This is a genomic window from Aerococcaceae bacterium DSM 111021, from assembly GCA_020112395.1.
Classification (GTDB): domain Bacteria; phylum Bacillota; class Bacilli; order Lactobacillales; family Aerococcaceae; genus Ruoffia.
Genome location: JACCEK010000002.1, coordinates 1 through 57,671, shown reverse-complemented (window position 1 = coordinate 57,671; position 57,671 = coordinate 1). Strand labels below are relative to the sequence as shown.

Genomic DNA, 57,671 nt, shown 5'->3' with positions numbered 1-57,671 from the left:
TTAATGAGTTATGCATTTTAGCTAATGAAGAATTTAACATTAATGGACGCTCATTTTCTTGTAATTCAGCTAAACGAACAGAGTAAGCTAAGTTAGCGACAACGTTAGCTTGCATACGAGAAAGTTTCTCTTGAACTAATTGGAATCCACCTAATTTTCTTCCGAATTGGTCACGTTCTTTAACGTAGTTTAATGCTGAGATAAATGCACCAGCAGTTACACCCATAGCGATATGAGAAACATCTGCACGAGTGAATATTAAAATCTTAGCAATGTCACCAAAACCATTAATGTTAGCTAAGCGGTCTTCTTCAGGGACAACAACATCATTTAATGTAATGTGTCCGTTACGAATGGCACGTAGAGAACCTTTGTGAGGAATTGGATCAGCATTGTACCCTTCAGCACCTTTGCGAACGATGAAACATTTGATGCGATTGTCTTCAATATCACGAGCAAAGATTGGAATAACGTCAGCAGTATCTGCACCACCGATCCAACGTTTTTCTCCGTTGAGAATCCATTTATCACCTTCGCGACGAGCAGTTGTAGCTAATCCACCAGCGATATCTGATCCGTGATCTGGTTCAGTTAAACCGAAACAACCTTGCCATTCGAATGAAGCTAATTTAGGTGCGAATTCTTCAATTTGACGTTCGTCTCCACCTAAAAGAATAGTATTGTAACATAAACCACCGTGAACCGTGTAGAAAGTAGCGATAGATGCATCGAAACGTGCTAACTCTAAATATAAGAAGGCAGTATATAATTCGCTAGGTTTACGTTTACCTTCACGACCAACATATAATTTAGGGCTATTCATCATACCGACGTCACTTACTTTTTTGAATTCAGCAAATGGGAAATCAGCTTTTTCCCAGTATTCATTGATAACAGGGCGAATGTGAGTTTCTAAAGCTTCACGTACGGCTTGTAATACTTCCACTTCTCCATCCGTTAATTGCTCTGCATAACCGAATAAGTCTTCTGGATATAATTCTTTAACAATTTCTGCTTTTGTAGTCATTGATAGTGCTCCTTTAAAATTAAAATATTTGTTTGTATAAACGCTTACAAGTAAATAATATAACCATTTGATTTGAATTACTAATTACTAATAATTAAACATACTATTAGCTGAGCTTATGAATTATAACCGAATAAGCGTTTACAATTGATGGTAAAAGATGTAAGCTATACGGCATAAGGAATAAAGGAGATAAAAACCAGTTATGAGAATGGATATAAATCAAATGAATTATTTCATCAATATTGTCGAATGTGGTTGCAATTTATCATTAGCAGCAAAAAAAATACATATTAGCCAATCGGCATTGAGCCAATTCATTAGCAATTTTGAAAAAGAAGAAGAAGTAGAATTATTTAAAAGAAAGAATGGACGTTTAGACGGTCTAACAGATAGTGGTTTGAAAATTTATCGTTACGCAGAAGAAATTACACAAAAGAGTGCAGAAATGGAAGAAGTTGTTCGAAGAGAAGCATCTAAACAAAAAGGTACTATCCGTTTAGGAGTTCCTTCATTAATATTACGTGTTTATTTAGCCTCTTATTTACCGAAGTTTACATTAGAACATCCAGATATTCGTATTGAAGTCACAGAAGGTGGCTGCAATGATCTAAGACATATGCTAATTAATAATGATTTAGATTATGCTTTTTTAATTGAACCAACTAACTTAGATTTAAAAGGCTTCGAACAACATGTTATTGATATAAATGAAATGACAGCGTTTATGGATGCAAAACATGAACTAGCTCAAGAAGATATGTTAGAGTGGTCTCAAATTCAACCCTACACTTTAGCGACATTTAATGAAACATTTACGACGCATTTTCTAATTAAGAACAAATTAAAAGAAACAAACTTAATAAATGAAATTATCTTTTCGTCTGCCTCATGGGATTATCTAATTGAAGCGACGCGCGATAATGATATTGTAACAATCCTTCCAAAACCAGTAGATCGCTTTTTGAATACAGCTGATTTTGCTATAAAGCATTTTCGTGAATTTGTTCCGTTCAATATATTATTGTGTCGTCCAATGAAAAAAACTTACAGTGACGTCGAAGATATCTTATTAGAAAATATTCTTGACTTCTTTTATCAGCCTATTGCTAATTAAAGAAGCTTCTTAACAAACAGGTTTAAATGGTTGTGCAAACGAAAATGATCGTCGTTGGATAATCAAGACAGAGATTACAACTCTAATCTCAATATTATAAATAATTTATGAAAGCACCTGAAAATTTCAGGTGTTTTTTTGTTATATATTTATTTTATATATAAGCAAAATAGTGAAAGTGTGATAAAAAATGTCGTCCAAAACATTGATTCGTTTGAGTATAAGTTCAGCTTATAGGAACGTTAATTTTAGTGTGTTAGATATTTGAGCGGTTGAGTAATAGAATAATTTTTGTAAACGCTTAAAAAAATTGACGAAGACACACATAAATGGAGGAAGTAAATTGACAGAAGTAGTAATTGTATCAGCACGTAGATCACCCATCGGAAGTTTTGGTGGCGTATTCAAGAATGTGACTGCCGTTGACTTAGCAACAGCTGTTGTAAAAGAAAGTATCGAATCAATCAATTTAGACCCTAAAGAAATTAACGAAGTCATCTTAGGGAACGTATTAAGTGCGGGGCTTGGGCAAAACGTTGCGAGACAAGTTGCAATTAAATCAGGTATTCCCAAAGAAGTACCGGCATTCACAGTGAATAAAGTATGTGGATCTGGACTTAAAACAGTGGCTTTAGCAGCGCAATCCATTATCGCTGGAGACAATGAAGTTGTTATTGCTGGTGGAACTGAAAGTATGAGCCAAGCTCCATATGTACTAAACGACCAACGTTGGGGTAAACGTATGGGCGACGGACAAATCGTTGATACTGTCCTAAAAGACGGTTTAGTTGATGCTTTTGACGATATTCATATGGGAGTAACAGCAGAAAATGTTGCTGACAAATATGAATTAACACGTGAGATGGAAGACGAATTAGCTTTAGCGAGCCAAAATCGTGCTGAAGATGCGATTAAAGCCGGACGTTTCGTAGACGAAATCGTTCCAATTGCTGTACCTCAACGAAGAGGTGAGCCAGTTATCGTGGATACAGATGAATTCCCACGTTTCGGTTCAACAATGGATTCATTAGGTAAACTACGTCCAGCTTTCGCGAAGGATGGAACTGTCACAGCAGGTAATTCATCAGGTATTAATGATGGCGCTGCTATTCTTATCTTAATGTCTAAGGAAAAAGCAGAACAACTTGGCTTAACACCTTTAGCAACAATCGTTGCACATGCAAGTGGTGGGGTTGATCCTAAAATCATGGGAACTGGACCCATTCCAGCAACACGCCGTGTATTAGCTAAAGCAAACATGAACTTAGATGAGATTGAATTAATTGAAGCGAATGAGGCCTTTGCAGCACAGGCTTTAAGCGTGATTAAAGAATTAGAACTAGATACAGATATCGTCAATGTTAACGGTGGGTCAATTGCTTTAGGACATCCAATTGGAGCAAGTGGCGCACGTATCACAGTCACATTACTGCACGAAATGGTTAAACGCGATTCTAAAACAGGTCTAGCTACATTATGTATTGGTGGCGGACAAGGTATTGCACTAATCGTTAAACGTCCATAAAAAAAGGAGATTGTATTATGTCGGAAATGACTCACAATTTATTAGAAAAAATAACACATTACACTAACAAAGAGTTAGCTCAAGTCAGTAAACATTATGATGCAACAGAAGAATTTCCAACTGAGTATGTGGAATCTTTCTTTAAAGATGATATTTTTCGACTCTTACTTTCTGAAGATTCAGAGACAAAAGACTTTTACACCTTTCTTAAAATAATTCAAATTGTATCAAAACAGTTCGCAGCACTAGGAAGCATTCTACTGACACAAGGTGCATATGGAGTTTGGCCATTATACCGTTTTGGCACACTGGCTCAAAAAGAGCACTATCTTGAAGATATGTTAACTGGCAAGATTCTTGTTGGTTATGCATATTCTGAACTAGATGGTTGTGGGAATCCGGATCTAATGATGACGGAAGCAATTGAGACTGAAAACGGATGGACAATTAATGGAACAAAAGCCAATGTATCTAATGCGAGCGTTGCTTCATTACTCATCGTCGCAGCTAAAGCTGTCAAGATGAGCGGAGAAGTATGCCACGGTTTATTTCTTGTAGACATCAACACACCAGGTGTTGATGTTGATAAACCGATGGAAAAAATGGGCATGAAAGCTTTACCAGTATCAAGTGTGACATTGAACGACGTTCATGTTGCAAAAGATAGTGTGCTTGGCGGCATTTTAGCCGGTAGTGAACAGAATGAAAATCTGATGAACAAAATGAAACTCGCGGTTTCAGCCCAAGCACTTGGTATTGCTCAAGGATCAATGGAGAAAGGCTTAGTTTTCACTGGTTTTGAACGTCAATTTGGTAAACGATTGATTGATCTTGAAATGACTCAATTGCGTTTAGCTGAGTTAGAAACATTAATCCAAGCAACAGAAGCGTTCATTAAACAAGTGGTTGAAACTGCCTCAGATAATACTAGAAAAGTAGCAATGGCTAAACTAATGGCGTCAAATGTTGCGATAGAGACAACAGATGCCGTTATACAAGTTACAGGTGGCTACGGGTATATGAGAAATAATGATATAGAACGATATGTAAGGGATGCGAAGATAACTGCAATTTATGGTGGCTCATCCGATTCACAAAAGAAAATAATCGCCCAACCATGGTTATCGAAATAAATATAGGAGAGTGACATGATGAATATTAAACAAGTTATGGTAATTGGATCCGGCCAAATGGGTAGCGGAATCGCTCAAGTATTAGCTCAAGCTGGCTATAAAGTATTCCTAAACGATATCAAAGAAGAATTTGTTAATCGTGGAATCGAAAAAATTCAAAAACAATTACAACGCCAAGTTGATAAAGGACGTTTAACCCAAGAAAAAGTAGACGAGGCAATGGCAAATATTATACCATCTACTGATTACGGACATGCTAAACAAGTTGAATTAGTGGTTGAAGCAGCAACTGAACGTCGTGATTTAAAATTAGATATCTTCAGACAGTTAGATGAAATTTCACCAGAAGAGACTATCTTAGCGACAAATACGTCATCATTATCAATTACTGAGATTGCAGCAGTAACGAAGCGTCCAAACAAAGTCGTTGGAATGCACTTCTTTAATCCAGTACCAGTAATGAAATTATTAGAAATTAACATTGGTTTAACGACTGATAATGACACAGTTGAAGCAATTAGAACGGTTGGAGAAACATTAAACAAAACAATTGTGGAAGTGAAAGATTCACCAGGATTTGTGGTTAACCGCATCTTAATCCCAATGATTAACGAAGCAATCTTTGTTTTAAGTGAAGGTATCTCATCTGCTGATGAGATTGACGAAGCGATGAAAGCTGGAGCAAATCATCCAATCGGTCCATTAGCATTAGCGGATCTAATTGGTTTAGACGTTACCTTATCAATCATGGAAGTGCTATACGAAGGCTTTAAAGATTCGAAATATCGCCCAGCACCTCTATTAGTTAAACATGTTGAAGCGGGATTATTAGGCCGTAAAACAGGTAAAGGATTCTTCGACTATTCTAAATAATCCCCCGGGATTATTTAGTCTTTATATAAAAGGAGCAAAAAAATGAAAACGTATAACAAATTGATTATTGAAGTAAAAGAAAAAATTGGTTACTTAACAATCAACCAACCAAAGGCCTTAAATGCTTTAGATAGTGAAGTATTACAAGAATTGAATGAAGCATTAACAGAAATTCAAAACAACGCTGACATACAAGTTGTAATTGTTACTGGAGCTGGAGAGAAAGCCTTTGTAGCCGGTGCAAATATTAAAGAGATGAGCCAAAAAACACCTATCGAAGGTATGACATTCTCAGAGCTAGGTAATCATGTATTCTCAAAATTAAGCAAATTAAAACAACCAACTATTGCAGCTGTTAATGGCTTTGCATTAGGTGGTGGAAGTGAACTTGCGCTAGCGTGTGATATCCGTATTGCTTCAGAAACTATGAAGATTGGTCAACCAGAAGTTTCTTTAGGAATTATACCTGGCTTTGGTGGAACACAACGTTTGAGCCGATTAGTTGGTGTCGCAAAAGCAAAAGAATTAATCTTCACTGGAAAAAATATTAAGGCAGACGAAGCAGAAAAAATTGGTTTAGTAAACAAAGTAGTTACACCTGAAGAATTAATGGCAGAGGCAGAAACATTAGCGAACCAAATTCTTAAAAATGCACCATTTGCTGTACAACAATCGAAAGTAGTTATCGATAAAGGATTAGAATTGCCATTAGATCATGCTTTAACGCTAGAAGCTGACACATTCGGCTTATGCTTTGCAACGGAAGACCAAACTGAAGGAATGACTGCTTTTATTGAGAAACGCCCAAGTAACTTTACTGGAAAATAATCTATTATAACAAGAGGAGCCAAATTAAATGACTGAGAAAATGACAGCGCTATATAAAGAAAAACTTACAACTGCCCTTGAAGCAGTAAAATTAATTGAAGCCAATGATTCGATTGTATATCCAATCACACCGGGTGAACCGGCTGCTTTGCATAACGCAATTAGCCAATTAACGACATTAAACAACAATACGATGTACCGTATGTTACCAAGTACACCGACTTTAGACTTTCCACAAGAACAATTGAAACAAGTTTCAATCTTCTTATCCGGTGCAGACCGTAGAGATTTTAATTCACATAAAGTGGATTTATTACCAAATCATTTCTCGGATATTCCATCATTGTTATTACAACGTGATGATGCGCCAGTTATTATGGCAACAGTGTCGCCGATGGATGAGAACGGATATTTCTCATTAGGAACAAGTGTATCTTACGTAGGACCATTATTAAAACAAGCCAAGAAAATAATCTTAGAAGTGAATGAAAACATGCCTTATACGTTTGGTGATTTAAACCATATTCACATTAGTGACGTGGATGCATTAATCGAGAATAACGTTGAACTAACAACGTTACCTGAGCCAACTTTAAGTGATAAAGACTTAGCAATTGGACAAATTATTGCAGATATGGTGGATGATACAGCAACACTTCAAATTGGTTTCGGATCAATGCCAAACGCTGTTATGAAATTCTTAATGGAGAAAAAAGATTTAGGCTTACATACTGAGATGCTTCCTGATAAAGCTGTAGAATTGTACGAAAATAATATCATCAGCAATCAATACAAACCAAGTCTAAAAGGGAAGACTGTCTCAACCTTTGCGATTGGTTCGAAAAGGTTGTATGAATTCATGGACCACAATCCAGATATCTACATGCAACCATGTGATGTCACGAATAGTTTCAAATCAATTAGTGAGATTGATAACTTAGTTGCAATCAATTCTACAGTACAAGTAGATTTCTTAGGCCAATGTAACTCTGAACGTGTACAAGATACTTACTATTCTTCAACGGGTGGGCAATCTGACTTCACGAAAGGCGTTCGCTTAACAAGTGCTGGTAAAGGAATTATTTGCCTTTACTCAACTGCGAAGAAAGATACAATCTCAACAATCGTGCCATTCTTACACCCAGGCGCACCTGTAACAACATCTAAAAATGATATTGATACAGTGGTAACTGAATACGGAGCAGCGCAATTAAAAGGTAAAACAGTCTTTGAACGTGCTGAAGCATTAATTAATATTGCTCATCCTAAATTTAGAGATGAATTACGTGAGCAAGCCGTTGCTATGGGGTATATCGTTTTAGACAAAGTTGCTGTTGGAAGCATTTAATCAATCATAATCTAGACTAACTTAGGCCGTGATGACGATTCGTATCATGTATGTATATATATGACTGAGTTGTAGCACGGCTTTAAGTGTGTCTACTATTAATGTAACTAAATTTAAAAATCAATTAAATAGACATAAGAGGTGGAAAGATGGCATTATTAGGTTCAATAGGTGTATTACTTGGTGTGTTTCTAATTATTTATTTATCAGTTAAAGAATTAAATATCATTATCGCAGCACCATTAGCAACATTGGTTATCTTAGTTTTCAATCAAATGGATATTATCCCTATGTTATTAGGAGATAGTCCTCAACAATATATGGGTGCATTAGCAAGCTATATATTAAATTATTTTGCAGTATTTTTACTCGGTTCAATCCTTGCTAAACTGATGGAAGCAAGTGGCGCGACGGTATCGATAGCTGATTTTATCTTAAATAAAATTGGATACGATAATCCATTTCGTGTTCTGGTTGCCATCTTTCTTATAAGTGTCATCTTAACTTACGGTGGTATTAGCTTGTTCGTTGTTATGTTTGCTGTATTACCTCTAGCTAAGTCATTATTTAAGAAACTGGATATTTCATGGCACTTAATTCAAGTTCCGCTTTGGTTGGGGATTGCTACGATTACGATGACAATGTTACCAGGAACGCCAGCTATTCAGAATGTCATTCCCATTCAATATCTAGGAACGTCATTAACGGCTGCCCCGATACCAAGTATTCTAGGAAGTATTGGTTGTGTTATCTTTGGTTTAACTTATATGCGCCATACGCTGAACAAGAGTTTAGCTAAAGGCGAAACGTATGCGACGTATGTTAAAGATACAGAAGTTGCCGTTGAATTAGGTGAGATGCCTTCATTTATCAATAGTATTCTTCCTTTACTTGTGTTGATTACTATTGCTCTTGCCGGAAGTATATTCGGTAATGAGTTCTGGAAGACGAATGTCATTTACTTTGCTTTATTAGTGGGTATTCTTCTTGCTTTATTCTTATTCAAATCGTACTTACCAAACAAAATGCAAGTCTTGAGTGTCGGAGCAAGTAGTTCAATTGGACCTATTTTTACAACTGCATCAGCAGTCGCGTTTGGTGCTGTAGTTATGGCAGCACCAGGATTCTCAGTGTTTGCAGAAATCATGTTGAATATTCCAGGAGGACCCTTGGTTTCTCTAACTGTTCTTACAGCGGTCATGTCAGGAATTACTGGATCAACTTCCGGAGCCCTTGGTATCGTGATGCCAGCATATGCTCAATATTATCTAGATGCAGGTGTTCATCCTGAAATGATTCACCGAGTCGCTGCTGTAGCGGCTAACTTCTTAACATTAGTTCCACATGGTGGTGCGATGTTAACATTCTTAGCAATCAGTGGATTAACACACAAGACAGGCTTCAAGCAAGCTTTCATTGTAGCAATTGGTGGTTCATTCGTTGCTCAAGTAATTATTATTCTAGTCGGATCATTTATATATTAATGGGTTGTTAAGTGTCGAGTTAAACATTCGGCACTTTTTTTATGCCATGAAACATTCATGAATATTCATAAAAAACATTTATGGAATTGCTTACACTTGTGAAGAAGTGTGCTATAGTAATAGTGTTAAAATTATGAAGGAGACGGGATACCGATGAATAATTATATTGATGACGTTGCTAAGAAGAAGGAGGCGCTGTTTCGCACAGAGTTTATCCGATATGGCGTGAGGTCTATATTTGCAGGTATGTACCTAACATTAGGCTCAGCTGTAGCGTTTATCGCTGCCGACCATTTTAGTGTCATTAACCCAGTTTTGGGACGGACACTTTTCGCATTGCTTTTTCCTTGGGGCTTAGTAACGATTATAATGCTTAATGGTGAGCTTGCCACATCAAATATGATGTTTTTAACGAATGCTGCCTACCGAAAGACAATTCCAGTGAGATCGGCGATTGGCATACTATTAATGTGTACCTTGTTCAACTTGATAGGGAGTATGGTTACAGCTTTTATGTTGAGTCAGACGACGCTATTTAGTAACTTGGAAGCATCGCATTACTTATATACAGCCGTTGAAACAAAGCTAGCTAAGCCTTATGGCTCAATGCTTTTTGATGGGATGCTTGCAAACATTTTAGTAAATATTGCCATTATTGGAAGTGTTCGAATGAAGGAAAATAGTGCAAAAATAATGTTTGTTGTGGCTATTATATTTATTTTTTGTTATTTTGGTTTCGAACACGTTATCGCAAACTTTGGTTCGTTCTCATTAGTGCTATTTACGAACCCAGGTGCGATTGGAAGTTTTACTTTCGGTAATGTTATATCGCATTGGTTGTTGGTTTTTATGGCTAACTATATTGGTGGAGGCCTGATTATGGGCTTAGGTTATTCATGGTTAGACACAACAAAAACCACCTACTTAGATTAAATATATTGAATAGATCCTCGTATTTATGCGACGATCTATTTTTTTGTATAGGAATAGGTTATAAACTCAAGCTTGTTTCAGTATAATGGATGGAATAACACATTATGTTAAAAAGAGGAGATTATATATGTCGAGAATTTATCGTAAGTTGGTTCTTGGGCTGTTATTCATAAGCGCCTATCCATCCACAACTTATGCACAAACTGAATCTGAGTTCGATATATTAATCAATCAAGCTGTACAAGCAACGGATGATGCGCTGATTACAGTTGGTTATATTGAGAACGGGGAATCCGATTACGCCGTGTATACAAACAAAGGGATCAGTGTATCAAATACACTGCATGACTATGAAGTAGGGTCGATTACAAAGACGTTTACCGGCGCCTTGATTGCTCAGGCTGCAGAGGAAGAGAAACTTGATATTGATGATTCTATCCAGGATTATTTGGATTTACCCAAGGACAGAGAATACCCTACAATCCGACAATTGTTAACCCATACGTCAGGTTATCCAACTTTTTTTGAAAATGATATACTTATTGGTAATTTAACTCAAGGAATAAATCCTTATCATGGTATAACGCGCGAGATGATGGTAGAAGAAGTGATTGCCAACCCAACCACATCAGGGGAGCAGGCCTTTCAATATTCAAATTTTAATGCAGGGTTATTAGGACTTGTCTTAGAAAGTGTCTACGGTAGTACTTATAGTGAACTAGTTTATGCATACGCCAGTGAAGATTTAGACTTATCTGATACTTATCTCTTTGAGGAAGAAACTCAACTAGGTAATAATTGGATATGGTCAGAGCAAGATGCCTATGCACCTGCAGGGGCAATGATATCAAACATTGAAGATATGTTGCTTTATTCAGAGTTACAGCTTGATGGTCAAGTTGCTCACGAATCACTTGCCCAGGTTAATGCAACAACGGGTGATAACGGTCAAGTAGGTATTCGAATTGACGATGTGGGCTATCAATGGATGATTAATCAAGAACACAATATTATTTGGCACGACGGAGGAACTGGAGGTTACACATCTTACATCGGTTTTAATAAAGAAGAACAAGTTGCAGTGATTGTCCTATCAAATGTTCCGATGGATCAAGGAATTCCATCAAACCTAATTGGAAGCGTCTTGTTGATGGAAATGTTAGGAGAAATATAAAACGACTCGAGGTGATATGCCACTTCGAGTCGTTTTTATTCAGAGATAATTGAGTAGATACCATCTTCAACAAGGATTACTTTTGCCTTGTAAAGGTTGATCGACACTTAGGAAGTTATTGAGCGATTTTCTGAAAGAATGAAGCGACAAATAAATTATTTAGAAGGTCTCCGTTCTGCTTTATTTATTATCATAAGACTCAAACTTATGCAAGTGCAATTAATAGGAATTGATACCTTTGGATTGTATAATACAACTATCAACAAAGGAGTGATGAATATGCCATGGAATATGCAGGACTATCCGGATTCTTTGAAAAATTTTGACCCTTTACTACGTAAGAAAATCATCGATATCGCGAATGCCCTTGAAGATAGTGGCTATGAAGATGACCGCGCCATTCCTATCGCTATAAATGAAGGAAAAGAATGGTATAAAAATGCAAGTCAGAGTGAATTGGATGAGTTTGATCAAGAATCCAACCCATCAAAAACGGATGAACATGATACGAGTAGTGCGAATCCGGAGTTGCTAGATAATGACGTTGAAGTCTATTATGAAGACGATCAATGGAAAGTCAAGACAGTAGACGCTAAACGCGCTAGCGAGACTTTTGATAAAAAGGCTGATGCTTTAGACCGAGCTAAAGAAATTATTGACAACCGTGACGCAGAAGTAATTAGCTATACTAAAGACGGTAAGAAACAAGATTAACAGCAAAAATAGACCTCCAGACAGTGTGATCTGGAGGTCTATTTTTTTGAATTATTTACTGTCGCTAAAAGTGAACCAACGTTTAGCAGTACCAACACTTGCTTTACGCGCAGCGTTTCCAACTGTTTTTACGATTACTTTACTATTATCTTTGATAATAGAACCCATAAATTTCATAGACTGCAGTGATGCAGATCGACGGACACTTTGCTTATTTACCGGACGAATATGACCTAGGAAATCTTGGGTAATAATCCCAACACGCATGGTTAGAAATGAATTTACAGCACCTTCCATTAATGAGCTGACAACTAGATTAGCGATGGGAACCATCCCAGGTATTGCTGAAGCAATACTTTCACCAACCAGCGTCGTAATTAATGGTTCCATTTGATATTCAATCAAATCAGCGTCTTCAATTGTTCGAGCCATTAAGACGACACTTGCCACTTGCATATAAAGTTTCGCCAAGCTAACGATAGAAGGGCGCGTCTGATAGATTCTAGCCACTTGCCACACCATTCTAAGAAGGGAGAACAAGACAACCAGACTATCTAAGGATCCATTTTGCGAGATGGCTGTACTTAAGAAAATAGCATTCGCATTTTGTTTAATTAGAGGCATCGATAACGTATCTAATTCAAGAAAATACCTCTCGACTTGTTCTTCTTTAGAAAGAGTTTCATCAATATCTAAATGCACTAGATTATCATTTTTTTTCAATAATTCCAGTGTATTATCTATGTACTCGTCATATTCTTCTTCTGAAGCGTCATCTTTCAATTCTAATACTTTCGGACTTTTCAGTAGTTGATTTGCGATTGAATAGAGAACATACAGTATACCAATTCCTATAACGCTTAAAACTACAATCGCTAATATCGGATGCAGTAAAGATAAGAATTGATAAAGTAATATAAATTGGTTAACAACGAATACAATGAACAGAATACCTATTATAAAGGCCAGCCCCAACAAAACGCGCCTTATATCTTTCCACCAATCTGACATAACATCAGTCCTTTCACGTTTATCCTATACATTTTACCGTAAATATACCATAAATCTATCAGCCTAGAGACTTAGATGATAAATGTTTCAGTTAGTGTATGGTATCTGGATAAGTTTAAAATCAACTCAAATTTTATTTAGTGCGATTGTAGTCGAGTACGCTCAACTCGAGAAGAATGACTCAGCGATTGTACTCGAGTACGTCCAACTTGAGAAGAATGACTCAGCGATTGTACTCGAGTACGCTCAACTCGAGAAGAATGACTCAGCGATTGTACTCGAGTACGCTCAACTCGAGAAGAATGACTCAGCGATTGTACTCGAGTACGCTCAACTCGAGAAGAATGACTCAGCGATTGTACCCGAGTACGCTCAACTCGAGAAGAATGACTCAGCGATTGTACTCGAGTACGCCCAACTTGAGAAGAATGACTCAGCGATTGTACCCGAGTTCACCAACTCGAGAAGAATGACTCAGCGATTGTAGTCGAGTTCACCCAACTCGAGAAGAATGACTCAGCGATTGTACTCGAGTACGCCCAACTCGAGAAGAATGACTCAGCGATTGTACTCGAGTACGCTCAACTCGAGAAGAATGACTCAGCGATTGTACTCGAGTTCCCGCAACTCGAGAAGAATCCCAAGTACAAAAAAACAGCGCTTATTATTTTAATAAGCGCCATCTTATAAAAATTATCTTCGATTACTCGTCTGAGTCAGCGTCTGACTCTTCTTCCGACTCTTCTTCTGAATCAGTTTCCTCAGAATCATCACCATCTAAGCTAAATGCTGGAGCAAGGTGTTTTTCTTCAGCTAAGCCGTTTAAGAATTCTAGAACTTCTGGGGAAGCGAATGCAGCTTGTAGGGCTTTAGTTGCTTCTGAATCTAAGTTTCCTTCACGGATAACAACTTGTAAAGCATAGGTATTATTATCTTCATCTTCTAATAATAATGCGTCATCTGTTGTCAAATCAATACTTGCGATATAAGTAGGGTAGTTGAACACTAATTCAACGCCGTCTTCATAAGCACCCGTTAAGTTTAATAAATCAATATGTGTAAACTCTAAATTAAGTGGGTTTTCCTCAATGTCATCAACAGTTGGGAATAAGCCTGCTTCATCGTTTAAAGAAATTAAGTCATGGTCTTCTAAGATTAATAGCGCACGACCTTCGTTAGTAATATCTGAAGGGATCGCCACTTCGGCACCTTCTTCGATTTGGTCAATTGAGTCGTAAACAGATGAATAGAAACCAACAACTGCGTTATAAATTGGTTGAATTGCGACTAAGTCACCGTCACGCTCTTCGTTGAAGATTTCAGCGAAAGGCTCGTGTTGAGCAAAGTTAGCATACACTTCGTCATTTAATAATGCTTCGTTGTATTGGATGTTATCAGATACTTCAACTAATTCGATTGAATAAGGTTCAGCGATGACGTCACTTGCGATCTCAACAACGTCTGTCATTGGGGGTAAGTGAGATGCAACCTTAATGACATTATCCTCATCTTGAGCTGAGACGTTCATAGTAGCAGGAGCGATTCCTCCGACTAATAATGCTAAAGCACTGAATAATAAACCTTTTTTAAACATATACATTCTCCTTTAAATTTAATACGCTATCTAGCGTTTATCTAATTTCTTAGCTAATTTTAAACCTAACCATTGAATAATTTGTACAAAAATGATTATAACGACGATTGCAGTATACATAATATCTGTTTCGTAACGTTGATAACCATAACGAATAGCAAAGTCTCCGATTCCACCTCCTCCTACAACACCCATAATCGTTGAATAAGAGATAAAGCTGACAAAAGCAGTGGTGAAACCAATAATCAGAGAACTTCGTGACTCGACGAAAAGGAATTTTCGAACGAGTTGCGAAGTGGATGCTCCCATCGCATTGGCTACTTCAGTCACACCTTTTGGAATCTCTAACAACGACTGCTCGACAAAACGAGCATAGAGAGCGATTGCAATTAACATCATTGGAAAAGATGCTGCGATGGGGTCTCCCGTTGCTCGCCCATATAAGGCGCGAATGGCAGGTTGCATCGCAACAACAAGTAACAAGAAAGGGAAGGAGCGAACAATATTGACGAATACATTACATAATTGGTAGATCCACCGATTCTCGGCAGGGCGTCCTTTTGCTGTTAAATAAAGTAACGTACCTAAAGGTATTCCAAGCAAGATAGCAGCTATTGAAGCTAGACCTAACATTATGCCCGTTTCTTGCAAGCTCTCAATGAGTTTAGGAGCAAAGTCGATGACGCGTTCAAAGTATTGACTTAAACTTTCATTCATTCGCTAGCACCTCCAGCACCCGGTCGTGATAGCTCTTTGATTCAGGGATTTGGTTTTTTGCTTGAATCTCTAAAATATCAACGAGCTTTCCGTTTTCTAATACAGCTGTCCGGTTACACATCGCTTTAATCACATCTAATTCATGAGAGACTACGACGATGGTCATATGGAACTTAGCGTGAGCTTTTTTTAATACTGAGACAATTTCGTCAGTCATCGTAGCATCCAATGCCGAGGTTGGTTCGTCACATAACAAAATTTTTGGACGCGTAATGAGCGCTCTAGCAATACCGACCCGTTGTTTTTGACCCCCCGACAATTGGCTAGGATAGTGATTTTTTTTGTCACTTAACCCAACAAAATTCAAAACGTCGTCCACCGATAAAGGATTATCATATTGATGGATTTCAAGTGCAAGGCTGATATTCTCGGCAACTGTTTTATTATTTAATAAATTAAATTGTTGAAAAATCATCCCAATATCTTTTCGGTATTGTTGTAATTCTCTTTTACTTAATGATAAGACATCAACGTTATCTACTTTTACTTGGCCACTATCAGGGCGTTCAAGTGCATTGATAAAGCGCACAAGTGTTGATTTTCCAGCACCACTTTCACCAATCACCCCAAATATTTCTTGGTCATGAATCTTTAAACTTATATTATCTACGGCGAAAAAAGGACCATTCCTTCCTTCGAAACGCTTCGTTGTATTAACCAGTTCAATCAAAATAATACACCGCCTTTAGATTTTTATTTAAATATATTGTAACAGGTTTCACTGAGAAACGAAACAGATGAATGCGTTTATAACAAGTTGAATGATGCGAATCAGTTGTTTTGCTAAAACAGACAGAACTTACTGTTTTAATCGCGATCTTTGGTTAATAGCCTCGGTGCTAAGTAATCCATTCCTATAGCTCCAATCGGAGCTGTCATTAGAATCGACAGGACGGCGAGTGTCAACATTAACTCCCCACCTGCTACACCACTCGCTAAAGGCACACTCCCAATCGCAGCTTGCACGGTCGCTTTAGGCAAGTAACTAATAAGGGTGAACTGTTTTTCTTTTTTATTAAAATGAGTATTCACTAAACTTAACCTTACACCAATAAACAAGCGACATAAAGATAATATAATAATAAAAACTACCGGCATTATTCCATAACTTAAAGCATTGGCAGGATTGACACTCACTCCAACCAAGAAGAATAAAAATATTTCCGCAACACGCCATAGTTGATTGAACTTATCCGATAAGATTATAGATAACGTAGGCGATTCTCTCTGTATCATCATATTCATAGAAATGACTGCAAGTATTCCAGAAAAATACCCCGCAAACTGTTCCTCAACACCCATTAATAAAAAGGCACTTGCTAACAAGATAGCGACTTGAAAGGTTGTTTGTAGACTAAAGTGGTTGAACAACCGATTTAACGACCAACCAATAAGAGCACCGCCAATAATCCCACTAATAATTGACAGAGGAATTTGAAGGAATGTCCATGAGGAAACCTCTCCACCCATAGCCAACGTCAAGAAGGCAGTGAATAAGACTAACACATAGACATCATCTGCTGATGAGCCAGCTAGAATCATCTGGGGCACTTGCTTACGTGTCCCACGTTGTTGATGAATCAGATCAACCATTCTAGGCACAACGACTGCAGGAGATACCGCAGCCAGAATGGACCCAATCAGTAATGATTGAGAAAAAGTTAAGCCCAGTAATATTGGACCAAAGATAATCGCAGCCAAAATCTCAATGGTTGCTGGGACAAAGCACATTAGAATGGCAGGGCGGCCGACTTTAATAAGTTGCCTTACATCTAATGATAAACCGGCCCGAGTTAAGATAATAATCAATGCCACTTGCCGAATATCGGGACTCAAACTTAATAATTGACTATCTAAGGCGTCTAAGCCGAATGGACCTAATACAATGCCTGCGATGAGGTAACCCAACAAAGCCGGAAGCTTTAATTGCCGGAGTATATACTCCAAAATAACCCCACTCACCAAAATTAACGCAACACTTTGTAACAATTTAATCCCTCCAATGAAAGTAAAAAATGACTTCTACACACTCAAAAAAGCGTATAGAAGTCATCAGTCTGTAAGACGGTTTTGCCCAAGAGCAAGGGAGTACTTCATTCCCGATTGATATGATTGCTTAAAGTATACGCTATATATGGACTGGGTCAAGTTATTTATAGCTATTCTCTAAGTTTCGCTTTATAATAAATTTAAGGATTGATTTATAGTAATTGCTGTAATATCAATACATTGCGCCATAAGATTGTGATTTGTCTAACCCGAAAGGAGGCAAGAATAATGAACTATAAAATACTAGAACAAGATGCCTTTAATGTGATTGGTGTGAGTCAACGCATTTCCTTTTCTGAAGGTAACGCTATGTTTACTGAGTTTTGGAACCGAGTCCGAAAAGGAGAAATTTATCAAAAGATGGAAGCTGTAAGTAATCATAAGATTCCTGGAATGTTAGCTATGATGAGTGATTACAATGAAGATCACACCGAGATGACGATTATGCTAGGTTTTACGACAGATGAAGAAAGCAGTTTAGAAGAGTTGGAAGTATATTCATTTCCTAAAGCGACTTGGCTTGTTGCTGAAGTGGTCGGCAGACCTTCTAAAGTTATGTCAAAAGCTTGGGATCAGTTAACCTTAGACATTATACCTAGCACACCTTATGAAGAGGCGGATTTACCTCAATTTGAAGCATACATTGCCGATAGCTTTACGAACGTAGATTCTGTTAATGAGATTTGGATACCCTTGATTCATTAGATTAAAAAACAATTAGAATTCCTCTCATCGTTATGTTATAATTTCCCCATAAGTAAAATCAATATGTGAATAAAGCACATCACTATAGAAATGAGGCATCGGTATGAACGAGAAAATTAATTTTGTTATGGTCTCTCCCCATTTTCCGACGAACTTTGAAACATTCGCGGTTCGCTTTAAGGAAAAAGGCATCAATACATTAGGAATTTCGGATGAACCCTATGATAATTTGAGTCAACAATTAAAAAATAACTTAACGGAATATTATCGTGTTGATAATATGGATGATTATGATCAAATGTATAGAGCAGTTGCTTACTTTGCGTTTAAGTACGGAAAAATTGACCGCATTGAATCACACAATGAGCATTGGTTAGAACTGGATGCACAACTTCGAACAGATTTTAATGTGTTTGGTTATAATGACCGAAATATTCGTTTAATTAAATACAAATCAACGATGAAAGAAGTCTTTCGTGAACTCGAAATTCCTGTAGCAAAAGGCCGCGTCATATCGGACAAAGCTGATGCTAAGAAACTGATTAAGGAACTAAAGTATCCAGTTATTATTAAACCAGATACAGGTGTTGGTGCCAATGATACCTTTAAAGTAAAGAACGATGATGAATTAGATCAATTCTTTGAAGAAAGACGCCCTGAAGTGCCTTATATTATGGAGGAATTCATTGACGGAACAATTGTTACCTTTGATGGTTTAACGGATAGAGATGGCAATATTGTGTTCGCATCAACCTTAACAAATGATAAACCCATTCTAGATATTGTGTCTCAAGACACAGATATGTATTATCATATTCCACGAAACGTGCCTGATGATATTACTGAATACGGTGAAAGATGTGTTAAAGCCTTTGATATTAAAGAGCGCTTCTTCCACTTTGAGTTCTTTAGATTAGCAGACGGCACTTTGTATGCTTTAGAAGTTAACTGCCGACCACCAGGTGGGTATACAATTGATATGTTCAACTATGCGAATGACTTTGATATCTTTGAAGAGTACGCTAACTTAGTAAAAGACAATCACTTTAAAGCAGAGATTACGCGTCCGTTTCATTCAATCTATGTATCGCGTAAAAATCATGTTAATTATGCATTCACGAATGAAGAAATAAAAGATAAGTTCAAAAAAGAGCTAGTGATGATCGTACAAATTCCCGGTGTATTTGCTAAAGCAATGGGAGATTTAGGTTTTATTATGAAATCACCTTCGCAAGATAAAGTAGATGAAATGATTAAAGCTATTAGTCAAAGACAGGAGGATTAAGTGATGCATTTTGAATCAAGGAGTCATTATAGTGGCCATTTAGGTCGTGAGATGTATTTTAATCGTTATGGACATGGTGGAATCCCTGTCCTTGTGTTCCCATCAAGTGGTGGAAGTAAAGATGAATATGCTGATTTTAAGATGGTGGAAACACTCAGTCGATTTATTGAGTCAGGCCAAATCCATCTTTACACAGTAAGTAGTATTGATTCTGAGTCTTGGAATGCAACGGATAAATCACCTCATGATATGGCTGTTGCTCATAATCAATACGACAAATATTTGGTACATGAATTCATTCCGTTATTGCGTCACGAATCAGAGTGGGGTGGGAAGATTATCGCAACAGGCTGTAGTATGGGTGGTTTCCATTCGATGTTGTTCGCTCTTAGACACCCAGACATTGTTGGTTTAACCATCTCTCAAAGTGGTGTGTATGATGCGAGATTCTTTACAGGAGAATTCGGAAGTGACATCGCTGCCTATGAGAACTCCCCCGTTGATTTCTTGTGGAATATGTCGGATCCGTGGTTCTTAGACCAATATCGTCAAAACCAATTCATCGTCTCAGTAGGGCAAGGTGACTGGGAAGGACCACACGTTTCTGCAACGCATAAGTTAGAAGAAGCCTTTCAAGCCAAAAATATCTCTGGTTGGTTTGACTATTGGGGCCATGACGTCCCTCATGATTGGGAAGCATGGCGTGACCAGATTTACTACTTCGCCACGAAGTTAGAAGAACTAGGAGTTATATAACAATTCAAGCAAAGTCCGTCTTAGGGATGATAACATGAGACGGATTATCGCTTATACTTAATACTATAACGAAGTATAAGTTGAAAGGAATTGATGTATATATGAATTTTTTAGGGAATTTAATTTGGTTTATTTTTGGAGGGTTTATTAACTTTATCACATGGAGCTTCATTGGCTTACTATGGTGTATGACGATTATTGGTATTCCAGTTGGAGTACAATGTTTTAAAATCGCTCGCCTATCCGCATGGCCAATGGGTCGTGAGGTTTACAACAGTAATAGTGGGGGAAGTTTCATTATGAATATTTTATGGATAATTTTTGGAGGAATTGAAATTGCTGCCATGCATTTATTTAGTGGCTTAATTTTATGTGTGACCATTATTGGGATACCATTTGGCTTACAACAATTCAAATTAGTAAAACTCGCACTCTTCCCATTTGGAGCAGAAATCCATAACGAACGTCAACAAGTTGTGATGAGAACGGAAGTTCCATACTCAAGATAAGTTAAAAACTCGAAGAAGCATGTAAAAGTGCTTCTTTTTTATTAATAATAATTCATCTGATGTGCGATTATATTCATAGTTAAATATAAAAGTATAAATGAAAATCACGAAAATAGATCACGACAACGAAATTTATCAGAACAATTAGTAATAATAACAGAAATAAGTGACAAAAATAAAAGAATACTTTAATAGGAAGAAACACAACTTTTTCTCAAAAAAATGATGAACTTTCCGTATAGCCCTAGGGTGGGGAAGATTTTTATGATATACTTAAAAATGTTAGGGGTGAGCAAAAATTGAGCAAGGATATAATTGGAAAAGTAAGAGAAGCTGAAAATTTAATTGATTCTATGAAAATAGAATTGGCGGATAAGAAAGAAGCGATTCGTGAAAATGAAAAAGAAAAAATTGAAACTTATCGCAAAGAATTAGAACAATCTCTTGAGAGCGTTGCTTCGGAATTGGAGCAAGAAAGAAATCAAGAGTTAGCTGAAGTCCGTGAACGAGTTGATCAAAATGTTGATAATTATCGACGACATGCCCAAAATGATTATCAAACTCATAAGGGAGAACTCATTCAAGCCGGAATAAAGGAGGTTATGAGTCAATATGGCAATTTCAGTCATGAAGCGGGTAACTATCATCGCGGAGCAAGCGAATAAAGAATTATTACTCGAATCCCTTCAAGAATTAAAAGGAACTGAAATCGTCCCTTTTGATGAAGTGGAGGAAGCAGATCGTGATGTCTTTTTCGACGGCGCATCATTCAATTCAGAAGATTCAAAACTGAATCACTACACACTGAATAAGATTGAAGAAGCGATTGAATTTCTGAAACAATACGGAACACAAGAGTCTTTTTTCAAGCGGATGCAAGAGAAACGTAAAGTTTACTCCCTGCAAGAACTTGAAGCAGAAGTGAAATCAATGAACTTTGATTCACTATTAAGACTAGTCAATGAAAAAAGGTCTGAATTAGAACAATTAAGGCAAGCGATTACAGAACTTGAAGAAAAGGAACGTTTTCTAAGAAGATGGACAAACCTTGATTTCTCTCTAAAGGAGTCTGATGGCTTTGAACATTTTGAAGTCGTTGTTGGATCTATTGATACAGAAGATTCAAGTGAATTCATAGACAACTTAAAAAACGTTACTGATGAAGTGCTGGTGCAAGAGGTTTACTATACCGAAGATACAAGCGGTTACACAATTGTGTTCTCTAAAGAACATCGAGAAGGTATCCGTGAAGTCATCAGACAATCTAATTTATCTGAATTAGATTATGAGTACGATAAGTTACCTAAAGAAGAACTTCAAGAGGTATTAAGTCAACGTAAAGAGAAGATTGAAGAACAATCTGAACTTGTTAAGCGTTTCAAATCAAATCGCCAGTTATTGAGCAATTTAAAGTTAGCGCATGAATACTATGCGAACTTGATTGAACGTGAGAAGGCGAGTCAATTATTAATGAATAGTTCACATTTATTTATTCTAAAAGGATGGATGGATGCAGACGAAGTCTCAGATAATATCGTGAATATTAATCATGTTATTGGTGAGGACAATCTTGCGATCTTTACATATGATGTCGATGCAGAAGTGGATGATATTGATCATGTTCCGGTGAAGTTAAAAAATAATGCATTTAATACACCATTTGAAACGTTGACGTTGCAATATGGGACACCTAAGTATAATTCTATCGATCCAACGCCATTTTTTTCACTGTTTCAAGTATTATTCTTTGGGTTAATGAGTGCAGATGTTGGTTATGGGTTGTTACTATTTATAGCAACAATTATACCTATTGTGTTTTTTGAACTTAGCCCTGGAATGAATAAAACGTTGAAATCATTTAATCTTATGTCTGTAGGAACTATTTTAGTTGGTTTATTTTTTGGAAGTTTCTTTGGATTTGAATTACCGTTCAGTGTAATGAACCTATCTTCACAAGTTATTGAGGTTATGATTTTTTCAGTTGCAATCGGATTGGTTCATATGTTAGTGGGTTATTCATTGAAATTCTATCTAACTATGAAAGAAAAAGATTACGGAAGCATGTATTTAGATTCCTTACAGTGGATTATGATGATAATCGGTGGAGGTTTATTAGCACTCAATATGATACTTAATATTCCAATTCTAAATACAATTGGATTAGTCTTATTGTTAGGGAATATAATCGGAATGTTTGTTGTAAATATGATTGTAGCTAAAAATCCACTTATTGGATTTGGTCAAGGTGTATTTGGTTTAATCGATGTGGCAGGAATGATCGGGGATGTTGTTAGTTATACACGTCTAACTGCATTAGCTGTAGCAGGTGCAAATATTGGGATGGCGTTTAACTTAATCGTTGGATTGCTTCCGCCGTTAGCACGCTTTACGGTAGGTATTTTACTATTCTTGGCACTACATGCGTTAAATATTTTTATTACTTATTTAGGAGCTTATGTGCATTCAATGCGACTGCAATTCGTTGAGTTCTTTGGTAAGTTTTATGAATCAGGTGGAAAAGAGTTTAAACCTCTGATCCCACTTGAAAAAGAAGTATGGATTCAAAAAAATTATAACAATAAATAGGAGGAAATTAATAAAATGGAATTTCTACATACATTATTTGGTGAAAATATCGGTTTAGTATTCGGTGGTTTAGGAGCTGCAATTGCGACTATCTTTGGTGGAATTGGGTCAGCACGAGGAGTTGGTATCGCTGGTGAAGCAGCTTCTGCTTTAGTTAAAGAAAAACCAGAATTATTTGGACAAGCTTTAGTGTTACAATTATTACCAGCTACACAAGGTTTATATGGTTTCGTAATTGGTTTATTAATGTTACTAAGTTTAGATGCTGGAATGGATGCATCCACAGGATGGTACTACATTATGTGTGCGATTCCGGTTGCTGTTACAGGCTTAACGTCAGCACCTGCACAAGGTAGAGTATCTGTTGCTGGTATGCAAATATTAGCACAAAGACCAGAAAACTCAACACAAGGGATTGTTTTCTCAGCAATGGTTGAGACATACGCAATTCTTGGGTTCGTAATTTCACTACTTATGTTCTTATTAGTTTAATTACTGCTTTTTACAATTAGATAAGAGAGGAGTAAGTAGATGGCTGATATTAATGGATTAACTAACAGTGTAATCGAACGAGAACAAGCTAAGGTTGACCAAGCGGTCCGAGCTTACGAACAAGAGCAAGCGGCCGAAACGGAAACTAAAAGAGACGAAATAAAACAAGCATTTGTTAAACGTAAATTTAATCTTGAACAAGATAGTAAACGTCAATTAGATATTTCACTAAATAGTGCACGTTTAAAACAACGTGACCAAATCTTAGATTCGAAACAAGTAATCATAAATGATTACATCGCTCAAGTGAAAAAATCATTTCAACAGCTTGATGCAAAAACAACAACGCAATTTATTGAAGGTATTCTAAATGATTACACAAACCCAGAACAATACGAAATTGTCTTAGGTGAAAAAACACATGACTTATTAAATAACTCGCTTCAAGTGAAAGCGCAAGTTTCCAACGAAACAGTCGCAGGCAAAGCAGGCTTTCTCCTACGCCAAGGAAGTATTGAATATAATTACTTATTCGACAACTTGGTGGAAGAGAAGACGAGTTCTTTACAAAGACTTATCGTTGATAAAATTTTCAAAACATCATAGGAGGTGGATTACATGAAAGATAGTTCATATGGACCGTTGAATACAACAGTTCGCGTACGTGAGAATAATCTCCTAAAGCAAAGTGACTATGACCGAATGTTATCAGCCAAAACCTATGAAGATGCTGTTCGAGTATTATCAGACACCGATTACCGTGATGGTATGGAAGAAGCGATTCAAACAAGAGAGTATGAAGATATGTTAATGGATGAGTTGACAGAAACTTACCAATGGATTATTGATCAATCGCCAAGTCCAGTACTTTCTGAACTAATGACCTTAAGCTATGCTTATCACAATATCAAAGTGTTATTCAAAGAAGAATTAACTGGTAAAGATTTTAACCAAACATTACTTGATATCGGACTGTATCCCATTTATGAATTTCGTCGGGCAGTATCTCAAGGGCAATCGGATGTTTTACCTAAATGGTACATGCAAAACATCAACAATTTGAGAATTGAATTTGCAGAGACGCCTCGATTGAATGATATTGATATTTTCGTAGACCGTGCTTATGTCCATCATCTGAAACGTTTATCAGAAGAGATTGCGGATCATGACGTGACACGTTATATTGAAAAGTTAATTGATAATACGAACATGTCGATATTCTTTAGAGCTATGGCCAATAATCGTGGTCGAACGCACTTACAAGCAACAATTACTAATGAAGGAGCGATTTCAACTGATTACTTTGTTGAAGTTGCTGAAGGTGGGATGGAGAACGCGATTCGTGTCTTCTCAGCTTCACCTGATTACCGTGATATTGTGGCTGAAGCAATGGACAATCAAGGGAACTTCTCCCTAAGACGCTTTGAACAAGCGATTGATAATGCAACGGAAACTTATTTAAAACAAGCAAAATTTCTTGTTTTTGGTCCGTTGCCTGTCTTAGCGTTCATTAGTGCTAAAGAGATTGAAGTAAAGAATATCCGACTGGTTTTAACTGGGAAGATTAACAACATCGAATCAGACATTGTTAGAGATAGGATGAGATTAGATTATGCAGTATAAAATCGCTATCGTAGGAGAGAAAGATGCAGTTTACGCTTTCGGGATGTTAGGGATGAATGTGTTTTATACAACTGACGCAACTCAAGGTCGTCAAGTTGTCAAAGATATCATAAAAGATAATTACGGCGTGATTTTTATTACTGAAAAACTGGCACAACAAATACCAGATATCATTAAAAAATATGATGATGAATTCATGCCGGCCTTCATTCTAATCCCAAGTGATTATGATTCTGAAAGTATCGGTTTACAGCGCGTTCAAGCAAATGTGCAAAAAGCCGTCGGTCAAAATATTCTATAGGAGGTATTATTATTGGATTCCGGAACAATCGTATCAGTATCTGGTCCTTTGGTAATTGCAAAGGGCTTAGATAACGCAAAAATTCGTGACATTTGTTACGTTGGAGACGCTAACTTAGTTGGTGAAATAATCCAAATTCGTAACGAAAGTGTCTACGTACAAGTTTATGAAGAAACTTCAATGGTCGGTCCTGGGGAGCCTGTAAGACCTACAGGGAAACCATTATCAGTTGAATTAGGACCTGGATTAATTGCTGGAATGTTTGATGGTATTCAAAGACCATTACAAAAACTAGCAGAATTATCAAATAATTCATTCTTAGACCGTGGAGTTCACTTACCCGCTTTAGATCGTGAAGCAGTATGGAACTTTACAAAAAATGTTGAAGTTGGAGACATGGTCGAATCAGGAGATATCATCGGTGAAGTTCCTGAAACTGATGTTATCTCACATAAAATTATGGTACCTGTAGGTACAAAAGGAACAGTTAAATCAATTCAAGACGGTGAATTCAAAGTAGAAGATACTTTATATACGGTTGAATTAGAAAATGGTGAAACGAAAGAATTTAACATGATTCAATCTTCACCAATTCGTGAAGGGCGTAAAACTACCCGTAAACGTATACCAGATGAGCCTTTAATTACGGGACAACGTGTCATTGATACATTGTTCCCAGTTGTTAAAGGTGGTGCAGCAACAGTTCCTGGACCCTTCGGTGCAGGTAAGACCGTTGTGCAACATCAGATTGCTAAATGGGCAGATGTGGACATCGTTGTTTATATTGGTTGTGGTGAGCGTGGGAACGAGATGACGGAAGTTATTAACGAATTCCCAGAACTAGTTGACCCACATACTGGTAAATCAATCATGGACCGTACAATTTTAATTGCCAATACATCCGATATGCCGGTTGCGGCTCGTGAAGCGTCAATCTATACAGGGATTACTATCGCAGAATATTTCCGTGATATGGGTTACTCTGTTGCCGTTATGGCGGATTCAACTTCTCGCTGGGCAGAAGCATTACGTGAGATTTCAGGTCGTTTAGAAGAGATGCCCGGGGATGAAGGTTACCCAGCTTACTTAGGTAGTCGACTTGCTGAATATTACGAGCGTGCTGGTAAAGTAGAAGCTTTAGGTAAACCAGAACGCACAGGTGACATTACAGCAATCGGAGCAGTATCACCTCCCGGAGGAGATACGTCAGAACCAGTAACACAAAACACAATGCGTGTTGCGAAAGTGTTCTGGGGACTAGATGCGACACTTGCTCGCCGTCGTCACTTCCCTTCAGTAAACTGGTTGACATCATATTCATTATATTCTTCAGATATGAATATTATTATGGGTAACCGTTTAGGCATCGATTGGGATTCTATGGTTAAATATACGCGTGCCTTATTACAAGATGAGTCAGAGTTAGAAGAAATTGTTCGTTTAGTTGGGGTTGAATCTTTATCAGATACAGACCGCTTGAAATTACAAACAGCAGCAATGATTCGTACAGACTACTTACAACAAAACGCTTATGACGATGTAGATACATTTACGGACTTAGAGAAGCAAGCTCAAATGTTACAAACGATTCTTCATTTTGAAGAAAAAGGTCGCGAGGCTTTAAAACTTGGAGCTACAATCAACAGTATTTTAAATGGAACAGTCAACTTAAGAGAGCGTATCGGACGTATGAAATACATTAAAGATAACACAGAAGCGCCTTACGCAGAAATTCGTAAAGCGATTGATGATACGTTAAGACAAGTGATGCAAGATGGAGGTGAGGTCTAACGTGTTAAAAGATTATAGAGGAATTACTGAAATAGTCGATCCGTTAATTACGGTTCAAGACGTTGAAGGCGTAAAATTCGACGAACTTGTAGATGTTCAATTAGGTAACGGCGAGACACGTCGAGGCCAAGTACTAGAAGTTAAAGGCGATAAAGCCGTTGTTCAATTATTCGAAGGTTCGGCAGGAATCAACAAAATGGATACTAAAATCCGTTTCCTAGGAAAACCTTTATCATTAGATGTATCTGAAGATATGATTGGGCGCCGTTTTGACGGTATGGGTCGTATCGCTGATGGTGGACCGGATTTAATTCCTGAGAAATCATTAGATATTAACGGGCAAGCAATTAACCCAGTAAAACGACTTTATCCAAACGAATTCGTTCAAACAGGTGTATCAACCATTGACCATTTAAACACTCTAGTTCGTGGTCAAAAATTACCAATCTTCTCTGGTTCTGGGCTTCCTCACCAAGACTTGGCTGCACAAATTGCACGTCAAGCGTCGGTAGTGAATTCAGATGAGAAGTTTGCGGTAGTTTTCGCAGCCATCGGGGTTACTTTTGAAGAGGCAGAATTCTTCATTAACGACTTTACTGAAACAGGTGCGATTGATCGTTCAGTTGTATTTATCAACTTAGCGGATGATCCAGCCATTGAACGTATCGCAACACCACGTATGGCTCTAACAGCAGCTGAATATCTAGCTTTTGAAAAAGACATGCACGTACTTGTAATTATGTCAGATATGACTAACTACGCGAACGCATTACGTGAAGTATCTGCAGCACGTCGTGAAGTACCAGGACGTCGTGGTTATCCAGGTTACCTATATACAAACTTAGCAACGCTTTATGAGCGTGCAGGACGTATTGAAGGATCAAATGGATCGGTGACTCAAATTCCAATCGTAACGATGCCGGAAGATGATATTACTCACCCAATACCTGACTTAACGGGTTATATTACTGAGGGACAAATTCTATTGTCACGTGAATTATATAACCAAGGTATCGCACCACCCGTTGATGTACTACCATCATTATCTCGTCTGAAAGATAACGGGATCGGTGAAGGTAAGACTCGTTCGGATCACGCATCAACAATGAACCAAATTTTCTCTGCTTACGCTCAAGGTAAAGAAGCGAAAAGTTTAGCTTCAGTTCTAGGGGATTCTGCCTTAACAGAAAGCGACTTGAAATACTTAGAGTTTGCGGATGAATTTGAACAGCGTTACGTGAACCAAGGATACTATACAGACCGCTCAATTGAAGATACATTAGCAATTGGTTGGGACTTATTAAGTATCTTGCCACGCACAGAATTAACACGTATTAGTGAGGAACACTTGGATCAGTACTTACCAAAGACTGAGGAAGGGTGATAAGCGATGGCACAACTAAACGTTAATCCGACAAGAATGGAACTTGCTCGTCTGAAAGATCGTTTAGCATTAGCATCACGTGGGCATGATGTCTTAAAAGACAAACAAGACGGGTTAATGCGTAGTTTTATCGAATTAGTTCGTGAGAACAATGCCTATCGTCAAGAAGTTGAAGGTCATCTGAAAAAAGGAATGCAAAACTTTGCCTTGGCTAAAGCTTTATTGCATGAGGAATATCTCGAACAGATTTCCTTAGTCCCTCAATATGATGTAACGGTGGATGTTCAAAAGGAAAATATGATGAGTGTGAAAGTGCCTAAAATGCACTTTAGTTCGGATGACCACGATAATGAGTCACTGAACTATGGTTATATAAACTCGAATGCGGATTTGGATGAAACTTTACAAGAATTCAGTGATGTTCTACCAAAAATGTTAAAACTTGCTGAACTTGAAAAGACGAGTCAATTATTGGCGAATGAAATCGAGAGAACGCGTCGCCGAGTAAATGCCTTACACGAACGAACAATTCCAGACTTGGAAGAAACAATCAAAACAATCCATATGAAACTTGATGAAAACGAACGTGCAGAAATTACACGATTGATGAAAATCAAAGACTTCGACCAAGAAGATTAATGAGATAAGAGGAAACCCACCAATTCGGTGGGTTTTTTCTTGTTTTGGGGGGTGTCGTGAGGGCGCGCGACATAGCACAAATGAAAATACGGACCGTCGCGCCGACCCACGACGCCCCGCAAACACCACACCCTCCCCAATAGCGCATAAAGTTAGGCACAGCAATACTTTCATGATAATATTATGGTTAAAGGAGTGAGTTTATTTGACTAATAATTATATTTTACATGATGGGTTTGCAATACCTAAAGTTGGATTAGGAACATATGGTCTGCGCGGTGAATTAGGGGTACGTCAGATTGAATCAGCCATTCAAATGGGATATCGATTGATTGACTCTGCTTATAATTACGAGAATGAAGGAATAGTTGGCAAAGCCATCCGTAATAGTAGCGTGTCACGCGATCAGATAACATTGACATCGAAATTGCCTGGACGATATCACGAATATGATAAAGCGATGATTGCAATTCAAGAATCAGTGGCGCGTACTGGTTTAGATTACATTGATTTATATTTAATTCATTGGCCCAATCCATTGGAAGATAAATACGTAGAAGCATGGCAAGCTTTAATTGATGCACAAAAAACTGGATTAGTTCGTTCAATTGGAACATCAAACTTTTTACCAGAACATATTGAACGACTAGAGAAGGAAACAGGAATCTTACCTGTAGTAAATCAAGTCGAAACGCATCCAAACTTTAACCAAGCAGCCCAACGCGAATACGATGCATCAAAAGGAATCATTACACAAGCTTGGAGTCCGGTTGGAAGAGCGAGCGATATCATGACTACAGAATTAATTACTGATATTGCCTTAGCTCACAACAAGACAGTGTATCAAGTTATATTGCGTTGGCACATACAAAGAGGATTTTTACCTATTCCTAAGTCAAGTCATTATCAACGTCAATTACAAAATTTAAGTATCTTTGATTTCGCTTTAACAGAAGAGGAAGTTCAGGCTATTAACTCGTTATCACATGATGGTGGACGTCAAAAAAATCAAAACCCAGCTGAGTATCAAGAGTTTTAAAATAAAAAAAGATCACCCCTTCAAAAACGGAGTGATCTTTTTTTGTTATAAGCTAATCTAAAATTAAGCGCGAACTGTTTTTAAAGCAGTTGCCCAAGCTACTGTATCTGTAATCACAGCATCGATTGTTGCGTTATGAATTTCAGCTGGTTTGAACGTTGACATGTTTTCAAAATCAGTGAATAAGCTAAATGAACCGAAAGGTGAAACGGTAGCAACTTTTAAGTTAGAGAATATTTGTCGTAATGACAATGCAGATGCAACACCTAAAGTTGAACCGTAAGCTACAATACCAGCTGACTTGTTAGCCCATTCACCAGCTAAGTTATCAATGGCATTTTTAAGTGAAGCAGGGATTGATTTGTTATATTCTGGTGTAACAAAGATGAATCCATCTAAGCCATCAATTTTTTCTGACCAATCTTTAACACCCTGTGAGCTATATTCTTCTAACATTGCTGTTGGGAAAGGTTCGTTAAACATTGGGATGTCAAAGTCTTTAAGGTCAACTATTTCAAAATCAACACCGTCAATGTTTTGTGCATTAGCGCGATTTAATACGAACTCTGCTACTTGATTACCTACACGAGCGTCACGAGTACTTCCGATAATAATTCCAATTTTAGTCATAAATAATTCCTCCTAGAAATTTTTAATATTTGTTTTTCTTAACTACACATTACAGTATACATTTGAATGATATAGGAGTAAATAGATAGAATTCGAGATATGTTGTTTTTACGACACTTATGGTAAAATGACTATAAAGTATTAGTTAGCGAGGGATATATATGGAAACAAAATTAGATCCGCGTGTTGCCAGAACACGAAAAGCCATCATCGATGCCTTTATTCATCTATCTGAAAAAAAGCCCTTTGATAATATTTCAGTCAAAGATATCACAGAAAATGCGCTTATTAATCGAGCAACTTTTTACAACCATTTCTTAGATAAGTATGATTTGATGGAGAAAGCGTTGCTGGAAGATGTGCAAATTAACTTGAATCGTAAACAATATAATGAAGTTCCATTAGATGAAGGATATATTGTTTCACTCTTTGAAGCGTTATGCTCATTCCATCTGCATTTGGCTTCTCAATGTCAACGATCATATATTCAAACAATCAACCAATTAGTCGTTGATCAACTTGAAGTGATTCATTCTCAAAAATTGAAAGCAAACTTTGAAGAGTTTGATGAAGCAAAAGTACATAAAATTTCGACATTGTTTGCCTCAGGACTGTTTTCTTTGTCAAAGGATTGGTTCGACAGTGCATCACAAGACGATCCATCAGTTTATATTCAAGATACATTACCATTTTTAAAATCATTTATTAATTAATAAAATAAGCTCCCGCTGCATTTACATGCAACAGGAGCTTTTTATGTATAAGTTATTTATGAAAGTTAACTCGAGGTGCTACTAAATAATACATAATTAGTCCACCAATTGTCATAACAATAAATTCTGATAGAGCAAGAAAAGCGTATGTCTCCCAGAAAAAGTCTGCGAATCCCATATACATTAACATTCCAGCGATAATAAACATTGTGAAGGTAAAGACAAGTGTCATCACGCTATAGCGGATAATCATTGGATTTTTTACTTTGCTACCAAATGCCTTCACAGCTAAGTTCGCTAGGTAGCGAGCTAAGATTAGTGAAACAATTGTATGGAAACTTCCTACAACAACATCGACAATCGTTGATTGGATAGCGTTCACAATAAACACGCCTAACGTAATTGACGCGATATAACGTTTGTTATATAAGCCCATAAAGTTTAAACCTTCTGAGATTCTAAACTGAATCGGCCCATAAGCCACCGGTGCAACAAACATTGTTATAACAATGTATAAAGCTGTTACTAAACCAGCCTTTACTAATCCTTGTGTATCAAAACTAGAGTAACTTTCAACTTGATGATTATTTCCCATATTATCAATCTCCTTTATAGTCATAGCTCGCGCTATGCTAGTAGTAACTACGGCCAAAGGACAGGAGCAGTATTCTGCTGAAGTGCCATAGTGCGATTCAGTCATCATCTGAACAGCGTTATACAGTTTACCTCAAAAAACGCTTAAAAACAACTTACGATCAACTAATATGATAAATCCTATAAGTAAAAGTTAAGTAGTGCGATCTGAATTTATGCTACAATATAAATGAAAACAGTTACAAAAGGAGTTTGACATATGAATACTTTAAAGTTCCAGGATATGACGATAACATGGCTAGAATCAACATCAACTTTAAACGATGCAGGTACAATGTTTGGGCCAGTCCCTAAAGCTGTCTGGTCGAAAAAATATCCGAATAATCAAGATAATCAGATGAACTCGGTTGAAGATCCGATATTAATTCAATATAAAAAAAAGAACTATTTAATTGATGCGGGGTTCGAAACAAGCAAGTTTGATGAGAAAGCGTGGCGCAATACAGGTGTCCAAAATGAAACAAGGCTAGCTGATAGTCTGTCTCAGTTAGGGCTGACTCCAGCAGATATAGATGTTATTTTGATGACGCATATGCATAATGACCACGCGAGTGGATTGACTCGAGCTACTGAAGTAGGTTATGAATCCGTCTTTTCAAATGCGACGATATATATGACAGAGATAGAATGGGACGAAGTACGTAGTCCAAATGCACGAACTAAAGGAACCTATCTAAAAGAAAATTGGGAACCTATTAAAGATCAAGTAAAAGTTTTTTCAGAGCAAATCGAGATTGTTCCAGGTATCCAAATGATTCACACTGGAGGTCATTCAAATGGATTGGCACTTGTTAAGTTAACGCAAGAGGATGAGGTTTTACTTCATCTGTCAGACTTAATGTTAACCGTCGCATCGATGAATCCAGTATGGGTGAGTAGTTATGATGATTATCCGATGGATTCAATTAACGCAAAGCAAAAGTGGTTACCTGAAGCATTCGAAAAAGGTTATAAACTGATCTTTTATCACGATGCCTACTATTGTATGCTTCAATTCGACAAAGATGGTAAAACAGTCATTGATTCATTAGAGAGAACTAAAGCACCGGTCATTGACTGGCCAGAAGGAATGCCAAAGTGGACTTAGTTTAAGTTAGAGTGTTTTATTTTACAACGACATGAGGATGTAATATAATTTGTTATGAAGATAAGATGAGTAAATAATGAGAGTGAGCGTGATTTTCATGATGAATTTAAATCTAACATCGAACAATCATAAGGATGAATCTTATGGTGCATTGTTTATCCATTCTTCTTCAGTTACACACACAATTGAATTCTCAGATCCGGAATATAGGGTTGAGAATATTTGTGCTCGTTCTGGACTGAATGATATATCTATTATAAGTCTCTATGCACTTTGTGCGTAGGGGCTTTTTATGTACATCTAAGTATTTGAACGGTTCCTGGGTAGGTGTTGCTTGCAGATTACGACATGCTGAAGGGAGTGAAAAGGATTGGTTTTGACCGAAATTACAAAGAAAGGTTAAGGTGATCCACATGCTTAAAATAGCAGTATCTCGCTACTAAGCGCAACTAAGTAATTAATAAATGATAAAATGATTAAAATCAATCTTGACTTATCTAATAATTACTGTATAATTTTAATTATCAAATCAAGTGGAGGACTAAAGATGAATTCAATGCATATTTCACAACTTAATCATTTCTTTTTTAGCAACTTTAGATAGTGTTTGTATCATGCCTAACATGGATGCAAACACGTACAGACGTATGTTTGTATCTATGAGGTGCTAATGAAGTATGAAGCCCGCATAGATTAATCTCAGATTATAATCTTTGCGAGTGTGAGGTATGGTCCTTCATCTAGAGACCTATTTAGTATCTTCCTAACCTAGCAAGAGATTATAATCTCTTGCTAGGTTTTTTGTTGTTCGCCGTTAGTGTAGATAATAATAGGAGGAATCATCATGAAAAAAATTATAAAAGTATTGTTGGTTGTCAGTTTAGCTTTAGTAAGTATTATGTCTGGAGTATCAAATACAGTCAGTGCACAAGATCGTGAACCAATTAGCGTAGGTATCTTACAATTTAACGCACATGGTTCCTTAGATGAGAACTACCGAGGCTTTGTCGAAGGGTTAGCTGAATTAGGCTATGTTGAAGGTGAAAACTTAACAATCAACTATGTGAATGCGGCAGCAGAGGTAAGTCAACTACCTTCATTAGCAAGTAGTATCGAAAAAGATAGTGATTACTTATTCGCTATTGCAACACCATCAGCACAAGCGTTAGCAAATACGACACAAGATAAAACCATTCTATTCTCGTCTGTTGCTGATCCAATCGGAGCAGGAGTGGTTGATTCATTTGAAGAACCGGGAAGAAACTTAACAGGTACGACGAATATTGGTCCTATTGAACAACAAATTAATGACATTCTTTTACCAATTGTACCAGAAGCGAAAAAGATTGGTTTAATATATAATTCAAGTGAAATCAATGCACAATACCAAGTGGATGTTGCTGTACCTATTCTGGAGGAGCAAGGAATAGAGCCAGTGATTAAAACAATTACATCGACAAATGATATTAGCCAAGCAATGAATTCCTTAGTGACTGAAGAGGTTGATGGAATTTACTTAGTAACCGACAACTATATTGCTGCATCAATGGCCTTAGTTGGAGAGATTGCTAAAGAAGCAAACATCCCATTAGTGGGTGGATCGAATGATATGATTATAGAGAATGGCCTTGCAACATATGGTTTAGACTACTATGAATTAGGTGTACAAACAGCAGAAATGCTAGTAAGAATCATTGATGAAGACCTTGACCCAGCAACGACACCCGTTGAATTAGCTAACTACTTAGAACTGGTTGTTAATGAAGATTATGCGAATGCGATAGGGATTGATCCACAGACAATCTACGATCTAATGGAAGACTAAAAACTGAATAATGATTATTCTGACAGCAACATGTTATCATTTTGATAAGGTGTTGCTGTCGTATTATTTGTATAGAAAACGATACCACGGTATAATAATTAATATAAATGAAGCACAATATTTAAGGAGGAATTACCATGGATGAAAAATTTGTATACGCAGTATATGATCGAATCGAAGAAGCAAACAAGGCAGTCCAAAACTTAACGAATGCTGGAATACCAGTTGGTGCGATTTCATTATACGCTGATGATGATGTTGTGGAAGAAGCACATCAATCAGACAGCATTGTAGAGATAGAAGAGTTAGAAGAAGTAGAAAGCAAGTCATTTTGGAATCGAATCACTGATTTCTTTGGTGGCGGGGATGACGATAAAGAAAGTTATCCAATCGACTTTAAAGGCTATCAAGATGAACTAGATGACGACAAAATACTCGTTGTCGTAGACAAAGCTTATGAGGGTGAAGCTTTATCTGTTGATACTGAAGTGAATGTAATGGGAGAGAATGATCCCAACCAAGTTGAGACTTTTGCGCACAATGAAGATTATCCATTACCAGACAAGGAAAATAATACGGATAATGCTGTATTCGTAGCTGGTGACATGGGAGCAGAGAGTGACTATTCTAAAGAACATCATATGAATAAGGAAGAAGCTAATCACACTGATCAAGATGATCGTAATTTTAATGTAACTGAGAATGTTCAATATGATCGTGCCAACACGGTTGCAGGTGATAATGCACATGAAACAGATGATGCAGAATCATACTATACTAATATTGATTCGCACCGTCAAACAGATGCAAAATATGACCATGATACTGCTGACGTTACATATGTAGAGGATCCAACAGCCGATGAGAAATTAAGGTCAGACCGAGATCAAAATTCAGTAGCTGGCGATATGGGAGATTCATCAGATTATTCGCAGTACTATCATGCGAATCAAGATGAAGCAACACCAACTTCTACAACAGACTATCATGATGAAGAGTATTATCTAAAAGGTGAAGAAACAAAAAATCATGGAGAATCTGAAGAAAAACGCCGAGAATACCGCGGAGTTGCTGATATTAAACGTCCTGTGACAAATCGTTCGAATAACGATCCAAGACTTGGAGACTTTGAAGGTGAGATGCGTCGTTTTGACGATTACCCACCTGCAGATGAAGAGGGTGTGAATCCTGAACAGTATGGCGCGGAAGATAAAGGACCTCAGAACTTTAATACACCGAGCCAAGAAGATACAAATGATTATGTAGGACGAGAAGAGGAAGGTCACCAATTAGGTGAATTCGAAGCGGACATGCGTCGACACGACGATAACCCACCTGCAGATGAAGACGGCGTAAACCCAGAACAGTATGAAGATAAAAATTAACCATTTTTAATGTTGAAAACAAATGAGCTCAAACTTGAATAGAATCAAGTTTGAGCTCATTTTTTACAGATAGAAATATCTATACCTGAATATAGATGTAATAATACGGCTACTCACATCTTGTTAATCATTAAAGTCATCAAATATTGAAAGGGATTTTGTTAGAATAGTCAGTTTAAAACTCTACTAGAGTAATATTGATTAATAAAAATCTGAAAAAATATGCTGACTCATCTGATGTTTGATAACGTTTACCATAGAAAAACGGTAGAATTTTAAAGGCGATATATATATATAATGTACCTACTATAAAAGAATGATGGAGGATTATTTATGACAAACGTGAAAGGTGATACTCAAGGAGGTATCTTGAATAAAGTATTGGATGCATTGAAGAATATTTTTGCACCCAACTTAATCGCATTGAGTGCAGCAGGTGTACTTCAAGGTTTTACAATTCTTTTACATACTTTTGGTGTGATTCAAGAGGGGAACGCCGAGTATATAATATTAGAAACAATCTCAGGCGCTGTATTTTATTTCTTGCCTATCTTATTAGCCTATTCAGCTGCTAAAGTATTTAATACAAATCAAGTCCTAGCAGCATGTGTGGCCATGTTCATGTTACATCCAACAATTACGCAGACATTCAGTGAAGGGTATGTCTTAGCTGATTTCTTTGGAATACCATTACCATATGGGAATTACCCAAGTAGCGTTATTCCAATTATTATTATCGTTTTCATCCAACAATATATCGAGCGCTTCTTCAATAAAATCATCCCTTCTACTGTACGTGGTGTTTTTGCACCGATGTTAATCTTAGTTACAACAGTCGTACTAGGAATTTCAGTATTAGGGCCAATTGGGACATTCTTAGGAGACGGCCTCTTAGCGATTATTATGTTCTTAAATGTGCAAGCCAAATGGTTAGTACCTGCATTATTAGGTGGCTTCGGATTATTTGTTGTTATGGCGGGAGCTCATTACTCATTATTCCCAGTTGTGACACAAACATTAGCCGCAGAAGGTTTTGACTCGTTTCTAACACCAGGTCTATTAGCTTCAAACTTAGCTTTAGCTGGTGCAGCATTAGCAGTGATGATTAAATCAAACAATTCAAGTTACAAACAATACTCAGTGACATCCGTCGTAACCGCTGCTTTAGGTGTTTCTCAACCTGCATTATATGGGATTGCGATTCCTTATAAGAGAGTCATGATGGCGAGTATTATTGGTGGTTTAGCTGGAGGTTTCTACGCTGGAATAGTTGAATTCTATTCTTATGCCTTTGTTAACCCTGGTATTGCTGCATTACCCGCCTTTATCTCTCCAGATGGCACTTTTGGAAACTTAATTAATGGGATTATTGTAATGACTATCTCTTTCGGAGTTTCTTTCTTAATTGTCTTGTTCGGAAAATTTGAAGACATGCCAGAAGCAGAAATTGCTGAAATCGTAGGAGAAGAAGAGAAATAATTTAAAATTAGTGAAACGTCACCCTTACTGGTGGCGTTTTTTATTTGAAAATAACAACTGCAGGTAGAAAAATATCCATAAATATTTTAAAATCATAATATACAAAATAGGTCGTCATTAACTTGCCATATGCGTATTGTTTGAATTCAGTAGAGGATGCTTTATAATATAGTTATAGTCAAAAAAATATTAGGAGAGATACAATTATGAAGAAATCATTGAAGAGTTTTGCGTTGCTAGGTATATCTGGATTAATGTTAACTGCTGTAGCACCACACGTGACAGCCCAAGATGATTCTCAAGAAGCATCTACTTCTGAAGAGTCAGTTAGCTCAGAAGAAAGTTCTGAAAGTACAGACGAAGCACAAACTGAAGAGAGTGAATTACAAGTAGCTTTTAATGAAGCAGTTGCATTATTCCAAGAAGAATATCCTGATGCAGAAATTGAAGAAATTGAAGTTGAATTAAGAAATGAAGAATATCAGATTACAATTCATGCTTTCCAAGATAACACAGAATATGAAGTAGATTTCAGTGTAGATCCAGTCGAAATAACTAGAGCAGAAGAAGATGACGATGACGATAGTGATGACGAGCCTTTAAACTTAGAAGAGTTAATCACAATTGATGAAGCTTCTGAGATTGCTTTAGAAGAAGCGGGTAGTGGAACTATCACTGACTGGTCTTTAGATAGCGATGATGGACAATTCCGTTGGGAAATCGAAGTAGAAGGTGCCGAAGGAGCAGCTGAAACAAATGATGACGACGATGACGATAATAAATTACATGTTGAAATCGATGCTGAAACAGGAGACGTTTTAGACGTTGAAATCGATGACTAATTAACTTTATTAAAGGAGGCTTGAGAAAGCCTCCTTTTTGTTGAGCAAGTATATGTAAGTATTGTGTTTATTATATTACGAATGTTTCATTTAATAAAAAATTATACTTTAACTACCTAATGTTTGGAATGATGATATAATTAATTTATATATTATAAAGGAGTGACATTTAATGAAGAAATCTTTAAAGACCCTTGTCGTAAGTTTATTAAGCGCGAACTTAATTGTTGGATCGATGGCAACAATTGTGCAAGCTGAAGAAGGCGGAGACCAACCGGTTGTGTCGGACCTACCTAGTGAAAACCCTGGTGATGATACAATTGGTGGGGAAACCGGTGATGGAGACACTGGAAACGGATCAGATACTGGTGGCCACCAGGATGACGGCACTGGTAATGATAGTAGTGTAGGAAATGGCGAAGGCGAGAATGGTGGTACTGATGGAGACGGAAGTTCATCAACACCAGAGGAAAGTAAAAGTGAATCAGAAGGGTCACAAGAGAGCTCAGACGAATCTGAAGAGAGCGACGATGAGTCAGAAGAATCTGATGAATCAGAAGAATCAGAAGAATCAGAAGAATCTGATGAATCAACGGATGAAGGTACAGTTACGCCGCCAACTTATCCAGTAGGACCACCAAGTTCATATGTTCCACCAAGAACGGTTCCAAGAACACCAGTATCAACGAGTACAGATGAATCGGAAACATCGATCGCTACTCAATTTGGAATCAACTCAAATGTTGAGAACTTAGAATCATTATTAGAGGCATCTCTCGAAGATCCTAATTTTGCGTTAGCTTGGGAAGATTATAAAACATTAATCAATGACTTTGAATTAAATGATATTACTTCAGAGACAGCTACAATGGGAAGTACTTTTGATGAAATCTTAACAAACTTTGAAGGTAATGTTGTTCCGGAACAATCGACAATGGAAGATGGACAAAATCTATTAGTATTCAATTATTCTGAAGAAACAGAAGAAGAAGGAGCTGTACCAGCGCAAATCATCTTAATTGGTGACGAAACTGGAAACTTAATTGGATCAGCACTACTACAAGCAAGTACTGTGCAAACAACGAATGAGGCTGTGAGTGCAGAAACAATTCAAAGCTTGGTCGATCAAGAAAATGCTGGATTGTATGCTCAAGACTTATTTGTCACTGCTTTATATCAATTATCATCTAATGATGTAACTTATACAACATTAGCGACACCAAGTGAAACTGAAGGCGTACACGAATTTATTACTTTAGATAATCAATTTGTCTTAAGTCACACTACTGGGGAACAAGCAGAAACTCCATTAGTAAATCAGCTACAAGAAATAATTGCTTCTTATATAGAAGGACTAGGAAACCAAGAGGTTGAGGAAACAAGTGAAGAATCGACTGAAGAGTCTGTTATGGATGAATCTACTAATGAAGCAAGTGAAACAAATCAACTAGAAGAGGTTGCAGAAGAAACTGAGGAAGAACAAATTGCTAACCGATTTGTTAGACAATTTTCGCCTATTGGATATGAAGAACTTCCACTATTAGAGTCTGGAACAATTACAAAAGGATACGAAGAATTAACGTCAGCTATTGATGGAGTTGAATTAATAGTAACTCCAGATCAATTGAATGAGATATTTGGAGCACCATCAAAAGAGCAAACTGCAGGCGAATCTATTTATTACGATTACTATGCTGTTGAAGATCAGAGGATAGTCTTACTAAAACTTCAAGTCAATGCAAATACTAACGCTGTATCATCAATGACTTATGACGTTAGAACACCGAAACTAGAAGAAGATTTAAATATTAATATAGAAGAATTATTTGATTTAGCTGCTACTGATTTGACGATAGAAGGTTTAGTGGAAGCTTTAGGCGAATCTAATTTAATTGAGCATATCTTCGGTGATAATCACCACTTACGTCATGTATGGACTAGTTATACTGATCCAGAAATGCGAAATATTGAAGCATATGAAGATGCTGCTACAGGTGAGGTTGAACTTTATTACTACGATCAAAATTAAGGTCAATGTTTAATTTCTTAAGAATTCCTTAAAAAGTTGTTGATTTTCTTAAGAGATGAGTTATAATGTATTCAAGGCATAAGAAATACTGCATGAACCGTGCAAACATTGTCGAATTACAATTACTCAAGTCATTAAAGAACGTAAAGATTTATTAAGTTTCAATTCTAACAGAAGTGTTACAAGAATGTATCAACTTGTGAAAACCATTGACGACGAAAATAAATCTTGGTATAGTTTTCTTAAGATGAACTTAAGGAATTCTTTATTAAGTTAAAGAATTGAATTTTGGGAAGTTTATCACTTAGGCATGTTAAACTTGCCAGTTGTATGTCGCTTAGGAGAATCTTATAAAATAGGTCTCGAATTAATAGGAGGAAATTATAAATGAAAAAATCATTAATTAAATTAGTAGCAGTTTCATCTGCAGCATTAGCATTAGGTGGAGTATTAGCACCAGTAGCATCAGTAACAGTTGAAGCAGCTCCATCAGGACAATCTTCAGAATTTAACCAAAAATTATTAGCAGATGCATTAGCTGATTACCAAGCAGCTTACGATGCTTTATACGGACCAGGCCGTGACGGATCTGGAGCAATTGGAAACCTAAAAACAGCAGAAGCTGATCGCGCTGCAAAAATTAAAGCTTTAGCAGATGCTCAAGCAAACTATGACAAATTAGTTGCTGAACTAGCTTCAGCAAACGCTGAATTAACTGATGCTAAAGCAGCTGAAGAAGCAGCTGACCGTGCATTAATTACTGTTACAGCAGAATACAATGCTGAAAAAGCAGCAATTGAAGAAGCATTAAAATACAATGCTGACACATTAGCTAAATATGACAGTGAAGAAGCTCAAGGTCATGCAGCAGTAGACGCTACAAAAGCTGAATTAGTAGCAGCAGAGAACAACGCACAAGTTGCATATGATTCTGCAGTTGCAGTTAACGCTGGTATCGTAGTACCTGCTACAGACGCAGTAAATTATGAAGAAGTTAAAGCTCAAAAAGACGCAGCTGAATTAGCAGAATTTAATGCAGCATCTGTTCTTGCAGACGCAGTAGCAGCAAACGCAGCATATGATGTTGCAGCAGAAAAAGCAGCAGTTACAGCAGCAGTAGAAGCTAAAAAAGCTAAGTTAGATGACGTTGTAGACAACACTAACAACTTAGACGGAGAGTACTTCGCTGAAGATAACGGTCTAATTACTCAAGCAAAAGCTAAATTAGATGCAGCAACAGCTCGTCGTGAAAAAGCTCAAGCAGAAGTTTCTCGTTTAGATGTTGAAGTTGCAACAGCACTTACAGCATTAAACACTGCTAAAACAGCTAAATTACAAGCTGATGGTTCAGTATTTGCTTTACAAGCAGAAGTTAACAATCAACACGCTAAATTAGTAACAGCAGTTGTTACTATCCAACGTGCTGCTGGAAACGAAAACATTCGTTATGCTGATATCGCAGACCGCTTCAGTGGAGTTCAACAAGACCTATTTGAAGAATTATACGGTAAATCAAGTGAAGAATTAGAAGCAGAAGGTAAAGCTTATGCTGATAGTGCTCAAACAGCTAAAGAAAACTTAGAAAACCTTAAAGATGGTAACCCAGACTTTATCGACCCAGATTACACTGATGTTGATACTGATGGAGAAGGTAACGAAGTAACTCCTCCAGTTGAGGAAACTCCAGGAGAAGAAACTCCAGGTGAAGATGACAACAACAACGGTGGATCTAACAACGGAAACGGATCTAACAACGGTGGATCTAACAACGGTTCTGGACAAGCAGAATTACCAGAAACTGGTGAGTCTTCATCATACGCAATCTTTGGAGCTGCTGCATTAGCTGTATTAGCTGGTGTTGGTTTAGTAGCACCTTCATTCAAAAAAGAAAACTAATTTTAACTAATTAGACTTTAAAAGATCAAGCTTCGGCTTGGTCTTTTTTTTATACATTTTTTCCTATAATAGATTGAAATACAGACATAAGACTAGTCAGTTTCACTAATATCATTTACAATTAATATAATGATAAGGAGTGAGTTAATAATGCTTAACCAAGTAAACATAGGATTATTTATAACAGGTGGTATCGCTAGTTATAAAATGGGTGAATTAGCACGCCAATTAATTAAGAAGGGTGCTAACGTCCGTGTTGTAATGAGTAAGAGTGCTCAAGAATTTATTACACCACTGACATTACAAACTTTAACAAAACATACTGTTTTAACGGATACATTTGATGAACATGATCCAACATCGATTCAACATATTCAAATTGCTGATTGGTTGGATGTTGCTTTAGTTGCACCGGCTACGGCGAATATTATTGGTAAGATGGCTAATGGTATATCTGATGACGCTGTCTCAAGTACATTAATGGCTGTGAACAAATTGCGTGTGATCGTTCCAGCGATGAATACTAAGATGTATGAAAACCCGGCAACACAAGCAAACATTAAGCGATTAGAATCATTTGGATACTATGTTATGGAGCCGGAAACTGGCTTTCTAGCAGAAGGATATACTGGGAAAGGTCGGATGCCTTCAGTTGAAGATATTGTGGAGATGGTTGAGTACCAATATATGCGTACAAGTTTACCTCAATGGTTGCAAGGGATGAAAGTTGTAGTGACAGCAGGAGGAACTGTAGAAAGAATTGATCCTGTTCGTTACATTTCGAATGATTCTTCTGGTCAGATGGGGTATGCGATGGCGAGAGCTGCTTCATATTATGGTGCAGATGTCACTTTAATATCAACTAAGCCAAACTTAAAGGTGCCACTTAATGTTAATGCAGTCTACGTTGATTCAGCAATTGCTATGCAAGTACAAGTGAATAAGTACTTTGGTGATACTAATTATGTTGTGATGTCAGCAGCTGTAAGTGATTACCGTGTTGTTAATCAAGCGGATCAAAAGATAAAGAAAGAAGCGGGTAGTGATAATTCATTACAACTTGATTTAGCTGAGAATCCAGATATTTTAGCCACATTAGGTAAAGAAAAAGACCAACAAGTCTTAATTGGTTTTGCGGCCGAGACACAAAATCTATTCGAGTATGCTTCAGGTAAGTTGAAAAACAAAAAAGCTGATTGGATTATTGCGAATGATGTATCCGATAAGGGGATTGGTTTTAACTCATCTCACAATGAAGTGTTAGTTATTGGTGCGGATGGAACCTATGAAGAAATATCAGTGAGATCTAAACTAAAAGTAGCCTTAGAAATCTGGCGTATTGTATTGGATCCGGGTTTTACCACTGATTAGTGAGTTCATCTTAAGTTAGGATGGATATGCTATAATAACTGAGTAACTTTATTGTAATAAAGGAGAGTATAATGACATTACAAGTAGATAATTTATTTAGCGGGTACAGACAAGTACCAGTATTGAAAGACATTAATTTTTCAATTCAATTTGGAGATATAGTAGGATTAATTGGTTTAAATGGAGCAGGGAAATCAACTTTATTAAAAACGATTCTTGGTTTGATTGAGCCTCAACAAGGAACAGTCAAGATAAATGGCAAATCAATTATTGATAATCATAAAGATTATGCCAAGAATATTGCTTATATTCCTGAAACGCCTATCTTATATGAAGAGTTAACGTTGCAGGAACATATTGAGATGACTGCTTTGGGCTATAATATTCCGGTGGATGTTGCTATGCAACGTGCAGAGCCATTATTAAAAATGTTTAGATTAGATAAGAACTTGAATTGGTTTCCAACGCATTTTTCAAAAGGGATGAAGCAAAAAGTAATGGTCATCTGTGCTTTAATAACAGATGCTAAAATACTTATTATTGACGAACCCTTCTTAGGTTTGGATCCAATTGCGATTCGTGACTTTACAAATCTCTTAAAAGAACGAGCAGCAGATGGCTCAGCAATTTTATTTACAACACATGTTTTAAGTATCGCTGATGAATTGTGTGATTACTTCTTGATGTTGCGTGCAGGTGTTTTAATTGGACAAGGTGACTTACCAGCTTTAAGAGAACATTTTCTTATGCCAGAAGCGTCGTTAGATGATATTTATATCGAGATGACTGAGCAAGAGGAGGCGCTCTAATGGGTGACTTCAAGAGCTTATGGCAGCAGCGGTATTCAAATTATTTAAAAGAAATAGGTAAGTATTCTAAGTTAATTATGAATGATCATTTTTCAATCATTTTACTTATCATCTTAGCTTTTGGTGCTTTGTATTATCGAGACTTAATCATGCAATTACAAGCGTTGGATCTGAGTGTCATTCGTTGGGTTATTATTCTTGGTGTGGTTATATGGTTGAGTAGTATTTTCCAATTCGGACAGCCTATTTGGTTGACCAAAGACCCAGACAAAAGCTATTTATTTCCCCGAGGTGAAGAGTGGCATAGTTATTGGTTACGAAGCACAGTGGTTTCATTAGTTTTACCGATAGTAATCATTTCAATAGGAACTGTGATGATTATTCCATTTTTAGATTTAATCTCAGTGTGGCAATTGAGTCAAAGCTGGGTTCTTATTCTGTATATGGTAGCTTTTAAAGTCTTAAGTTTTCTTTTGTTATATTTGGACGTATTCAGCTTAGGCTTTGCTCAGTTGATCGGACAACAATTAACAAGGTGGCATCATACGCTACTCGTGGCAATGGTCCTATTATTAACATTCGCTTTACCTACGGTATGGAGTATGTATATTCCATTGGTTGTTGGTTTCCTTTTGATAATCTATATATTCTGGGCAATGTCAAAACGGAGTGAACGTTGGGTTGCTTTTGATTATGTGGTTGAGGAAGAGACCCGACGCGAAGCCAGTTTTTATAAGTGGGTTTCGATATTTGCGGATGTTCCTCATTTAAGACCATCGGTTAAACGTCGTCCATATCTTGATAAAGCACTTATGTTTATGAAGAAGTTAAATAATAATCGCTATTCATACTTATTCCTAAGAGCGCTGTTTAGAAACAACGCCTACAGTGGAGTGTGGATTCGAGTGATGCTGTTTATCTCAGTTTTAATGATTATAACCAATAATCGTTGGATGTTACTTGGAATGGGAATAATGAGCCACATTCTAACTTTTATACAACTTGTTCCATTAATGACAGTTTATACGAATCAACCCTTTCAACGAATTTATCCTAATCGAGAAGGTTCAGTTGTTAAGGCATTTCAAGGGACGACTTTAGTGATAGCTGCCATTCAGTTGGTTGCATATATATTAATTGTTTGCTTGACACAACCTTTAACAATCCAATTAGGTTATATTATAATGGCTTGGATTGTAGTCGCAGTTGTCATGATATTTTTATATGTTCCTTGGTGGTATAAGAAGCAAACAAAGTAACTCAAGTAAGCAGTGATTTAAATCACTGCTTTTTTTATGTTGTAATAAAATTGTGTTTAACATTTTATACCAATCATTTCACAAACTATCCTTTTTGGGTTAAATACTCAATTATATACGAGATTGAAACAATTAGGCATCCTTTACAAATCGCAATATATTTAGATAAATACAGATGTAAACGCATTGTATACAACGAGTATAATAGTTAACTCTAAATTTCACAAGCCTATAAGCAATTATTATAGCGAAATTGATAAGGTTATAAAGCTTGTTTAGCCAGTGTTTACCTACATTTCACAAACTATCTCATAAAAATTTAATTTAAAATGTTAAATTGTTTGTGATACTATGTACTTACAAAGTAGTAATAGGGGGAAATAATTTATGAAAGTTGTAATTATTGGAGCAAATCACGCAGGTATCGCAGCAGCAAATGTTTTATTAGATGAGTATAAAAATAATGAAGTCGTATTAATCGAAAAAAACGATAATATTAGTTATGTTGGAGCAGGGACTGCATTATGGATTGCCCGTGAAGTAGAAGACTGTAATGACTTATTCTATGCTAAAAGTGGAGATTTTGAAAACAAAGGTGCGCGTATCATGATGGAAACATCTGTTGATAATGTGGATTACGCTAATAAAGTTGTTCACGCTGTAAGAAAAAATGGCGAAAAGATTGAAGAATCGTATGACAAATTAATCCTAGCTACAGGTTCAAAACCAATTGAGCCGAATGTACCTGGTAAGGACTTAGATGGAATTCACTTCTTGAAATTATTCCAAGAAGGACAAGCAGTAGATGCAGAGTTAAATAAAGATGAAGTACAAAGAGTTGCTGTAATTGGTGCTGGTTACATTGGTGTTGAGGTTGCAGAAGCGATCCAACGTCGTGGTAAACAAGTATTATTATTTGATGCAATGTCTACTTCTTTATCTAATTACTATGACGAAGAATTTGCAGAATTAATGGACAAAAACTTAGCGGATAACGGTATAGACTTAAAGTTCGGCGAATTAGCTGAAGCTTATGAAGGTCAAAACGGACGTGTTAGCGCAATTAAAACAAATAAAGGTCATTACGACATTGATTTAGTTGTGAATGCGATTGGCTTCCGACCTAATAATGATTTAGGACAAGGTCACTTAGAATTATTCGCTAACGGTGCATACTTAGTAGATCGTCATCAACAAACAAGTGATCCAGATGTATATGCAGTAGGTGACTGTGCAACAGTTTACTCGAACGCTTTACAAGACACTGCTTATATTGCTTTAGCTAGTAACGCTGTTCGTTCAGGAATCGTTGGTGGACATAATGTTGCTGGTACTGACTTAGAACACGTTGGAGTTCAAGGGTCAAATGGTATCTCAATCTTTGGCTTAAACTTAGTTTCTACAGGCTACTCTGTGAAAGCATGTGAACGTTTCGGTATCGACGTTGATTACGTTGAGCATGAAGATGTTCAAAAATCTGAATACATGAGTGGAAACGAACCAGTGAAGATCCGTATCGTATTCGAAAAAGGATCGCGTCGTATTGTTGGAGCACAAATTGCTTCTCGTTATGATATGTCAGCAACAATTCACATGTTCTCATTAGCTATTCAAGAAAAAGTGACTATTGATACATTGAAGTTAACTGATATTTTCTTCTTACCTCACTTTAACAAGCCTTACAACTATATTACTACGGCTGCTTTAAAAGCTAAATAATTTATATATTTAAACTGCTATTCATTTAGCAGTTTTTTATTTTCAATAAAAGAGCACTGGGCAACTGCCTAGTGCTCTTTTGGATTGGAATCAAACATTTCATTTAGAATATTTAGTAAAGCAATTGTATCTTCAATAGTAATGATAGAACGAATGGTTAAAGTATGTTTATCAGACAGCTTAGGTAAAGGATAATTACCAATGATAATGTCGTAGTCAGATTGACTTAAGGAGTCAAAGTCGAGTAAGGCGTCTGTATAAACATCAAAATGAATGCGATTAGAGAATTGGAATGTCAATTGTGATTTAACCATCAGCGCATGATTGATATCGAAAGCACTAATAATTAAGGCTTTAACTATACGACCATTCGTATATAGTGAAGTCGACAAATTTTCCCAGTGAGTGTAGAGAATATAAATTAAGTGATTGAGAAAATCAGGGTGATATTCAATGGATGAAGCATTTAAATACTCTACGAGTTGAGCTTTACAAGCATCGACAAAAGATGGATGATGTTTTACTAAGTCTTTTACGAAAAGTCCTTTTGCGTCGTATAGAATGTAACTTGAGTTCATAACAAACTTATATAAAGTTACCGAACTAAAAAGATAATAAATTAAATCTTCTTCATTTGGTAAGGACAGAGTAAATTGTTCAGAAATAGTGTGTAGCATTGCCTTTAATCGATTATATGATGTTCTTAATGCTGGGTTTCCATCAAGAGCGTAAAGTAATTCCTTTGTTGAATAGTAGTAATTTTTTAATAAGGAGCCTTTGAATAAATCATAAACGAGTTGAACTTCAAACTGAACATTGTTGCTTTTGAATAAATGTGTTAATTGCTCCCGAATTAAAGGATGCTTGTCCAGAAGTTGTTCAACAAGGTCTTGACGGAATTCGACATCATCAAATTCATAAAATCCTTGTTTAAGGCGAATGGCATTAATAATAATTGAATGTTTTACTGTACGAAGAATCGTATAATCAATTGTTGTGTTTAAATCTTGATTCAGAAAAATTAACAAATTATCTAAATATTCAATATTTAACCAACTGATTTCACTTAGTGTATCAAAGTATCGCTCAGTAATAAATTGCGTTAGGAAATATCGAATATCAATCTCTTTACCAATGAACTTAAACGGATTAAAAGAGATTTCAATGCTGTATCGCTCTTTTAGTGCGATATTCATTGTGCTTAATAATCGGTATAAGGTTGAGCGACTGAGATTTAATTTTGAAACTAAATCATCTAAGGTCAATGAACCATGTTTTAAAATTTCATTAATAATCATGAAGCCTTTTGAGGTTGATAAAAAATAACGGTAGACAGTCTGAATATTTTGATTTGATTTATATATAAGCTCAACAGTCGGACCTGTTGAATGAATAGTGAATTGTGTGGCTATTTCACTAATTGTATCAATATCATCAGAAATTGTGCGTTGAGATGATTCGAGTCGAGAAGCCAACTCTTTATATGTAATCGGTTCTGTAAGATCACTCAATAACTCAATGATACTTAATCGTCTTTCTTCTTGGTTAGAAAGAATTCGTCTCATAGTTAAAACTCCTTCCTAAGGTGAGTTGTATTAAAAAAACTAATTAATATACCTGAAAATAATAATATCATGTATCATGACATTTGTAATGTTTAAAATCTTAAGGTATCTTTATTTAGAAGGTATTATTTTGATTTAAAGAGGGTGTCTTGTTATGATAATAGTGAGATTTAAAGCAAGAAATTCAACATATAAATTTATAGGAGGACTCAAATGAAAGTATGGTCAATGACAGAACCTGGTGGATCGGATAAATTAGTTCAAGAAGAAAGACCGACTCCACTTCCAGCAGATGGAGAAGTGCTAATCAAAGTGAAAGCATTCGGGATTAACCGAACTGAAATAATTACACGTGAAAACAAACAATTAGAAGCACCTTATCCAGTATTTGGAATCGAAGTATCAGGTGAAATTATAGAGAATCGTTCTAACCGCCCCGACTTAAAGCCTGGTACACGAATTGCAGGGTTAGTGAATCAAGGGTCATATGCAGAGTATGCCGTTGTTCCGGCAGAGTTTGCCATCATTTTGCCAGAGAATATGAGTTATGAGCAAGGCGCAGCAATACCCGAAGTATTCTTAACAGCTTATCAAACCATGTACTGGCTAGGTGATTTAAAGCAATCTGATTCAATCTTGATTCATGCGGGAGCGAGTGGGGTAGGAACTTCAGCGATTCAGATGGCAAAACAACTAAGCCAAGCGAAAGTGATCGCAACTTCAAGTCGTGAGGAAAAGTTAGTTCGGATTAAAGAGTTGGGTGCTGATGTTGCAATTAATTATAAAGAAGAAGACATCGCAACACGTGTATTAGAAGAGACAAATGGTGAAGGTGTGGATGTCATACTTGATTTTGTCGGAGCATCATATTATGAAACAAATGTGAAAAGTGCCGGTATAGATGCTCGTTGGATTCTCATTGGAATACTTGGAGGCGCAAAGGTAGACGATTTTAATCTATTTGAGCTCATGAAGAAACGTATTCACTTAAAAGGGACATTGCTGACTCCACGAAGTGATGACTACAAAGGTGAATTGACTGCAGAATTCGTAAAAAATGTCATGCCTTTAATGGAAAAAGGGGAGATTAAACCGATCATTCATAAGGTCGTTGATTTTGATGAGTTACCTAAAGCTCATGATATGATGGAAAACAATGAAAATATCGGTAAAATCGTTATCCGAATCAATCAGTAAAGAACCGTTTAGCTCCATTATATTGGGGCTTTTCTATTTAACACATGATATTAGTATATATCATTCGATATGTTCACCATTTTTATGAATAAGTGTTAAAATATTTAGTAATGAAGAAAGACAGAAAGGAAATGAATGTATGGAATTGAATAAAGAATTATTAGTAAACTTAACAGAAGTAAAGGGAATTGCGGGTAATGAAACCCAAGTGCGTGAACTATTTAAGAAAGAAACTGAATCATATGTGGATGAGTTTGTTCAAGATGGGCTAGGAGGAATCTTTGGAAAACACACCGGAAATGCAGACGGACCTAGAGTATTAATGGCAGCGCATATGGATGAAGTGGGATTCATGGTAAGTCAAATCACGGATAAAGGATTCATCAAATTCGTTACCATCGGTGGTTGGTGGAGTCAAGTTGTATTAGCGCAAGAAGTAGTTATTACAACTAGAGACGGGAAAGAAATTGAAGGTGTTACTGGATCAAAACCACCTCACGTTCTTTCAGCAGAATCACGTAAGAAGCCAATTGATATGAAAGATATTTTTGTTGATGTAGGTGCACAGTCTAAAGAAGATATTGAAAAAATGGGAATTCGTCCAGGAGATATGATTACACCACTAATTAAAACGCGTCGTCTGAACGATACACCCTTCTTATTAGGGAAAGCTTGGGATAACCGTATTGGTGTAGCTGTTGCTGTTGAAGTATTAAAACATGCAAAAGAAAAAGGGCACGATACTGTACTTTTCTCAGGAGCAAATGTTCAAGAAGAAGTAGGACTTCGTGGAGCAAAAGCTGCAGCAAACTTAGTTCAACCAGATATCGCGATTGCGTTAGACACAGGAACAGCTGGAGATACTCCTGGTATGACTAAAGCAGAAGCTGACAGTGAATTAGGTAAAGGACCACAAGTTATTGTATTTGATGCATCGATGATTGGGCACAAAGGTTTCCGTGACTTTGTTGTTGATGTAGCAGAAAAACATGACATTCCATTCCAATATACATTCATCCCAGGTGGAGGAACGGACGCAGGCTCAATTCACACAGCACAAGCTGGAATTCCCTCGATTGCAATTACTGTGCCGGTTCGTTACTTACATTCAACGACTTCTGTAATTCATGAAGATGACTTCAAGAATACAGTTCGTCTTGTTACAGCCATTCTAGATGAATTAAATGCGGAGTCAGTCGCTACAATTAAAGAAAACGTCTAAGGAAAAGAGGGTAATAATATGATTTTTGTTGATAATGGAAATAACTATGATGCAAGTCTGAATATCGCCTTAGAAACATACTTAGTTGAGAACCGTTTAGTGGATGAACCAATCTTATTATTCTATATTAATGCGCCATCAATTATAGTAGGACGTAATCAAAATACGACTGAAGAAATTAATCAAGCCTATGTAGATGAGCATAATGTTCAAGTTGTTCGCCGAATGTCAGGTGGGGGAGCAGTTTATCACGATTTAGGGAATTTTTGTTTCTGCTTTATTAAAGATGACGATGGAACTTTCCGAGACTTTAAGAGTGTCACAGAACCAATCGTTAATGCTCTGCATAAGATGGGAGCTACTGAAGCTGGTTTACAAGGGCGAAATGACTTATTAATTGATGGTAAAAAATTCTCTGGTAATGCTATGTATGCAAAAGACGGTCGCATGACTGCTCATGGAACTATTCTTTTTGATTCAGACTTAGATGAGACGAATAATGTCCTTAAGCCTAGAAAAGCAAAAATTGAATCTAAAGGAATTAAATCAGTTCGTTCGCGTGTAACGAACATCAAGCCTTATGTAGATGAAAAATATCAAAATCTGACGACAGAAGAGTTCCGAGATTTAATCTTGTTGGAAATCTTTGGCGTTGAACGACGTGAAGATGTGCCAGAATTCAAATTAACAGATGAAATTTGGGAAGGTGTGCATAAACTGCGTGAAGAACGTATGGGGAACTGGGATTGGAACTATGGGAAATCACCTGACTTTGATTTTGAACAAAGTCATAAATTTCCATTTGGTTTCGTTGACGTTCGCTTTAACGTTAGTCAAGGCGTCATCAAAGACGCACATATCTTTGGGGATTTCTTCGGGTTAGGTAACATCAAAGATGTAGAAGATAAATTAAACGGTGTAAAATATGAACGACTTGCAGTAACAGAAGCGTTAGCGAATGTTGATGTAAATAAATATTTTGGTAATACAACGTTAGAAGAAATCGTAAATCTAATCTTTGCTTAAAAAAATTACACATGCAAAAAGACCAAGTAACTTGTACGAATCAAGTTGCTTGGTCTTTTTTATTGATTATTCACCCTGGAGTTGATGCCCAATACCAACCATGATATCACGGAAGTCAGTGATGTAACTAATTTCTGAGAAAGCCTCATCGGTGTCTGAGTACCATACATATGTAATGATCGAATTGGGGAAGTCATGAAACACACTATCTGGCTCGCCGATTTCTTGAATCATATCGCTATAAGTCACACCACTCGTATGAGCCATTTGGTTTAACTGAGCTTGTGAGATATTAAAGTCTTTATTAAAATTAAAATCTTCATTAGTGTGTTCGTTTAGAGCGTATACTTTATCATCCAATAAAACGACAATAAAATCCTTACTAAACATGTCATCGCCAGCTGAGTAGATTAATAGCTCATAGGAACCAGCTAATGTTATAGTTGTCGGCTTTCCTAGCGACTCAATAATTTGATTTTTTTGTACAACAATTTCATTATTATGCATGTCTAATGCGGTATCAACTAAGCCAGAGTAAGTGTCTTTGAAAGTATCAGCGTCCTCATAGACAATATCTTGAAAATCAATATTGAAAGTTAAACTTATGACCTCGTCAACGTCCGTTGTGACATCAGCGATAACTTCCAAGCTAATGGCTTCCTCTGGTTTCTCCATAATAAAGGTTTGACGGGAAATAGTATCGTCAATCACTTCATCTGAGCTAGGTTCACCAAACGTTTGGTGCAATTGATCGAGCGTATAAACATCCTTGTTTAGTATAGCATCGACAAAAATGCTATTTTGTTTTTCTGCTGAAGCAATAACATCCTCGGCAAAAATAGTTGTTGAATTTCCTAAGCCTGCTAAGCTTAGTGATACGATAACCACATATTTCAAATATTTCATCATCCAATCTGCTCCTTTATAAAAATACTTCACTAACGCTATTATACGCCAGTGAAGCATTCGCTCCAATAAAGGAATTGTAAAGTTTATGTAAATGTAAATTCTAACATATTATTATGATTTGTAAACATCAGGAAATAACTGTTCTACCATCGCCTTACCTAAAAGACGTGGTGTCCCTTCTCCAGGGAAGCGGTGAATAGCAATCATAGGATTAAAATTCGCTTCAATAATTCCGTAATTATCTGAAGTCGGTTCATTTGTGTAATCTTTAATAATTATATCGACCCCACAGAAGTTAGCATTCAATAACTCAGAGGCTCTTTCAGCGATTGATTTGTAACCTTTATGTGTATCATCAGTTCGGTCAATTGAAATACCGCCCGTTGAAACATTACTATTTTCACGCAAGAAGACAGTCTTATCTTTTTCCGGAATAGATTCAAACGTATATCCGTAATTTTTTAACTGCAGCGTTTCAATTCGGCCTTTTTCTATAATCGTTAAAGGCGCTTTGTGATCACGGCCACGTAATGGATTCTTATTCACCTCGTCGATTAATTCACTAATTGTAGAAGAACCATCACCTATAACATGTGCTGGACGACGTTCAACAATTGCCATCGTTTTATTATCTTGAATATAGAAGCGTAATTCAGTTCCTTCTATATACTCCTCAACTAAAACCGTATGGTCTTCTTTATAAGCAAAACTCAATGCATCGTTATAATCATCTTGATCGGGTTTATCACGGAATATCGTAATACCTAAACCATAATTAGTATTTTTTGGTTTAACAACAATAGCTTTATTTGGAAGAGAAGCGTAGAAAGCTTTAGCATCCTCAATGTTGTTAAAAGATGTTCCAGTAGGAACGTTTAGTCCACCCTCATCTAATAAAACTTTTGTAGCAACTTTGTTCTCCATTAAGAAATAACTGATTAAAGAATCAAGTCTCGTCATATTAGCACTTTTAACATATTCAGTTTGCCCTTGGTAGGATAACTCAATAATATTCTCATCAGCATCAATGATTCTAACTTTAATGCCAGCTTTAATCGCTTCTTTTAAAACATCTTGTGTAGAAAGCTCAAGATCATCAAAGCCGTGAAGTAAGTATGGCTTGTCTAAGTAAACTGCTTGATGCTCTTTTGCAAGAGATAAGCCCATATCAAGAAACTCATCGTAATTTTTAGCGTCTTTAACAATTTGCCCAGCTAAAGTTAATGAAGGATCTTCAAGAGAAGCTTCAAGTTTATCTACTATAGAAGGTATGTTATCAATAGAAGGTAACTGTTGGGAAACTTCGCGCATTGCTTTAATTAACCAACGAGCTTCTTCTATATCAATAGGTGTATCTAATGCATCAGCTTCAGATGTTGCGTAATTCATCTCTGTACCTTTATCAATTTCAGAGTCATGTGTTACATCGGGTAAGAATAACAATGTAATTAAAAAAAGACGAACCAAAGCGATTGTATCATTATCAATACCGTGAGGGTGATAAGGATTTAAATCTATATTACGAAACTCAAGATAACTAATACCATTATCTAAAAGTTCACGGGCTGTAGCACCACCCCGAAGTCGGACATCACGATACAATTCTTTCTCAAGCGACAAGGCACCAGAATTGACAGCCTCTTCAATTGATTCTACAAACTCGTCTAAAGAATCATAATTCATAACGACTGTTTCTTTATTCTGATAACCGAATCGACTCTGTCTAATCGATCGCATTCTGTCAGAATGTGGTTTCCCATATAAATTGGTTGCGTAATTAGGAGCGACATAAGGAGAAGCGCCAATTGCATAAGTTAATAACCAACGATAACGGAAATAATTCCTAGTCAAATGCATGTATACTTCATTATTGAATAGTAGTTCATCATCAAATTCAGTTTGAGCGCCAAAAGAATCACTTTCAACCTCAGGATTAATTTGGAAATTATAGTGAATTCCAGAAATCAATTGAACATGCTTCCCATATAGTTCAGCAAGAAAAGCTCGGTAGTTATATTCTTCTACCTTCTCCAGTTGTGCAATTTTAATATCCTCAGTCTTATCAGGGATAATAACAGGTGTACTAAATGGCCATAATAAATCGCCATTCACTTCATTAGTAGTAGCGACTATCTGATGAAATGAACTCAACCAATCTTGCAGTTCAGTAATAGAGTGAGTAGGGGGCGTAATTAATTCTAATTGACTCTCAGCGAAGTCAGTTTGTATGTATGGTTGTTGTTTACGTGTTCCCCATTCTGAAGAGTGAAGATGATTCGATATATTTCCATCATGGTCTATACGTAATGATTCTCGTTCAAGTCCAATTGTACTACGCCATAAACCTGGTACTTGCACGAGTTTAAAAAATCTCTCTTGTGTAATCAATATAATCCTCCTTTGAATTAAGAGTATAATACATTATACAACAATAACGGACATTATATAGTAGAAAGTGATTTCAAAAGTAATAGAAGAAAAAGAATACAAAAAAAGGGAAAAGAAAGTATAAAATAGTGTTGACACTATAGCGCAACCCATGGTATATTATCTCTTGTCGTCACAAGACGTTGTTACAATGTCTGGCGATACCGAATATGGTTTACAGTAAATTTACATAAAATTTACAAAAAAAGCAAAAAAGTGTTGACGAAATCAATCGTCGATGATAATATAACATAAGTTGCTACTACAACACATGTAGCGCTTACAACTACCGAAATGAATTTGAAAATAAATTCAGGAAAACACTTTACAGATATTGTAAAGCATGGTAGGATATAAAAGTTGTCATTTGAAACAACACTAATCATGTGAATCACTTTGAAAGAAATAATTCAAAAAAGTGAAATATGTTGTTGACACAACATAGCACACATGTTATTATTTAAAAGTTGTCATTTGAAACAACAAACAAAGCAAGCGAGTCACTTGGAAAAAGAAATTAAGAAAAGTGAAGAATATTGTTGACACAATATACTCCGCATGTTAAGATATTGAAGTCGTCAAAGAGGCGACAACATCACGTTAGCACTTCACCTGATTTAGAAAATAAATCAAAAAAGTTTTAAAAAGTTGTTGACATCAAGTCACAACCGTGATATTCTATATAAGTTGTTAAAACAAACAACACATCGCTTCGAACAAGAAGTTGAAAAACATTTTTAAAAAAATGTTGACAACAACTTAAAGAATGTGATACAATATAAAAGTTGTTGCTTGAAAAAGCACAATGAAAGCTCATTGAAAACTGAACAAAGATAAACACACCAAATGTGTAATGGGGTCTGTTGATTTATCAACAGACACAACCAAACAATTCGATCTGGATGACCACCAGTATAAAAAGGGTCAACA

At 36.6% G+C, this 57,671-nt stretch carries 51 protein-coding genes (1 of these 51 running past the window's edge); 40 read left to right on the top strand and 11 right to left on the bottom strand.

The features are described from left to right. Window positions 1-1,027, bottom strand: the 5' portion of a protein-coding gene (locus HYQ40_06445; GenBank protein ID MBZ6527413.1) for an acyl-CoA dehydrogenase family protein. Its footprint begins 179 nt before the window's first position; the window shows 1,027 of its 1,206 coding nt (coding positions 1-1,027); the start codon lies at window positions 1,025-1,027; its stop codon lies beyond the left edge, outside the window. Between the two features lie 211 nt (window positions 1,028-1,238). Here HYQ40_06445 and HYQ40_06440 point away from each other — a divergent pair, with 211 nt between their 5' ends. The 10 genes from HYQ40_06440 (at window position 1,239) to HYQ40_06395 (ending at window position 12,156) form a co-directional block, all read left to right on the top strand. Further along, the gene (locus HYQ40_06440; protein MBZ6527412.1) at window positions 1,239-2,144 is read left to right on the top strand and encodes a LysR family transcriptional regulator; all 906 of its coding nucleotides are present in this window, start codon (window positions 1,239-1,241) and stop codon (window positions 2,142-2,144) included. A 343-nt stretch (window positions 2,145-2,487) separates the two neighbouring features. Next, entirely contained in the window at window positions 2,488-3,669 is a 1,182-nt protein-coding gene (locus HYQ40_06435) for an acetyl-CoA C-acetyltransferase (protein MBZ6527411.1), read from the top strand. Window positions 3,670-3,686: 17 nt separating this feature from the next. Then, the gene (locus HYQ40_06430; protein ID MBZ6527410.1) at window positions 3,687-4,802 is read left to right on the top strand and encodes an acyl-CoA dehydrogenase family protein; all 1,116 of its coding nucleotides are present in this window, start codon (window positions 3,687-3,689) and stop codon (window positions 4,800-4,802) included. A gap of 18 nt (window positions 4,803-4,820) precedes the next feature. Then, entirely contained in the window at window positions 4,821-5,675 is an 855-nt protein-coding gene (locus HYQ40_06425) for a 3-hydroxybutyryl-CoA dehydrogenase (GenBank protein MBZ6527409.1), read from the top strand. 42 nt (window positions 5,676-5,717) lie between these two features. Continuing rightward, window positions 5,718-6,503, top strand: a complete 786-nt coding sequence (locus tag HYQ40_06420) for an enoyl-CoA hydratase/isomerase family protein (protein MBZ6527408.1) — start codon at window positions 5,718-5,720, stop codon at window positions 6,501-6,503. Between the two features lie 40 nt (window positions 6,504-6,543). After that, the gene (locus HYQ40_06415; protein ID MBZ6527407.1) at window positions 6,544-7,851 is read left to right on the top strand and encodes an acetyl-CoA hydrolase/transferase family protein; all 1,308 of its coding nucleotides are present in this window, start codon (window positions 6,544-6,546) and stop codon (window positions 7,849-7,851) included. Between the two features lie 149 nt (window positions 7,852-8,000). Continuing rightward, complete coding sequence (locus tag HYQ40_06410; GenBank protein MBZ6527406.1) at window positions 8,001-9,335, top strand: GntP family permease; 1,335 nt, start codon at window positions 8,001-8,003, stop codon at window positions 9,333-9,335. Between the two features lie 153 nt (window positions 9,336-9,488). Beyond that, window positions 9,489-10,268 (top strand): formate/nitrite transporter family protein, encoded by a 780-nt coding sequence (locus HYQ40_06405; protein MBZ6527405.1) that lies wholly within the window; start codon window positions 9,489-9,491, stop codon window positions 10,266-10,268. 127 nt (window positions 10,269-10,395) lie between these two features. Further along, the gene (locus tag HYQ40_06400; GenBank protein ID MBZ6527404.1) at window positions 10,396-11,442 is read left to right on the top strand and encodes a beta-lactamase family protein; all 1,047 of its coding nucleotides are present in this window, start codon (window positions 10,396-10,398) and stop codon (window positions 11,440-11,442) included. Window positions 11,443-11,721: 279 nt separating this feature from the next. Beyond that, window positions 11,722-12,156 (top strand): DUF2188 domain-containing protein, encoded by a 435-nt coding sequence (locus HYQ40_06395; protein MBZ6527403.1) that lies wholly within the window; start codon window positions 11,722-11,724, stop codon window positions 12,154-12,156. Between the two features lie 51 nt (window positions 12,157-12,207). Here the strand turns inward: HYQ40_06395 and HYQ40_06390 are convergent, their stop codons facing one another. Beyond that, a complete protein-coding gene (locus HYQ40_06390) occupies window positions 12,208-13,167 on the bottom strand; it encodes a DUF697 domain-containing protein (GenBank protein ID MBZ6527402.1) in 960 nt (319 codons plus the stop codon). Window positions 13,168-13,249: 82 nt separating this feature from the next. Between HYQ40_06390 and HYQ40_06385 the strand changes: the two genes are divergently transcribed. Continuing rightward, window positions 13,250-13,654, top strand: coding sequence for a hypothetical protein (locus tag HYQ40_06385; protein ID MBZ6527401.1), 405 nt, complete (start codon window positions 13,250-13,252; stop codon window positions 13,652-13,654). Window positions 13,655-13,870: 216 nt separating this feature from the next. Here the strand turns inward: HYQ40_06385 and HYQ40_06380 are convergent, their stop codons facing one another. From HYQ40_06380 to HYQ40_06365, 4 genes are all read right to left on the bottom strand, one after another. Continuing rightward, window positions 13,871-14,761 (bottom strand): hypothetical protein, encoded by an 891-nt coding sequence (locus HYQ40_06380; protein ID MBZ6527400.1) that lies wholly within the window; start codon window positions 14,759-14,761, stop codon window positions 13,871-13,873. Between the two features lie 30 nt (window positions 14,762-14,791). Next, window positions 14,792-15,478: an ABC transporter permease gene (locus tag HYQ40_06375; GenBank protein ID MBZ6527399.1), complete on the bottom strand. Its 687-nt coding sequence runs from the start codon at window positions 15,476-15,478 to the stop codon at window positions 14,792-14,794. Beyond that, entirely contained in the window at window positions 15,471-16,208 is a 738-nt protein-coding gene (locus tag HYQ40_06370) for an ATP-binding cassette domain-containing protein (protein MBZ6527398.1), read from the bottom strand. The genes HYQ40_06375 and HYQ40_06370 overlap by 8 nt, the downstream gene beginning before the upstream one ends. 137 nt (window positions 16,209-16,345) lie before the next feature. After that, window positions 16,346-17,527 (bottom strand): cation:proton antiporter, encoded by a 1,182-nt coding sequence (locus HYQ40_06365; GenBank protein MBZ6527397.1) that lies wholly within the window; start codon window positions 17,525-17,527, stop codon window positions 16,346-16,348. Window positions 17,528-17,815: 288 nt separating this feature from the next. On the opposite strand from HYQ40_06365, the gene HYQ40_06360 reads away from it, so the two are divergent. The 14 genes from HYQ40_06360 (at window position 17,816) to HYQ40_06295 (ending at window position 30,697) form a co-directional block, all read left to right on the top strand. Beyond that, complete coding sequence (locus tag HYQ40_06360; protein MBZ6527396.1) at window positions 17,816-18,292, top strand: GyrI-like domain-containing protein; 477 nt, start codon at window positions 17,816-17,818, stop codon at window positions 18,290-18,292. Window positions 18,293-18,395: 103 nt separating this feature from the next. Continuing rightward, window positions 18,396-19,577, top strand: coding sequence for an ATP-grasp domain-containing protein (locus HYQ40_06355; GenBank protein MBZ6527395.1), 1,182 nt, complete (start codon window positions 18,396-18,398; stop codon window positions 19,575-19,577). A 3-nt stretch (window positions 19,578-19,580) separates the two neighbouring features. Continuing rightward, window positions 19,581-20,333, top strand: coding sequence for an esterase family protein (locus HYQ40_06350; protein ID MBZ6527394.1), 753 nt, complete (start codon window positions 19,581-19,583; stop codon window positions 20,331-20,333). A 101-nt stretch (window positions 20,334-20,434) separates the two neighbouring features. Further along, window positions 20,435-20,842, top strand: coding sequence for a YccF domain-containing protein (locus tag HYQ40_06345; GenBank protein MBZ6527393.1), 408 nt, complete (start codon window positions 20,435-20,437; stop codon window positions 20,840-20,842). 299 nt (window positions 20,843-21,141) lie between these two features. Continuing rightward, window positions 21,142-21,507: a hypothetical protein gene (locus HYQ40_06340; GenBank protein MBZ6527392.1), complete on the top strand. Its 366-nt coding sequence runs from the start codon at window positions 21,142-21,144 to the stop codon at window positions 21,505-21,507. Next, complete coding sequence (locus HYQ40_06335) at window positions 21,455-23,428, top strand: V-type ATP synthase subunit I (protein ID MBZ6527391.1); 1,974 nt, start codon at window positions 21,455-21,457, stop codon at window positions 23,426-23,428. Before HYQ40_06340 ends, HYQ40_06335 begins: the two co-directional genes overlap by 53 nt. 15 nt (window positions 23,429-23,443) lie before the next feature. Further along, window positions 23,444-23,920, top strand: coding sequence for a V-type ATP synthase subunit K (locus tag HYQ40_06330; GenBank protein ID MBZ6527390.1), 477 nt, complete (start codon window positions 23,444-23,446; stop codon window positions 23,918-23,920). A 39-nt stretch (window positions 23,921-23,959) separates the two neighbouring features. Beyond that, entirely contained in the window at window positions 23,960-24,526 is a 567-nt protein-coding gene (locus tag HYQ40_06325) for a hypothetical protein (GenBank protein MBZ6527389.1), read from the top strand. Between the two features lie 12 nt (window positions 24,527-24,538). Then, window positions 24,539-25,543, top strand: a complete 1,005-nt coding sequence (locus tag HYQ40_06320; GenBank protein MBZ6527388.1) for a V-type ATPase subunit — start codon at window positions 24,539-24,541, stop codon at window positions 25,541-25,543. Next, window positions 25,533-25,844, top strand: a complete 312-nt coding sequence (locus tag HYQ40_06315; protein ID MBZ6527387.1) for a V-type ATP synthase subunit F — start codon at window positions 25,533-25,535, stop codon at window positions 25,842-25,844. Before HYQ40_06320 ends, HYQ40_06315 begins: the two co-directional genes overlap by 11 nt. Before the next feature lie 12 nt (window positions 25,845-25,856). Then, a complete protein-coding gene (locus HYQ40_06310) occupies window positions 25,857-27,635 on the top strand; it encodes a V-type ATP synthase subunit A (protein MBZ6527386.1) in 1,779 nt (592 codons plus the stop codon). Then, on the top strand, window positions 27,619-29,019 hold the full coding sequence (locus HYQ40_06305) for a V-type ATP synthase subunit B (protein ID MBZ6527385.1): 1,401 nt from the start codon (window positions 27,619-27,621) through the stop codon (window positions 29,017-29,019). The genes HYQ40_06310 and HYQ40_06305 overlap by 17 nt, the downstream gene beginning before the upstream one ends. Window positions 29,020-29,025: 6 nt before the next feature. Continuing rightward, window positions 29,026-29,658 carry a V-type ATP synthase subunit D gene (locus HYQ40_06300; GenBank protein MBZ6527384.1) on the top strand — a complete coding sequence of 211 codons (633 nt, stop codon included), beginning with the start codon at window positions 29,026-29,028 and terminating at the stop codon, window positions 29,656-29,658. Between the two features lie 205 nt (window positions 29,659-29,863). Continuing rightward, the gene (locus tag HYQ40_06295) at window positions 29,864-30,697 is read left to right on the top strand and encodes an aldo/keto reductase (protein MBZ6527383.1); all 834 of its coding nucleotides are present in this window, start codon (window positions 29,864-29,866) and stop codon (window positions 30,695-30,697) included. Window positions 30,698-30,760: 63 nt separating this feature from the next. Here HYQ40_06295 and HYQ40_06290 read toward each other — a convergent pair whose 3' ends face one another. Further along, complete coding sequence (locus HYQ40_06290) at window positions 30,761-31,327, bottom strand: NAD(P)H-dependent oxidoreductase (protein MBZ6527382.1); 567 nt, start codon at window positions 31,325-31,327, stop codon at window positions 30,761-30,763. 161 nt (window positions 31,328-31,488) lie between these two features. Between HYQ40_06290 and HYQ40_06285 the strand changes: the two genes are divergently transcribed. Further along, entirely contained in the window at window positions 31,489-32,040 is a 552-nt protein-coding gene (locus HYQ40_06285) for a TetR family transcriptional regulator (protein MBZ6527381.1), read from the top strand. 52 nt (window positions 32,041-32,092) lie between these two features. Here HYQ40_06285 and HYQ40_06280 read toward each other — a convergent pair whose 3' ends face one another. Then, the gene (locus HYQ40_06280; GenBank protein MBZ6527380.1) at window positions 32,093-32,635 is read right to left on the bottom strand and encodes a QueT transporter family protein; all 543 of its coding nucleotides are present in this window, start codon (window positions 32,633-32,635) and stop codon (window positions 32,093-32,095) included. A gap of 258 nt (window positions 32,636-32,893) precedes the next feature. On the opposite strand from HYQ40_06280, the gene HYQ40_06275 reads away from it, so the two are divergent. The 11 genes from HYQ40_06275 (at window position 32,894) to HYQ40_06225 (ending at window position 48,395) form a co-directional block, all read left to right on the top strand. After that, window positions 32,894-33,781, top strand: coding sequence for an MBL fold metallo-hydrolase (locus tag HYQ40_06275; GenBank protein MBZ6527379.1), 888 nt, complete (start codon window positions 32,894-32,896; stop codon window positions 33,779-33,781). Between the two features lie 844 nt (window positions 33,782-34,625). Next, window positions 34,626-35,606: an ABC transporter substrate-binding protein gene (locus HYQ40_06270; protein MBZ6527378.1), complete on the top strand. Its 981-nt coding sequence runs from the start codon at window positions 34,626-34,628 to the stop codon at window positions 35,604-35,606. A gap of 137 nt (window positions 35,607-35,743) precedes the next feature. Continuing rightward, complete coding sequence (locus HYQ40_06265; protein ID MBZ6527377.1) at window positions 35,744-36,991, top strand: hypothetical protein; 1,248 nt, start codon at window positions 35,744-35,746, stop codon at window positions 36,989-36,991. A gap of 333 nt (window positions 36,992-37,324) precedes the next feature. Next, a complete protein-coding gene (locus tag HYQ40_06260) occupies window positions 37,325-38,470 on the top strand; it encodes a PTS transporter subunit EIIC (GenBank protein MBZ6527376.1) in 1,146 nt (381 codons plus the stop codon). Between the two features lie 206 nt (window positions 38,471-38,676). Further along, window positions 38,677-39,312, top strand: coding sequence for a PepSY domain-containing protein (locus HYQ40_06255; GenBank protein ID MBZ6527375.1), 636 nt, complete (start codon window positions 38,677-38,679; stop codon window positions 39,310-39,312). A gap of 172 nt (window positions 39,313-39,484) precedes the next feature. Further along, window positions 39,485-41,341 carry a hypothetical protein gene (locus tag HYQ40_06250; GenBank protein ID MBZ6527374.1) on the top strand — a complete coding sequence of 619 codons (1,857 nt, stop codon included), beginning with the start codon at window positions 39,485-39,487 and terminating at the stop codon, window positions 41,339-41,341. 387 nt (window positions 41,342-41,728) lie between these two features. Then, window positions 41,729-43,237, top strand: a complete 1,509-nt coding sequence (locus HYQ40_06245) for an LPXTG cell wall anchor domain-containing protein (GenBank protein MBZ6527373.1) — start codon at window positions 41,729-41,731, stop codon at window positions 43,235-43,237. 150 nt (window positions 43,238-43,387) lie between these two features. Further along, a complete protein-coding gene (coaBC, locus tag HYQ40_06240; protein ID MBZ6527372.1) occupies window positions 43,388-44,608 on the top strand; it encodes a bifunctional phosphopantothenoylcysteine decarboxylase/phosphopantothenate--cysteine ligase CoaBC in 1,221 nt (406 codons plus the stop codon). 71 nt (window positions 44,609-44,679) lie between these two features. Continuing rightward, a complete protein-coding gene (locus HYQ40_06235; protein MBZ6527371.1) occupies window positions 44,680-45,417 on the top strand; it encodes an ABC transporter ATP-binding protein in 738 nt (245 codons plus the stop codon). Then, on the top strand, window positions 45,417-46,676 hold the full coding sequence (locus tag HYQ40_06230) for an ABC transporter permease (GenBank protein ID MBZ6527370.1): 1,260 nt from the start codon (window positions 45,417-45,419) through the stop codon (window positions 46,674-46,676). The genes HYQ40_06235 and HYQ40_06230 overlap by 1 nt, the downstream gene beginning before the upstream one ends. A 387-nt stretch (window positions 46,677-47,063) precedes the next feature. Continuing rightward, window positions 47,064-48,395, top strand: a complete 1,332-nt coding sequence (locus HYQ40_06225) for an FAD-dependent oxidoreductase (protein ID MBZ6527369.1) — start codon at window positions 47,064-47,066, stop codon at window positions 48,393-48,395. 68 nt (window positions 48,396-48,463) lie between these two features. Here the strand turns inward: HYQ40_06225 and HYQ40_06220 are convergent, their stop codons facing one another. Further along, on the bottom strand, window positions 48,464-49,960 hold the full coding sequence (locus HYQ40_06220) for a helix-turn-helix domain-containing protein (GenBank protein ID MBZ6527368.1): 1,497 nt from the start codon (window positions 49,958-49,960) through the stop codon (window positions 48,464-48,466). 213 nt (window positions 49,961-50,173) lie between these two features. On the opposite strand from HYQ40_06220, the gene HYQ40_06215 reads away from it, so the two are divergent. The 3 genes from HYQ40_06215 to HYQ40_06205 all read left to right on the top strand — a co-directional run bounded on the left by HYQ40_06215 (window position 50,174) and on the right by HYQ40_06205 (window position 53,405). After that, the gene (locus HYQ40_06215) at window positions 50,174-51,157 is read left to right on the top strand and encodes an NAD(P)H-quinone oxidoreductase (protein MBZ6527367.1); all 984 of its coding nucleotides are present in this window, start codon (window positions 50,174-50,176) and stop codon (window positions 51,155-51,157) included. A gap of 139 nt (window positions 51,158-51,296) precedes the next feature. Beyond that, complete coding sequence (locus HYQ40_06210) at window positions 51,297-52,379, top strand: M42 family metallopeptidase (GenBank protein ID MBZ6527366.1); 1,083 nt, start codon at window positions 51,297-51,299, stop codon at window positions 52,377-52,379. 18 nt (window positions 52,380-52,397) lie between these two features. Then, complete coding sequence (locus tag HYQ40_06205; GenBank protein MBZ6527365.1) at window positions 52,398-53,405, top strand: lipoate--protein ligase; 1,008 nt, start codon at window positions 52,398-52,400, stop codon at window positions 53,403-53,405. Window positions 53,406-53,471: 66 nt separating this feature from the next. On the opposite strand, the gene HYQ40_06200 is transcribed toward HYQ40_06205, so the two are convergent. Together HYQ40_06200 and gshAB are read right to left on the bottom strand one after the other, a co-directional pair. Then, complete coding sequence (locus HYQ40_06200) at window positions 53,472-54,314, bottom strand: hypothetical protein (GenBank protein MBZ6527364.1); 843 nt, start codon at window positions 54,312-54,314, stop codon at window positions 53,472-53,474. A 111-nt stretch (window positions 54,315-54,425) separates the two neighbouring features. Next, window positions 54,426-56,702 (bottom strand): bifunctional glutamate--cysteine ligase GshA/glutathione synthetase GshB, encoded by a 2,277-nt coding sequence (gshAB, locus tag HYQ40_06195; protein MBZ6527363.1) that lies wholly within the window; start codon window positions 56,700-56,702, stop codon window positions 54,426-54,428. Window positions 56,703-57,671 lie beyond the last annotated feature (969 nt).

What these genes read in the sequence shown, in the direction of transcription:
- HYQ40_06210 (MBZ6527366.1), top strand. Translation starts at nt 51,297, where the DNA reads ATGGAATTGAATAAAGAATTATTAGTAAACTTAACAGAAGTAAAGGGA.
- HYQ40_06280 (MBZ6527380.1), bottom strand. Translation starts at nt 32,635, where the DNA reads ATGGGAAATAATCATCAAGTTGAAAGTTACTCTAGTTTTGATACACAA.
- HYQ40_06250 (MBZ6527374.1), top strand. Translation starts at nt 39,485, where the DNA reads ATGAAGAAATCTTTAAAGACCCTTGTCGTAAGTTTATTAAGCGCGAAC.
- HYQ40_06355 (MBZ6527395.1), top strand. Translation starts at nt 18,396, where the DNA reads ATGAACGAGAAAATTAATTTTGTTATGGTCTCTCCCCATTTTCCGACG.
- HYQ40_06205 (MBZ6527365.1), top strand. Translation starts at nt 52,398, where the DNA reads ATGATTTTTGTTGATAATGGAAATAACTATGATGCAAGTCTGAATATC.
- HYQ40_06420 (MBZ6527408.1), top strand. Translation starts at nt 5,718, where the DNA reads ATGAAAACGTATAACAAATTGATTATTGAAGTAAAAGAAAAAATTGGT.
- HYQ40_06390 (MBZ6527402.1), bottom strand. Translation starts at nt 13,167, where the DNA reads ATGTCAGATTGGTGGAAAGATATAAGGCGCGTTTTGTTGGGGCTGGCC.
- HYQ40_06325 (MBZ6527389.1), top strand. Translation starts at nt 23,960, where the DNA reads ATGGCTGATATTAATGGATTAACTAACAGTGTAATCGAACGAGAACAA.
- HYQ40_06335 (MBZ6527391.1), top strand. Translation starts at nt 21,455, where the DNA reads ATGGCAATTTCAGTCATGAAGCGGGTAACTATCATCGCGGAGCAAGCG.
- coaBC (MBZ6527372.1), top strand. Translation starts at nt 43,388, where the DNA reads ATGCTTAACCAAGTAAACATAGGATTATTTATAACAGGTGGTATCGCT.
- HYQ40_06400 (MBZ6527404.1), top strand. Translation starts at nt 10,396, where the DNA reads ATGTCGAGAATTTATCGTAAGTTGGTTCTTGGGCTGTTATTCATAAGC.
- HYQ40_06315 (MBZ6527387.1), top strand. Translation starts at nt 25,533, where the DNA reads ATGCAGTATAAAATCGCTATCGTAGGAGAGAAAGATGCAGTTTACGCT.
- HYQ40_06440 (MBZ6527412.1), top strand. Translation starts at nt 1,239, where the DNA reads ATGGATATAAATCAAATGAATTATTTCATCAATATTGTCGAATGTGGT.
- HYQ40_06350 (MBZ6527394.1), top strand. Translation starts at nt 19,581, where the DNA reads ATGCATTTTGAATCAAGGAGTCATTATAGTGGCCATTTAGGTCGTGAG.
- HYQ40_06360 (MBZ6527396.1), top strand. Translation starts at nt 17,816, where the DNA reads ATGAACTATAAAATACTAGAACAAGATGCCTTTAATGTGATTGGTGTG.
- HYQ40_06265 (MBZ6527377.1), top strand. Translation starts at nt 35,744, where the DNA reads ATGGATGAAAAATTTGTATACGCAGTATATGATCGAATCGAAGAAGCA.
- HYQ40_06320 (MBZ6527388.1), top strand. Translation starts at nt 24,539, where the DNA reads ATGAAAGATAGTTCATATGGACCGTTGAATACAACAGTTCGCGTACGT.
- HYQ40_06380 (MBZ6527400.1), bottom strand. Translation starts at nt 14,761, where the DNA reads ATGTTTAAAAAAGGTTTATTATTCAGTGCTTTAGCATTATTAGTCGGA.
- HYQ40_06375 (MBZ6527399.1), bottom strand. Translation starts at nt 15,478, where the DNA reads ATGAATGAAAGTTTAAGTCAATACTTTGAACGCGTCATCGACTTTGCT.
- HYQ40_06410 (MBZ6527406.1), top strand. Translation starts at nt 8,001, where the DNA reads ATGGCATTATTAGGTTCAATAGGTGTATTACTTGGTGTGTTTCTAATT.
- HYQ40_06395 (MBZ6527403.1), top strand. Translation starts at nt 11,722, where the DNA reads ATGCCATGGAATATGCAGGACTATCCGGATTCTTTGAAAAATTTTGAC.
- HYQ40_06285 (MBZ6527381.1), top strand. Translation starts at nt 31,489, where the DNA reads ATGGAAACAAAATTAGATCCGCGTGTTGCCAGAACACGAAAAGCCATC.
- HYQ40_06235 (MBZ6527371.1), top strand. Translation starts at nt 44,680, where the DNA reads ATGACATTACAAGTAGATAATTTATTTAGCGGGTACAGACAAGTACCA.
- HYQ40_06270 (MBZ6527378.1), top strand. Translation starts at nt 34,626, where the DNA reads ATGAAAAAAATTATAAAAGTATTGTTGGTTGTCAGTTTAGCTTTAGTA.
- HYQ40_06215 (MBZ6527367.1), top strand. Translation starts at nt 50,174, where the DNA reads ATGAAAGTATGGTCAATGACAGAACCTGGTGGATCGGATAAATTAGTT.
- HYQ40_06305 (MBZ6527385.1), top strand. Translation starts at nt 27,619, where the DNA reads ATGGAGGTGAGGTCTAACGTGTTAAAAGATTATAGAGGAATTACTGAA.
- HYQ40_06415 (MBZ6527407.1), top strand. Translation starts at nt 6,544, where the DNA reads ATGACAGCGCTATATAAAGAAAAACTTACAACTGCCCTTGAAGCAGTA.
- HYQ40_06345 (MBZ6527393.1), top strand. Translation starts at nt 20,435, where the DNA reads ATGAATTTTTTAGGGAATTTAATTTGGTTTATTTTTGGAGGGTTTATT.
- HYQ40_06230 (MBZ6527370.1), top strand. Translation starts at nt 45,417, where the DNA reads ATGGGTGACTTCAAGAGCTTATGGCAGCAGCGGTATTCAAATTATTTA.
- HYQ40_06330 (MBZ6527390.1), top strand. Translation starts at nt 23,444, where the DNA reads ATGGAATTTCTACATACATTATTTGGTGAAAATATCGGTTTAGTATTC.
- HYQ40_06260 (MBZ6527376.1), top strand. Translation starts at nt 37,325, where the DNA reads ATGACAAACGTGAAAGGTGATACTCAAGGAGGTATCTTGAATAAAGTA.
- HYQ40_06275 (MBZ6527379.1), top strand. Translation starts at nt 32,894, where the DNA reads ATGAATACTTTAAAGTTCCAGGATATGACGATAACATGGCTAGAATCA.
- HYQ40_06300 (MBZ6527384.1), top strand. Translation starts at nt 29,026, where the DNA reads ATGGCACAACTAAACGTTAATCCGACAAGAATGGAACTTGCTCGTCTG.
- HYQ40_06220 (MBZ6527368.1), bottom strand. Translation starts at nt 49,960, where the DNA reads ATGAGACGAATTCTTTCTAACCAAGAAGAAAGACGATTAAGTATCATT.
- HYQ40_06290 (MBZ6527382.1), bottom strand. Translation starts at nt 31,327, where the DNA reads ATGACTAAAATTGGAATTATTATCGGAAGTACTCGTGACGCTCGTGTA.
- HYQ40_06200 (MBZ6527364.1), bottom strand. Translation starts at nt 54,314, where the DNA reads ATGATGAAATATTTGAAATATGTGGTTATCGTATCACTAAGCTTAGCA.
- HYQ40_06425 (MBZ6527409.1), top strand. Translation starts at nt 4,821, where the DNA reads ATGAATATTAAACAAGTTATGGTAATTGGATCCGGCCAAATGGGTAGC.
- HYQ40_06405 (MBZ6527405.1), top strand. Translation starts at nt 9,489, where the DNA reads ATGAATAATTATATTGATGACGTTGCTAAGAAGAAGGAGGCGCTGTTT.
- HYQ40_06245 (MBZ6527373.1), top strand. Translation starts at nt 41,729, where the DNA reads ATGAAAAAATCATTAATTAAATTAGTAGCAGTTTCATCTGCAGCATTA.
- HYQ40_06225 (MBZ6527369.1), top strand. Translation starts at nt 47,064, where the DNA reads ATGAAAGTTGTAATTATTGGAGCAAATCACGCAGGTATCGCAGCAGCA.
- HYQ40_06430 (MBZ6527410.1), top strand. Translation starts at nt 3,687, where the DNA reads ATGTCGGAAATGACTCACAATTTATTAGAAAAAATAACACATTACACT.
- HYQ40_06385 (MBZ6527401.1), top strand. Translation starts at nt 13,250, where the DNA reads ATGTTTCAGTTAGTGTATGGTATCTGGATAAGTTTAAAATCAACTCAA.
- HYQ40_06255 (MBZ6527375.1), top strand. Translation starts at nt 38,677, where the DNA reads ATGAAGAAATCATTGAAGAGTTTTGCGTTGCTAGGTATATCTGGATTA.